This window comes from Pseudomonas sp. Z8(2022) (genome assembly GCF_025837155.1).
Classification (GTDB): Bacteria; Pseudomonadota; Gammaproteobacteria; order Pseudomonadales; family Pseudomonadaceae; genus Aquipseudomonas.
In genome coordinates, this window is the sequence record NZ_CP107549.1 from 3,669,091 (window position 1) to 3,725,660 (window position 56,570).

Sequence of the window (56,570 nt, forward strand, 5' to 3'; positions counted from 1 at the left end):
AAGTACGCCGAAGGCTACCCGGGCAAGCGCTACTACGGTGGTTGCGAGTACGTCGACGTGGTCGAGCAGCTTGCCATCGACCGCGCCAAGGAGCTGTTCGGCGCCGACTACGCCAACGTCCAGCCGCACTCCGGCAGCCAGGCCAACAGCGCCGTGTACATGGCCCTGCTCAACGCCGGCGACACCGTACTGGGCATGAGCCTGGCCCACGGCGGCCACCTGACCCACGGTGCCAGCGTCAGCTTCTCCGGCAAGATCTACAACGCCGTGCAGTACGGCATCACCGACGCCGGCCTGATCGACTACGACGAAGTCGAGCGTCTGGCCGTCGAGCACAAGCCGAAGATGATCATCGCCGGCTTCAGCGCCTATTCGCAGGTACTGGACTTCCCGCGCTTCCGCGCCATCGCCGACAAGGTCGGTGCCTACCTGTTCGTCGACATGGCGCACGTGGCAGGCCTGGTCGCCGCCGGCCTGTACCCTAACCCGGTACCGTTCGCCGACGTGGTCACCACCACCACTCACAAGACCCTGCGCGGTCCGCGCGGCGGCCTGATCCTGGCGCGCAAGAACGAGGAGCTGGAGAAGAAATTCAACTCCGCAGTATTCCCGGGTGGCCAGGGCGGCCCGCTGGAGCATGTCATCGCCGCCAAGGCCGTGTGCTTCAAGGAAGCGCTGCAACCCGAGTTCAAGGCCTACCAGGCTCAGGTGATCAAGAACGCCCAGGCCATGGCCCAGGTGTTCATCAACAACGGCTACGACGTCGTGTCCGGCGGTACCCAGAACCATCTGTTCCTGCTCTCGCTGATTAAGCAGGACATCACTGGCAAGGATGCAGACGCCGCCCTGGGTCGCGCCTTCATCACCGTGAACAAGAACAGCGTACCGAACGATCCGCGTTCGCCGTTCGTCACCTCCGGCCTGCGTATCGGCACCCCGGCAGTGACCACTCGCGGCTTCAAGGAAGACGAATGCCGTCAGCTGGCGGGCTGGATCTGCGAAGTGCTGGCCAACATCGGCAACGACGAAGTCGAAAGCCGCGTGCGTGAGCAGGTCAAGGCGCTGTGCGCCAAGTTCCCGGTCTACGGCAACTGAGCTTCAGGCTGAAACGAAGAAGCCCGCCAATTGGCGGGCTTCTTTTTGCCTGAAACTTGCCTCAGGCAGGTTGTTTCACGTAGCGCGCCAGCTGCGCGTCGCGGCTCATCACATCGAGGGTAGCGGCCAGTACCTGTTCGCTGGTGGCATCAGCCTGGCTGAAGATGGTGCCGAAGTTCTCGTGAGTGACCTTGGCGAAATGTGCACGGTCCTTGGCCTCGACACCCAGCAGAGTGGCATAGGCGTCCAGAGCTTCGCCCTGGCCCATTGCCATGTCTTCGGCGATGGAGTCGAGCATGCCATTCATGGCCAGCATCGAGCGGCCGTTGTAGCCCAGTGCACCACTGGTGTCACAACCGTTGGTGCCGGAGGTCATGCCGAAGGTGGCGTTGCCCGAGGTACCGTTGGTGGTGGTAGCCAGAATGTGCGGTGCAAAACCGCGCTGACCTTCGAACAGCATGTTGCCCCAGCCGCAGCCATTGCCGCCGGCCGCGTCGGCAAATGCCCCAGCGCTGGCCATGCTCAACAGGCCGAAGACCAAACCTTTACTCAGCAGTCGCTTGCTCATTTTTGTTGCTCCGCAATATCGAGTAATTAAAACCGCATAAGGATCTTTAGCGAGACTTGCTCGCCTGTCAAACCTGATCCCTCTCTTTCATGCAACATCACACAATTCGAGACTGCCAACAGCCGCCTTGGCTATAGTGTTGGGAGACCTGCAGACCGGAGTTCGGGAATGAGTGATACAGCCAACGAGCGTCGCCGTTTTCAGCGCATCGCCTTCGACGCCCCCACCGTGCTCGTACAAGGCGGGCGAAGCTGGCCGGCGGTGCTGCACGACCTGTCGCTCAAGGGCCTGATGGTGGAGACGCCGGCCGGCTGGAATGCCGATCCGGATCAGCCGTTCGAGGCGCAGATCCAGCTCGGCGACGAGGCAAGGGTGAAGATGGAAGTCCTGCTGACCCGCACCCAGGCCGGCTATCTAGGCTTCGTCTGCCGCCATATCGACCTGGACTCGATCAGCCACCTGCGTCGCCTGGTCGAACTCAACCTGGGCGACGAGGCTCTGCTGGAGCGGGAACTTGCCGCCCTCGGTGAACAGCCCTGATCAGGCCCGCCCGAGCACTTCGGCGAAACCCTGACGGATTTCGTCTTCGGGCAGATCGTCGCCAATGAATACCAGCACGCTTTCGCGTACTTCGTCCGCCGCCCACTGAGCATCCCAATCGAAGCTGTAGAGTCGCAACACACCCTGGAACACCAGGCGACGCGGCTCGTCCGCCACCGCAAGCACACCCTTGTAGCGCAGCAGCGCATCACCGAAGCGCGCCAGCAGGCCTTCGATGAACGCACTCAGGCGCTCCGGATCCACCGGCTCGCGGCTCTCCAGCACCAGCGTGCGAATGCGGTCAGGTGTTTTCGCGACGGGCTTCAACGGACGCAGGATCAGGCCACGAGCCGGCGTGGGATCAAGTTCGAAACCATGCAGATCGAGCAATGCAGCCAGATCGATGCGACCATGTTCGACCCGCTGAATCGGCGCGCGCCGGTTGATGCGCTGCAAGCGGGCGCGCAACGCCTCGACGCTGGCTGCATCGGCCAGGTCGGTCTTGCTCAGCAGGATCAGATCGGCGAAACCGACCTGGGCCTGGGCGATGGTCTCGCTCAGGTGACGCTCGGCGTTGACCGCATCGACCAGAGTGACGATGCCGTCGAGACGGTAGCGGGCGCCCAGTTCTTCTGTGGCGAAGAAGGTCTGCGCTATCGGTGCCGGGTCGGCCAGGCCTGTGCACTCGATCACCAGACGGTCGAAAGCCAGCTCACCGCTGTCGAGCTTGTCCAGCAGCAGAAATAGCGCCTTCTCCAGCTCGACATGGATCGAGCAGCACACGCAGCCATTGGCCAATGTCACCAGTTTCACCGGTTCGTCGCCGAGCAACTGGCCATCGATCGGCGCAGCACTGAATTCGTTCTCGATCACCGCCAGGCGCAGGCCGTGCTCGGCCTTGAGCATGTAGCGCAACAGCGTGGTCTTGCCGGCACCGAGAAAACCGGTGAGCACGGTGACAGGGATGGGCGACTGGGGCATTCGATACATCCTCGAAATATGGCGGCGAACCTGCGTGCCGCCCATAGACGAGCGCGCCACGACGAGCGTGGCGTGAGGGCAGCTGACAGATGATGATCACGCAGAGGCGTGCACAGCCTCCACGATAACGCGCTTGCCGACATTCCCGAAAGAACGTCTCGCAGCCATTACCGGCTGATCCGGATGTTTGCCAGCCATCTGTTCCCTGCAGGGAATTCCCCCCATGCGGGCATACCTGGGGCACGAGTCGGAATTGCTCCTCGCGAACCTCAGGTGCTGGTGATGCAGCTCAGGGGCTGAACAACGAGACCAAGGCGTACAGGCTGGCGAACAACGTGATCAGGGTGAAAGCAGCGTCTGAACACTTGCCGCAAGCTGGAGATCGATAAGCCCGCCGCCCTGATGTCTCATGCCATGGAGCATGGAGGGACAGCGGAGCCAGGCGTTCGCCCGGGGCAACCGTCAGCGCAGTCGGTCGCTGCTGTTGCGGCTCTGTCGACGGGCCTTGACCCGCTGACGCTCCTTGGCTGCCGCTTGCTCGCGACGGGGAAGATCGACCTGGAAGGATTTGGCGAAAATATCGAAGAACAGAAACACGGTGTAATACCCAGGGTTTGGGGGATGTGCGCAGTTTACTCCAATGTTAGGCAGCTAACTATCGATTCAGATCAATGGTTGTCTACCGACGCGCCCGACAGAACGTCGCAGCAGCGCAGAAGAAAGCCCCCAGCGCCGCCTGATGACTATTCGAACAGCGCATCCAGCGCCTGCTCCAGACGGGTGACTGCGATGATCTGCAAGCCGGCCGGAGCCTCCTTCGGCGCATTGCCCTTGGGCACGATGGCACGCTTGAAACCGTGCTTGGCTGCCTCCTTGAGACGCTCCTGGCCGCTCGGCACGGGGCGGATTTCGCCGGACAGACCGATCTCACCGAACACCAGCAGGTCGTGCTGCAGCGGCTTGTTGCGCAGACTGGAAATCACCGCTGCCATCAGCGCCAGGTCCGAGGCTGTCTCCAGCACCTTGACCCCGCCGACCACGTTAAGGAACACGTCCTGGTCGTAGGTCGGGATGCCACCATGGCGATGCAGCACCGCCAGCAGCATGGCCAGACGGTTCTGGTCCAGACCCAGGGTGACGCGCCGCGGGTTGGCCAGGTGACTGGTGTCGACCAGCGCCTGAACCTCCACCAGCATCGGCCGCGAGCCCTCCCAGGTGGCCATCACCACGCTGCCGGGCACGGCCTCCTGGGCACGGGTGAGGAAGATCGCCGAAGGGTTGGAGACTTCCTTGAGACCCTTGTCGGTCATGCCGAACACGCCCAGCTCGTTGACCGCACCGAAGCGATTCTTTACCGCCCGCAACAGGCGCAGGCGACCGTCGGACTCGCCCTCGAAATACAGCACGGTGTCGACCATGTGCTCCAGCACGCGCGGGCCGGCCAGCGCGCCTTCCTTGGTCACGTGGCCGACCAGGAAGATCGCCGTGCCGCTCTGTTTGGCGAAGCGCACCAGCAATGCCGCACTCTCGCGCACCTGAGCGACGCCGCCCGGAGCCGACTGCAACTGCTCGGTGAAGATGGTCTGTATCGAGTCGATCACCATCACCTTGGGTTTTTCCTGACGCGCGGTGGCAATGATCGACTCGATACAGGTCTCGGTCATCACCTTGAGCCTGTCCTGCGGCAGGTCGAGACGGCGCGCACGCATCGCCACCTGCTGCTGCGACTCCTCACCGGTGACGTACAGCGCCGGAAAGCGCTGGGCGATATTGCACAGGGTCTGCAGCAGAATGGTCGACTTGCCGATGCCAGGATCGCCTCCGATCAGCACCACCGAGCCGTCGACCAGGCCACCACCAAGCACACGATCCAGCTCACCGGAAGCCGTGGAAAAACGCGGAATTTCCTCGACACTGACTTCAGCCAGGGTCTTGATATTGGCCTTGTCACCGGCCCAGCCAGTACGGCCACTGGGCGTAGCCCCCTCGACCACGGTTTCCACCAGCGTGTTCCAGGCTCCGCACTCACCACACTGCCCCGCCCATTTGGGAAAGGTGGCGCCGCACTCGGTGCAGCCGTACATGCGTTTTGCCTTGGCCATGAAGGTCGTCCTGCCGGTTTGACTGAGGCCGAAACGATACCGAACAACTGGATAAATTTACAGACCCGACAAGGCGCGCTACTCAGCCGGCAGACACGCGAGGATAATTGCTCCATCACCCTCGGAAGACCACGCACCATGCACATCGAACTGGTTCCCACCACCCAGGAGCAGCAGTCCCTGATCCGCAACCTCTACCAGTTCTATTCCTACGACAGCTCGGACTGGGAAGAGGAAGACGTCGAAAGCGACGGCCGCTTCTACATCCACGAAGAGCATCTGCAGCGTTACTGGCAGGATCCGGGCTGGAGCGCCAACCTGATCCTGGCCGACGGCTTCATCGCCGGTTTCCTGCTGATCGAACGCAGTGAACTGCCGGGTATCGATGCCCCGGAATTCGCCGATCTGTTCATTCTCAAACGCTATCGTCGCCAGGGCATCGGGCGCGCCCTGGTGCACCAGCTGATGGGTGGCGGCAGCACCTGGCTGCTGCGTTTCTACCGCCAGGACGAGGTGACACTGGCCTTCTGGCAGAAACTGCTGGACGAGTTGCCGAGACCGCCGATGGCGGTCTGGACGGAAGAGGAGACGGATGGGTTGCTGACCTATCTGATCAACCCACCCGTGCATTGAGTCGCTTCAGAGATAAAGCCTGCTGCGTGCGCCCCGCTCAGCCGCGGCAACCGTTGCCACATCCGCAGCACTGACCGGCTGCCCGCTTGAGCTGGCGGGCCAGTTCGTCCTTGAGCGCAACGCGATTGAGTTTCAGGGCACCGAGAGCGACATCGCCGAGCAGCTCGATGCCGTCTTCGATACGACAGATGCGCTTGTCCAGCGCTTCGTATTCCTCGGCCTGACGGGCGAACTGTTCATCGCTCTGACGCAAACGCTGCAGTTCGCCGCGCAGTTCGGGGAAGTCATTAACCAGCGGGTGATGGTCGACGTGCATGGTGGAGCCTCTGACAGGGAAGATGGCCCCAGCCTAGCCGCACACCTCGCTCCCTCATTTGATCCGGATCAAGCAGGAGCCGCCTTGTGCAGCAGCTCGGCGATCTCATCCTTGAGGCCGACCCGCTGCAGCTTGAGCCCCTGCAGGATCAGATCATCGACCGCCTCACGGCCGTCCTCGATTGCGTAGATACGCTTGTCCAGCACATCGTACTCGCCGGCCAGACGCGAGAAGTTCGGGTCGCTTTGCATCAGCTTGCGCAACACTTCAGCTTGCTGCGGAAACTCGCGAATCAGTGGATGGTGTTCGAGCGGCATGAGAGAACCTCCGTTGGCATACCCCCATCAGCCTAGTCCAGCCCTGCGCAATCGCTATGCGGGACATCGCCGAAGCCCCCGCCCCCTCACACGCCGAGCGGCACCAGCAATACCTTGCTGACCCGACGATCTTTCACCTCGGTCACGGTCAGGCGCCACCCTGCATGCTCCAGTTGGTCGCCGATCACCGGCAGGCGGTCTAGCAGGCTCATGGCCAGGCCGGCGACAGTCTGGTAGTCCTCGCTCGGTGGCGCGGCAAAACCCAGGCGATCACGAACCACGGCCAAGTTGAGCGCACCATTGACGCGCCAGCCTCCTTCGGCCTGTTCGATTTCCGGACCGTCCACCTCACTGGCGTCTGGCAGTTCGCCGGCAATGGCTTCGAGAATGTCAGTCAGCGTCAGCAGTCCTTCGAAACCGCCGAACTCGTTGACCACGAAAGCTACGTGAGTCGAGGCCTGGCGCATCTGTTCCAGGGCACTCAGTACCGATACGCCATCGGGCAGGTTGATCGGTGCACGCACCAGGCTTTCGATATCAGGCTGCTCGCCCTTGAGCAGTTCCTTGAACAGCTCCTTCTTGTGGATATAGCCCAGCGGCTCCTCGGGTTTCGAGGCACGCACCACGACCAGGCGCGAGTGCGGCGAATCCAGCAATACCCGATGAATCTTCTCCATCGGAGCTTCCAGGTCGATGCGATCGACCTCCATACGGTCGGTCATCACCTTACGAATCGACTGTTCGGCCAGGCCCAGTACGCCGCGAATCATCACCCTCTCGCGGCGGTCGAACAGCTGAGTCTCGCTGGGCTCGTCACCAATCAGATCCGCGATGTCTTCACCCACTTCGTCGGCCTGTATCTTGCCACCAAGCAGACGCAGTACCGCGTGGGCGGTACGCTCACGCAGACCACGCTCGCCCTGCAGGCTACGCTTGCGACGCGAACGGGCGACCTGGTTGAACACCTCGATGAGAATAGAGAAGCCGATGGCCGCGTACAGGTAGCCCTTGGGAATGTGGAAACCCAGGCCTTCGGCGGTCAGGCTGAAGCCGATCATCATGAGGAAGCCCAGGCACAACATGATCACCGTCGGGCGCGCGTTGACGAAGGCGGTCAACGGCTTGCTGGCGACGATCATCAGGCCGATGGAGATGATCACCGCGATCATCATCACTTCCAGATGCTCGACCATACCAACGGCGGTGATCACCGCATCCAGCGAGAACACCGCGTCGAGCACGATGATCTGCGCCACCACCGGCCAGAACCTGGCATAGGCGCGCGTGCCGCCATGCTGGTGCGTGCGGCCTTCGAGGCGCTCGTGCAGCTCCATGGTGGCCTTGAACAGCAGGAACACACCACCGAACAGCATGATCAGGTCACGGCCGGAGAAGGACTTGCCGAACACGTCTATCAGCGGATCGGTCAGCGTCACCAGCCAGGCCATGCTGGCCAGCAGGCCCAGGCGCATGATCAGTGCCAGGCTCAGGCCTATCACCCGCGCACGATCACGCTTCTCGGGCGGAAGCTTGTCGGCGAGGATAGCGATGAACACCAGGTTGTCGATGCCCAGGACGATTTCCAAGACGATGAGGGTCAACAGGCCTAACCAGGCCGTCGGATCAACGATCCATTCCATTTAGCGTGCAGCTCTCTCTAGAGGAAAACCAAGGCAGCCAAAAGCATCGCGCAAGCCTGCTACAGGCACGGGAATGCTCGACTGACGGAAAGAATGTGCAGCGCGGGGCTGCCGGAAGAATCGACGCTGGGAGACGTCGTCTCGATGATGTGTCGCCCCCAACCGTACTGGCGAGGGCGATCGACTACTGTCGCTGTCCATGAAGACCGAACGATGAAAAACAGACCGCAGACTGTACTGGAGCGCAGGACACCTCGAAAGTCGTCACTTTGTTACCAGTTCTTACCAGTAATTCTCGACCGCGACCTGACCTGGCCGCCGTGTCAGGCTTAGGTTCAGCCCCCGTATTTTCAGACGCTGGCGAATGTCGTCGATCATCTGCGGGTTGCCGCAGATCATCACCCGCGAATGCTCGGGCGTCAGTTGCAGGCCCGCGGCGCGCTCCAGTTCGCCGCTATCGAGCAGTTCGGTGATGCGTGCCCGCAGGCAGCCGGGGGCCGCTTCGCGGGTGACCACCGGCAGATAGGTGAGCTTGTGGACGAACTCGGCCAGGTGCTCCTGCTCGCCGAGGCCGAGGATCAGCGGCTGGTAGGCCAGCTCGGCGAGGCTGCGGGCGCTGTACACCAGCACGATGCGCTCGAAGCGCTGCCAGGCCTCGAAGTCCTGCAGCATCGACAGAAACGGCGCGATGCCGGTACCACTGCCCAGCAGCCACAGGTCGCGGCCATCGACGAAGCGATCCAGGGTCAGGTAGCCGGTGGCCATCTTCTCCACCAGCAGCGTGTCGCCTACCCGCAGGCGGCTCAGTTCGCTGGTGAACTCGCCACCCGGCACGACGATGGAGAAGAACTCGAGAAACTCGTCGTGCGGCGCCGACACCAGCGAATAGGCGCGCCAGACGATGCAGCCGCTGGCCTTGCGCACGCCGAGCCGGACAAACTGCCCGGCGCGGAAGCGAAAGCCCGGGTCGCGTGTGCAGCGCAGGCTGAACAGGCTGGGCGACCAGACGCGCACCTCGGTCAGCGTCTGACGAGTGAACTTGTCGTCACTGGCGGTCATAATTCCCCCTTCGTTGCATTCACAGACAGTCTCGCGCAATCCACGCCCGACAAACACCGACGGTTTCCATGCCTATTCTCACCACGCCCTTTGCCGCGCTCGACCTGATTCGCCAACCCGAGCAGCGGAACGAGCCGCTGCAGGCCTTCGACGCCGCCGACGAATACCTGCTGGCTCATGTGCATGAACAGGGCATCGGCGCGGACAGCCGCCTGCTGGTGCTCAACGACGGCTTCGGTGCCCTCGCCTGCTCGCTGGCCAGTCACTGTCAGGTCGTCAGCAGCGGCGATTCGCATCTCGGCCATCTGGCCCTGCAAAAGAATCTGCTTCGCAATGGTCTGACGGCCGAAAAGGTGCGCTTCGTGCCGGCCAGCGAAACCGCGCAGGGGCCGTACGACTGGGTGCTGATCCGCGTACCCAAGACCCTGGCGCTGCTGGAGGAACAACTGATTCGCCTGCACGGCCAGTTGACGCCAAACGCGCGTGTGGTGGCAGGGGCGATGATCAAGCACCTGCCGCGCGCCGCCGGCGACCTGCTGGAAAAATACATCGGCCCGGTGCAGGCCTCGCTGGCGGTGAAGAAGGCGCGCCTGCTGCTCTGCACGCCCGAGAACAAGGCTGCGCCCGTCTCGCCCTACCCCACCCGCTACCGTCTGGACAAACCGGCACTGGAACTGATCAACCATGCCAACGTGTTCTGCCGCGATGGTCTGGACATCGGCACTCGCGCCTTTCTGCCACACCTGCCGCGCCATCTGGACGCACGCCGCGTCGCCGACCTCGGCTGCGGCAATGGCGTACTGGGCATTGCCTACGCGCTGGGCAGCCCGCAGGCCGAGCTGACCCTGGTGGACGAGTCATACATGGCCGTGCAGTCGGCCCAGCAAAACTGGCGTGCAGCGCTCGGCGACCGCCCGGTGACGATCCGCGCCGACGACGGTCTGGCCGAACAGCCGGCCGACTCGCTGGATCTGGTGCTGTGCAACCCGCCGTTCCACCAGCAGCAGGTGGTCGGCGACTTCCTCGCCTGGCGCATGTTCCAGCAGGCCCGTGCGGCGCTGGTCAGCGGCGGCGAACTGTGGATCGTCGGCAACCGCCACCTGGGCTATCACGCCAAGCTGGCGCGTCTGTTCCGCAGCGTCGAGCAGGTGGCGGCGAACCCGAAGTTCGTGGTGCTCAAGGCACGCAAGTAGCTCGATATTTCAAGTCGCACGCCGGGCTCAGCCCGGCGTGCCCAACCCTGCCGCGCTCATGAACTGACGCAGCAGCCAGGCCACCGCGCCGAGGCTCAGCACGCTGGCCGTCCAGATCAGCACCAGCCAACCCAGACGCTGCCACAGGGGTTTCTTCTCAGGTTCGACCTCGGTCATGTCCGCACCTCAGTGATAACCATCGTCCTGGGTGACCTTGCCGCGGAACACGTAGTAGCTCCAGGCGGTGTACATCAGGATGAAGGGGATGATCAGCAGTGCACCGACCAGCATGAAGCCCTGACTCTGCGGCGGTGCGGCAGCCTCCCAGATGCTGATCGACGGCGGGATCACGTTCGGCCACAGGCTGATGCCCAGGCCACTGTAGCCAAGGAAGATCAGTACCAGAGTGAGCAGGAACGGCGAGTAGTTGCGGTTGACGGCCACCGCGCGCAGCAATGCGAAGGTACACAGCAGCACCAGCAGCGGAACCGGCATGAACCAGAACAGGTTGGGCAGGCTGAACCAGCGGTCGGCGATGTCCGGGTGCGCCAGCGGCGTCCACAGGCTGACGATACCGGTCACCGCCAGCACCACGAACACCAGTGGCCGCGCCAGGTCATGCATCTGCTGTTGCAGGCGACCCTCGGTCTTCATGATCAGCCAGGTACAGCCAAGCAGCGCATAGGCGGCGATCAGTGCCAGGCCACAGAACACCGAGAATGGCGTCAGCCAGTCGAAGGCGCCCCCGGCGAAGCTGCGGTCGACCACCTCGAAGCCATCGATATAGGCGCCCAGCGCTACACCCTGGCAGAAGGTCGCGGTCAGCGAGCCGCCGATGAAGGCCTTGTCCCACAGGTGGCGTTTGGCTGCCTTGGCCTTGAAGCGGAACTCGAAGGCCACGCCACGGAAGATCAGCCCCAGCAACATCAGGATAAGCGGCAGATAGAGCGCGTCGAGCACCACCGCATAGGCCAGCGGGAAGGCGCCGAACAGGCCTGCGCCACCCAGCACCAGCCAGGTTTCGTTGCCGTCCCACACCGGTGCCACGGTATTCATCATCACATCGCGCTCACCCTCGTTACGGACGAAGGGAAAGAGGATGCCGATGCCCAGATCGAAGCCATCCATCACCACGTACATCATCACGCCAAAGGCGATGATCACCGCCCAGATCAGCGAAAGGTCGATACCCATGTTCAGCTCCTCTCCGGCAAGGTGTCGGTTTCACCATCTTCCAGGCCCTCTTCGGCAGCCGACAGCGGACGCGCCGGCGTACGCGGCTGGCCAGGCCCACCCTCGGAGGTATCCTTGCCCTCGTCGATCTGCGGCCCCTTGCGCACCAGGCGCAGCATGTAACCGATCCCCGTACCGAACAGCACGAAATACACCAGCACGAACAACGTCAGGGTGAAGCCCAGCTGCTCGGCACTGTGCCCGGACGAGGCGTCGGCGGTGCGCATCAGGCCATGCACGATCCACGGCTGACGGCCAATCTCCGTGGTGTACCAGCCGGCTAGGATGGCGATGATCCCGCTCGGGCCCATCCACACTGCCAGGTGCAGGAAGGGCCGGCAGCTGTACAGTCGCTCGCCGCGACGCAGCCAGGTGCCCCACAGGCCGGTGAGGATCATCAGCAGCCCCATGGCAACCATGATGCGGAAGGTCCAGAAGACGATGGTGGAGTTGGCGCGGTCTTCCGGCGGGAAGTCCTTCAGCGCCGGCACCTGCTGGTCCAGGCTGTGGGTCAGGATCAGGCTGCCGAGCGCGGGAATCTCCACCTTGAAGCGGGTTTCCTCACGCTGCATGTCCGGCAAGCCGAAAAGGATCAGCGGGGTCGGTTCATCGCCGACATTCTCCCAGTGGCCCTCGATGGCGGCGATCTTCGCCGGCTGGTACTTGAGGGTGTTGAGGCCGTGCAGATCGCCGATGAAGGCCTGCACCGGCGCCACCAGCAGCGCCATCCACAGCGCCATCGACAGCATCTTGCGGATCGCCGGGTTGTCGCGGCCGCGCAGCAGGTGCCAGGCCGCCGAGGCGCCGACGAAAAAGGCGGTGGCAAGGAAGGCCGCGGTGGCCATGTGCGCCAGTCGATAGGGGAACGACGGGTTGAACACCACGGCGAACCAGTCCACCGGAATCACCCGGCCATCGACGATCTCGAAGCCCTGCGGGGTGTGCATCCAGCTGTTGGACGCGAGAATCCAGAAGGTGGAAATCAGCGTACCGATGGCCACCATCACCGTGGAAAAGAAGTGCAGAGTCGGCCCGACACGGTTCCAGCCGAACAGCATGACGCCGAGGAAGCCCGCTTCGAGGAAGAACGCGGTGAGCACCTCGTAGGTCAGCAGCGGCCCGGTGATGGCGCCAGCGAAGTCGGAGAAGGCACTCCAGTTGGTACCGAACTGATAGGCCATGACCAGTCCGGAGACCACCCCCATGCCGAAGTTGACGGCAAAGATCTTCGACCAGAAGTGATAGAGATCGCGGTACAGCGTATTGCCGCTCTTCAACCACAGGCCTTCGAGCACCGCCAGGTAGCTGGCCAGGCCGATGGTGATGGCCGGGAAGACGATGTGGAAGGAGATGGTGAAGGCAAACTGGATTCGGGCGAGATCGAGTGCCTCTAGGCCGAACATGTCACATCCTCATTCAGGGTTATTTCGGCCCCAACACGCAAAGCCGATCCATAGACTCCAGTTGTTGGAGTCAAACGAGCTGAAATTGTTCTTGTTGAAGTGATCTGCAGCCGAATGACGGCCGAGCAAAGCTGCGGAAAAGACGCATTGATCTGGATCAATGCGTACTGAAAGACTAGCCGCTAAAGCCCCGGCCACCGCTGTGGTGTATTGCCGCGCGACAGGCCACCACAGCGCGGCGCAATGCCGCGTGAGCATGGGCAGTTACAGAGGTGGGAGCAAAAAAAGGGCGGCCACGCATCATGCGGGCCGCCCGAGTCACGGAGTTGCTTACATCGAGTGACCGCGATGACTTGCGATCACCCGTATTGGATTACCGTTCGAGGATCGCAGTCACACCCTGACCGCCTGCGGCGCAGATGGAAATCAGACCGCGCCCCTCGCCAGCCACGGCAAGCAGCTTGGCCAGGTTGGCGACGATACGCCCGCCAGTGGCGGCAAATGGGTGTCCGGCCGCCAGCGAACTGCCCTTGACGTTCATCCGCCTGCGGTCGATGGCGCCCAGTGGCGTGTCCAGGCCCAGGCGCTCCCTGCAGTACTCGGCGTCCTCCCAGGCCTTGAGCGTGCACAGCACCTGGGCGGCGAAGGCTTCGTGAATCTCGTAGTAGTCGAAGTCCTGCAGGGTCAGCCCGTTGCGCGCCAGCAGACGCGGCACCGCATACACCGGTGCCATCAGCAGGCCCTCCTTGCCCTGGACGAAATCCACCGCTGCCGCCTCGCCATCGCGCAGGTAAGCGAGCACCGGCAGGCCGCGGGCTTTGGCCCATTCCTCGCTGGCCAGCAGCACCACCGAGGCACCATCGGTCAGCGGCGTGGAGTTGGCCGCCGTCAGCGTGCCGCGCGGACCGCGCTCGAAAACAGGCTTGAGGCTGGCCAGTTTATCGGCGCTGATATCGGGGCGCAGATTCTGGTCACGGGTCAGACCAAGGAAAGGCGTCATCAGGTCATCGTGCCAGCCCTCGGCGTAGGACGCTGCCAGCTTCTGGTGGCTGGCCAGCGCCAGCTGATCCTGCTCGTCGCGCGGGATGGCCCAGTGCTGCGCCATCAGCTCGCAATGCTCGCCCATCGACAGACCGGTGCGCGGCTCGCCGTTGCGCGGAATGTGCGGTGCCAAATGCCGCGGGCGAATCTTCAGCAGGCTCCTGATCTTGTCGCTGGTGCTCTTGCCGCGGTTGGCTTCCAGCAGAATCTGGCGCAACCCTTCGTTGACGCCGATGGGGGCGTCGGAGGTGGTGTCGACGCCACCGGCGATGCCGCAGTCGATCTGCCCCAGGGCGATCTTGTTGGCCACCAGAATCGCCGCTTCCAGGCCCGTACCGCAGGCCTGCTGCAGGTCGTAGGCCGGGGTTTCCGGCGCCAGACGCGAGCCCAGCACGCATTCGCGGGTCAGGTTGAAATCCCGCGAATGCTTGAGCACTGCACCGGCCACCACCTCACCGAGGCGCTCGCCATGCAGGTTGAAGCGTTCCACCAGGCCTTCGAGGGCGCTGGTCAGCATCTGCTGGTTGCTCGCCCTGGCATAGACGGTATTGGAACGGGCGAACGGAATACGGTTGCCGCCTACGATGGCGACCCGGCGCAACTGGGCCATGAGAACTCCTTGCTGGTCGAATGAGCAGAATCGAGCGACGAACTATTGTCCGTCAGCCGGTTCCCAGAAACATGAGACGCAGAATCTGTTAACGATCTCGCGGGATGGAGCCATACGAGACAAAAACAGACGAGGGCGCTCGGTTTAGGAGCTGCAAAGAGCAGCCCGAGACTGTTTTTAACGTAAAGGGCCGACGTGCAGCAGGTCGTAAACAGGTTCTGACACTTTAGCCTGACCGTACAGGCTAAACCTCGAACACGCACGAACATTGGCCACCTTGGCGGCGCATGAGGCAACAGAGTCAATTGCGCTTTGCCTGTCGCCGCGTACAGTGACACGACTTTCGATTCGCCCGCAGGAGACCTTCATGTCCGACCGTTATCTCGCCTTCGCCAACTCCTCCGCCGGCCGCCGCCTGGTTGGCGCACTGGGCCTGCCGGCGCCGGTACGCCTGGAGCGCTGGATGGCCGGCCGCGTGAGGCCGGTGGAGGGCGCCCTGCTGCTGGGTGGTGACGGTGACCTGCTCAAGGCCGTGCGGCCCTTCGCCAACAAGCTCACCGACCAGTTGTTCGCCGCACGCGATGGCCAGCTGGAATTGCCACGCTGGACCGCCGAACACGGCCCGAAACTCAAGGCGCTGGTTTTCGATGCCAGCCAGCTGACCCGCTTCGAACAATTGATCGAGCTGCGCGATTTCTTCCAGCCTGCTCTCAGGGGGCTGGCCAACAGCCCGCGCGTGGTGGTGCTGGGCCGTGCGCCCGAATCACTCAAGGACCCTGTGGCCGCCAGCGTGCAGCGCTCGCTGGAAGGGTTCACCCGCTCGCTGGGCAAGGAAATCCGCCGCGGCGGCAGCGTGCAGCTGCTGTATGTCGGCAAGGGTGGCGAGCAGCAGCTGGAGGGTGCGCTGCGCTTCTTCCTCTCGCCGAAGAGCGCCTATGTCTCCGGCCAGGTACTGCGCCTGGGGGCCTGTGACGAACAGGTCAAAGACTGGACGCGCCCGCTGGCCGGCAAGAAGGCGCTGGTTACCGGCGCCTCGCGTGGTATCGGCGCCTCCATCGCCGAAGTGCTCGCGCGTGACGGCGCCGAGGTGGTGCTGCTCGACGTGCCACAGGCTGCCGAAGCACTGCAGGCGCTGGCCGCGCGCCTGGGCGGGCAGGCGCTGACCCTGGACATCTGCGCCGAGGATGCACCGCAACGCCTGATCGAGGCACTGCCCGAAGGTCTGGATATCGTCGTGCACAACGCCGGCATCACCCGCGACAAGACCCTGGCGAAGATGAGCGACACATTCTGGAACTCGGTGATCGACGTCAACCTCAAGGCGCCGCAGGTACTGACCCAGGCACTGCTGGATGCCGACAAGCTGCACGACAACGGTCGCGTGGTACTGATCGCTTCGATCAGCGGCATCGCCGGCAACATGGGCCAGACCAATTACGCGATGAGCAAGGCCGGCGTGATCGGCCTGGCTCAGGCCTGGGCACCGGCCCTGGCGAAGAAAGGCATCAGCATCAATGCCGTGGCGCCAGGCTTTATCGAAACCCAGATGACTGCGGCCATCCCGCTGGGCATTCGCGAAGCCGGCCGGCGCATGAACTCCATGAGCCAGGGGGGACTGCCGCAGGATGTCGCCGAAGCCGTGGCCTGGTTCGCTCAGCCTGGTTCGGGCGCGGTGACCGCGCAGGTACTGCGCGTATGCGGGCAGAGTCTGCTGGGCGCCTGAGATAGCGGAGCTGGTGGGCTGAAGCGGATCGCCGCCCGCCCCCTACGGTTACAGGCGAGTGAATCTGTGTGGGAGACGCTTCAGCGGCGACGGTCGCAGCCCAAGCCCCTCCCACAGGATGGCATCACGCCTTGCCGCGCTTGCGAAACTCCACCGGCGTCTCCCCCACCCAGCGTTTGAACGCGCGGTAGAAGGTGCTCGGCTCGGAGAAGCCGGTGCGTTCGACTATCACTTCGATACGCTCGTCGGTCTTGAGCAGCAGCTCCTTGGCCAGGCGGCAACGGTAATCGGTGATCAGGTCGTTGAAGCGCACGCCGGCCATGGCCAGACGTTCGCGCAGGCGCCGCGCCGGCATGTTCAGGCGGCCAGCGACCTGCTCCAGCGTCACTCCGCCGTCGACCAGCAGCTCGGCAATCAGTTCGCGCACCTGGCGCACCAGATCCAGCCGCTCGACCTCGGCCAGTTGCCGTCGGGCGAGCGACTCGTGCATGCGCAGCAGCTCCGGGGCGGCATGGCGCGAAGGCTTTTCCAGCACCGCGGCGTCGAACAGCAGCGCACAGTCCTCGGCGCCCAGACGCGCCGGGCAGCCGTAAACCTCCTGGTAGCGCTCGACGGGCGCGCCTTCGGCATGCCTGAAACGCACTTCGCGCGGACGGAAATCATTTTCGGTCAGCGCCGCGAACAGGCGAATCACCGCGCCTGCCAGCATCTCCGGGAAGTGCCGCGGCGTGTCGGTTTCCAGGCCCAGGGTCAGCACGGCCATTTCGCCGTCCACGTCGAGGCGCGCATTGAGGGTATCGGACAGCAGGCGCACGTAACGCAGGGCATGACGCAGCCCGGCGCCGAAGGTTTCGCTGGAAAGGAAGAGGTATTCCAGAAGCAGGCCGTGAAATGCCGGCAGGTGCTGGGCCAGGTACAGGCCGACATGCTCCTCGCCGCATTCGTCGCTGGCAGCCTTCCAGAACGCCGCCTGGGCGGCATGCGGGAAACGGCCCGCCGGAAGCCCGCCGGGGGGCAGGCCGACTCGTACCAAGACGCGGTCAGGGTCGGTTCCGCTGGCACGCAGGGCATCGATTACCGGGCGCATCAGCGCCACATCGTCGGTCAGGTCACGCATGATTTTGCTGTTCTTCTTATTCGTGAGCGGCGCCATCTTAGCAGGCAGCTCAAGAACTACCTACGTTGGCCAATCAGTCTGCCTGGGATGTTGATCCGCCAAACAGCCGCGTGGCAGAGATTGACTGACCTGCATGCAAGCCGGGCAGAACAGCCAATGCCAGCATCGGTCTGAGGGTTAAGCTGCTGCCATCCATTTGCCAAGGAGTTCGCCAATGGCCATCGACTGGCTCGATCTCGATACACCTCCGGCCCTGCCCGGCCTGTTTCTGCGTGCAGCGCTGCGGCGCAAGGTGACGGGTCGGCAACTGCCCGACCTCGGTCTGCGCTGCCGGGTGGAGGTGGACCCGAAGCACCTGGCGCGCTATCGCCAGCTCTGCGGCCTTGCCGAAAGCGCCTACCTGCCGCCGGTTTATCCGCACATTCTCGCCTTCCCGTTGCAAATGCAGCTGCTCACCGATCGCCGCTTCCCCTTTCCGCTGCTGGGCCTGGTGCATCTGGAAAATCGTATTCGCGTGCTGCGGCCACTGGGCGGGCTGGGGCCGTTCCGGATCAGCGTGCAGGTAACCGACCTGCAACCGCACGACAAGGGCGCCACGTTCAGCCTGATCTCGCGTCTGGAGGACCAGCTCGGCCTGCTCTGGGAGGGCGACAGTCGCATACTCTGCCGCGCCGTGCGCCTCGACGGGCAGCCGCAGCCCCGAACCGAGCAGGAGCCCCTGCCGCTGGCGCCGCTGGCCGAATGGGCCGCACCCGCCGATACCGGGCGGCGTTACGCCCGCGTGGCTGGCGATTACAACCCGATCCACATGTATGCGCTGACGGCGCGACTGTTCGGCTTCCCCCGCGCCATTGCCCACGGCCTGTGGAACAAGGGGCGTGCCCTGGGCGCGCTGCAGTCACATCTGCCACTGGCCGGCTACGAGGTGCAGGCGCGCTTCCAGAAGCCGGTGCTGCTGCCCACACGAGTTTCCCTGCAGGCCAGCGAACCGGCCGCCAGCGGTCAGTTCCGCCTGATCGGCGAAAACGACACACCGCATATGGCCGGCAGCTGGCAGCCGCTGGAAAGCTGATCTCCACATCCTGCAGGAGCGGCTGGGCGGCATTCCGCTCCTACAGGTGAATAAGCACACAGGACATCTTGCAGCGCGCTCCTTTCGAGCCGAAGCTATGCGGCTCGAAAGGAGCCGCACCATGAACATCGCCGCACTCACCGCGCGCATGCACGCCATTCGCGATCACAACGACTGGAGCCGTTACCAGAGCCCGAAGAACCTGGTCATGGCCGCCAGCGTGGAAATGGCCGAGCTGGTGGAAATCTTTCAGTGGCTGAGCGAGGAGCAATCCCGCCAGCTGCCCCCGGAGCAGCTCGCCCATGCCGGGCAGGAAGTGGCCGATGTGATGCTCTACCTGCTGCAACTGTGCAGCGAGCTGGGCCTGGACATGAATCAGGTGGTGCTCGACAAGCTCGCCGACAACGAACGGCGCTTTCTCAAATGAGTGACCGCCACTTCGACGAACTCGCCACCCGCTTCGCCGAGAAGATCTACGGCGGCGCCAAGGGCGCGATCCGCCTCGCCGTACTGCAGGCCGACCTGAACGAGGCGCTTCCGGATCGTCCGCTGCGCGTACTGGATGTCGGCGCCGGCCTTGGCCATATGAGCCTGTGGCTGGCTGAGCGCGGCCACCAGGTGACCCTGGCCGACCCCGCCGAACCCATGCTTGCCGAAGCACGCCAGCGTTTCGCCGAAGCCGGCCAGAGCGCCGCATTCATTCAGGCGCCCTGGCAGGAGCTGCTCGGCCAGTTGCAGCAGCCCTTCGATCTGGTGCTGTGCCATGCCGTGCTGGAATGGCTGGCCGAGCCGGCGGCCATCCTGCCGGTGCTGCACCAGCTGACGAGCAAGGAAGGCTGGCTGTCGCTGGCCTTCTACAACAAGGACGCGCTGATCTATCGCAACCTGCTCAAGGGCCACTTCCGCAAGCTGCGCAAGGAACGCTTCGCCGGCGAAGGCCAGAGCCTGACCCCGCAGCGCCCGCTCGACCCACGGGAACTGGACACGCAACTCAGCGAGTACTGGCAGGTCGAAAGCCGTAGCGGCGTGCGCGTATTCCACGATTACATGCCGCAGGAATTCCAGGCCAAGGCCGAGCTGATCGACCTGCTGGAAATGGAACTGGCCCATCGGCGCCACCCGACTTTCGCCGGCCTGGGCCGCTACCTGCACTGGATCTGCCGGCCCCGCTGAGCCCATTGGACGAAGCGGGCAGCCCGGCGTAGCCTGAATCCATCGGGGATGTCGCGCGCGACCACGGAGACGACCATGCGCACCGCCATAGCCATATTCATCCTGCCACTGCTGGCTGCCTGCCAGAGCCAGAATCCCTACCAGGCCGAATCGCTGCCAATGCCGCCGGCGCCGCCCGAAGCGGCCACGACCTTCGACCGCAGCGCCTACCCGGCGGCGCCGCGCGATTACGGTCGCTACCGCAGCTGGAGCTGGCTGGAAGGCCGTGCACCCGCTAACGACCTGGCCGACAGCATCAGCGCTGGCCTCGATCAATACGGCCTACGCCCGGCGCTCAATGGCCCTGGCGATGTGCTGGTCAGCGCCCGCATCAGCCAGGAAACCCGCCTGCGTCAGTATCAGGACAACCTTGGCGGTTACTACGGCACCGGCAGCCACTGGGATCGCCATTACGGTGCCTACGGCAGCGTGCCCATCGTGCGCACCTACGAGCAGAAGGTGGCCGTGGTACGCATCGAGCTGATCGACCCACGGGATCGTCAGGTGGTCTGGTCCGGTAGCGGTGAAGCCGTGGCCGGCAAGGACCAGGCGGCACAGGCCGATGCCATGCGCGTGGCCATCCGCGCCGCGCTGGACGGCTATCCTCCTTACTGATCGACTGCCTGGAGAGCCATATGCGTACCCTGCCCTACCTGCTGCTCGCCTTGCTGCTGGGTGGCTGCGCCAGCGTCAGCCTGGAGCGTGACTTCGACCCCAGTCGTGACTTCGCCGCCTACCGCACCTGGAGCTGGATGGACGCCAAACTTGCCTACCAGCCCGATGACGCCCGCCTGAAAAGCGATCTCACCGAAGCCCGCATCAGCCAGGCCGTAGCCGAACAGCTCGAGCAGCGCGGCCTGCGCCAGGCCACCGATGGCAATGGTGACCTCAAGGTGCAGAGCGTGCTGATCGTCGACGAACGTCAGGATCAGATCACCACCCAGTACGGTGGCGGCTGGGGTGGCTATTGGGGCGGTTACTGGGGTGGCCCGGCGTTCAGCGAAACGCGCCGCGTGAACTACAAGGTCGCCACCCTGCAGATCGACCTCTACGACGCCAGAGACGGCAAGCTGGTGTGGCGCGGCAGCGGCGAACAGATCATGCGCAGCCAGCCACCGACGCCGGCCGAACGCGAAAGAGCGATCCGCGAAACCGTCGCTCAGGTGCTCTCGCAATATCCTCCACGCTGACCAGGGACCCTCCGCTTTGAGTGCGAACCTGCAACACCGCCCGGCCACAGCCGCAGACCTCGACACCGTGGTCGGCTTCCCGCAGAACGTCGATGAACTGTTCTTCTGCTACCCCAGGGCCGCCTGGCCGCTGAATGTCCGCCAACTCGCCGCAGCCATCGCCGAGCGCCGTGAAAGCACCGTGGTCGAACTCGACGGCAGGGTCGCCGGCTTCGCCAATTTCTACCAGTGGCAGCACGGCGAGTTCTGCGCCCTGGGCAACCTGATGGTGGCACCCTGGGCCCGCAGCCAGGGCGTGGCCCAATACCTGGTGGAGGTGATGGAGAATCTGGCTCGGGAACGCTACAAGGCGCCGCTGATGAAGGTGTCCTGCTTCAATGCCAACGCCGGCGGCCTGCTGCTCTACACCCGCCTGGGTTACCGCACCATCGGCATCGTCGAACGCCGCGCGCCGGACGGCGGCCGGGTCGCCCTGGTGCAGCTGGAGAAGCCGTTGTGAGCGAAGCGCGGCGCGTGCTGATCATCGTCAGCAGCGGCCCGAGCACTCCGGCCCGCTGCGCCGCGCCCTTCCATACCGCCACCCTGCTCGCCTGCATGGACGCCGAAGTGACCCTGTTCCTAAGCGGCGAGGCGGCGCAACTGGCGCAACAGCGGGTTGCCGACACGCTACGCGCCAGCGAATCGGGCGAGCCGATCCGTCACTTCATCCAACAGGCCAAGCTGGCCGGTGCCCGCCTGCTGATGTGCCGGGCGCCGGGCATCGTCATCGACGAAGCCGAACTGATCCCGGAGCTGGACGAGATCGCCAGCGGCGGCGAGCTGGCGCAGATGATCCTGGAATACGACCGCGTGTTGACCCTCTGAGGAGCGCCATGGAACTGCACGGCCTGCCCTTCCCCACTGACCTGTTCTATGCCCCGGACCACAACCTGTGGCTGCGCGAGGAGGCCGACGGCAGCCTGACCCTCGGCCTGACCGCCTACGGCTGCGCCCTGTACGGCCAGATCTTCGCCTTCACTCCCAAGCGCGACGGCCTGCATATCGAGCGCGACCGCAGCTTCGGCGTGGTGGAATTCGCCAAGGCCGCCTCCTCCGCCCGCAGCCCGCTAAGCGGCACCCTGTTGGCCAGCAACCCCGAGGTGGTCCACCGTCCCGCCCTGATCAACCAGGACTGCTACGGCCGCGGCTGGCTGGTACGGTTGATGCCCGACGACCCGGCGCAGAGCCGGGCCAAGCTGCTCAGCGGCGAGGCCGCGCTCCAGGCCTTCGCCGAGCGCATGCAGCGGGAGCGCTTCGATCCACAGGCGGATGGAGTTCAGGTGCTCGGGATTTAATGGGAAGGAAATGGCGGAAGGCAGTGAGAGTCGAACTCACCCAGGAACGGATGCCGTCCCCCACCGGGTTTGAAGCCCGGCCACGCCACCGGGCGTGATTGCCTTCCCTGTTCGCGGCCGCGTCTGTCGGCAGCCGTCACGGTCCTGTTCAGGGTAGCCCAGGTCTTGCCTGGACGCTGTGATGGTCCTCCGCTTCGTGATTGCCCGACAACTGAATGGCCAGCGCAGAGTCGCTGCGGATGCGCCGTTCGTTATCCAGGCGGCGGGTGAAGCCGACGCGGTCTAAATACTCCAGCAACTGGATGCTGCGCTTGCGGCCGATGCCGATGCGGTCGCGCCAGTCGACCACCCGCAGGCTGCCGTGCAACTGCACCAGATCCATAGCCTGTCGCGCCAGGATCAGCAGAGTCTGCTCGGGATAGAACAGGTCCCTGACCACTTGATGCAACAGGCCGAGGCGCGCCAGCTTGCGCAGCAGCAGTCGCACAGCCGCTTCATCCTGCTGCACGGCAGCGGCCAGGTCGCGCACCCAGGGCGGCTCGAAACCACCGGCGAGCAGCAGTGGCCAGAGTTGTTCGCGCAAAGTCTCGTCCGCCGAATTGAGCTGGACGCGGTGGTCCGGCAGATGCAGCCAGGGACCACTGCTGGCGATATGTCCCGCAACCAGGGCCTCTTCCAGCAGGGCAATGACCACTGGCCGTTCCAACTCGCTCAGCGCGTAGCGGCGCAACCGGTCGCGGTCCGGGCCGAGCTCGTCGGGCGAGGCTTCGTGGAAACGGCGCAGACCATCGACCAGTGCTGCGCGTAGCGCCTGCAGACGAGTGTCATCGAACAGCCGCTTGCCCTGCCTGGTCGTCAGCTCGCAGAGGCCCGCGGGCAGCGTCCAGCTGTCGCGCGGACGGTTGAACTGGCGCTCCAGCAGGCCGGGATCGAGGCCGTTGTCGGCAGCCTGCAGCAATGTAGGCAGAGCCTGTTCCAGATCGGTATCGCGCAGCGCCTGCAGCTGCATCAGGCGTGCAGGCAGGCGCCGCCCGCGCGCCGGAGCGAAGGGATCGAGCACACGACCGCCGCCGAGGGTACGCAGCGCCGACTGGTCGCGCAGCACCAGCGGGTCGCCATGCACGGCATGTGCGGGGGCGTTGAGCACCAGCTGCGCCAGGCAGCGCTGCCCGGGCGCCAGGCTGTCAGTATCGAGCAAGGAGACGCGCCCGGTGACGTCCTGCGCGGCCAGGTGCACGTGCACCGGCGTCCAGTGCGCCAGTGCCCGAGTTTCCGTATCCAGCAGGCGCAGCTCGACATCCAGGCGGGTGGTCGGCGCCAACAGCGGCTGCGCCAGCAGCCAGTCACCGCGATGCAGGCGATCCACGCTCAGCCGCTCCCCGGCCAGGTTCAGCGCCACCCGCTGACCGGCGCTGGCCTCCTCGGCCGGCCGATTCTGCGCGCGCAGGCCGCGTACCCGCACACGGCGCCCCGAGGGGCTGAGCAGCAGCTCATCGCCAAGCGCCACACGCCCGGCAAAGGCGGTGCCGGTGACCACCACGCCGGCGCCCTCGACACTGAAGGCGCGGTCGATGGGCAGGCGGAAATACCCCCGGGTGCTGCGCGCCGCCTGCGCGGCCGAGGCCGCCAGCAGGCGCTGACGCAGCGTGTCGATGCCCTTGCCGGAGAGGCTGTCCACCGCCAGCAGCTCGGCATCGGCCAGCGGCCCGGGAGCGAGCAGCGCTACGACCTGCTGGCGTACCTGCTGCAGGCGCGCGGCGTCTACCCGGTCGATCTTGGTCAGGGCCACCAGCGCCCGACGGATACCCAGCAGCTCGGCGATGGCCAGGTGCTCGCGGGTCTGCGGCATTACCCCGTCGTCAGCAGCCACCACCAGCAGCAACAGATCGATGCCGCAGGCGCCGGCCAGCATGTTGTGGACGAAGCGCTCGTGGCCGGGCACGTCGATAAAGCCGGTGAGCCGGCCGTCGCCGAGGTCGGCGTAGAGATAGCCCAGGTCGATGGTGATGCCACGGGCACGCTCGGCGGGGCGGCGGTCCCCCTGCTGACCGGTCAGCGCCTGCAGCAGCGCGGTCTTGCCATGGTCGATATGGCCGGCGGTGCCGACGATCATGCACCGGCCTCGCGCAGTTGCGCCAGCTGCTCGACGAAGACCAGTTCATCGTCGAGCTGGCGCAGGTCGAGCCATAGCGCGTCATCGTCGATGCGGCCGATCACCGGCACCGGCAGGTCACGCAGCCGCCCCTCCAGTTCACGCAGCGCACGGCCCCGCAGGCGCCGCGATGCCTGCGGGCGAATGCACAGCGCTGCACTGGGCAGTCGTGCCACCGGCTGGGCGCCACTGCCAATCATGCCCAGCGCATCTTCCACGCCCACTTGCCAGTGCGCCCCGAGGCTCGCCGCCAGCCGTGGCGCAATGCGCTGGGCCTGGGTGCGGATGTCAGCCTGCGGGCGGCTGAGCAGGCGCAGGCTGGTAAGGCGTTCGGCGAGACGCTCCGGGTCGCGGTACAGGCCGAGCACCGCTTCCAGTGCGGCGAGCGTCAGCTTGTCGACGCGCAGGGCGCGCTTGAGCGGGTTTTTCTTGATCCGCCCGATCAGCTCGCGGCTGCCGAGGAGAATGCCGGCCTGCGGGCCGCCGAGCAGCTTGTCGCCGCTGAAGGTGACGATATCGGCGCCGTCGCACAGCGCCTCCTGCACGGTCGGTTCCCTGGGCAACCCCCAGCGGCTGAGGTCGACCAGGCTGCCGCTGCCGAGATCCTCCAGCAACGGCAGATCGTGAGCGTGGGCGATGGCCGCCAGATCGCGCGTGGCGACACTGCTGGTGAAGCCCTGCACGCTGTAGTTGCTGGTATGCACGCGCATCAGCAGACCCGAGCGCGGGCCGATGGCGTTCTCGTAGTCACGGGCGTGGGTGCGGTTGGTGGTGCCCACTTCCACCAGCTTCACACCGGCGCGGGCCATGATGTCGGGGATGCGAAAGGCACCACCGATCTCGATCAGCTCGCCGCGCGAAATGATGCCCTCCTTGCGCGCGCCGAGGCTGTTGAGCGCCAGCAGCACCGCCGCGGCATTGTTGTTGACCACGGTGACGGCCTCGGCGCCGGTCAGTTCACGGATCAGGCCGGTGATCAGGTCGTCGCGGTCGCCACGCTTGCCGCTGGCCAGGTCGAACTCGAGGTTGATCGGGTAGCGGGCCGCCAGGGTGATGGCTTCGATGGCCTCCTCCGGCAGCAGCGCGCGACCGAGGTTGGTGTGCAGCACCGTACCGGTGAGGTTGAACACCCGGCGCACGCGGCTGGCATGGCGGGCGGCCAGGCGTTCGCCAGCGCGACCGGCAAGCACGGCTTCGCTCAGCTCCACTGCGGCAAGCTGGCCGCTACGCGCCGGTTCGCGCAGCTCGTCGAGCAGATCGCGCAGGGTGGCAAGCAGGGCATCACGACCATAGCGCTGCTGCAGCGGAGCAACACTCTCACTGCGCAGCAGACGGTCGACAGAAGGCAGGTGCGCGGCGTTCATAGTCCCTCCTCAGTCGGTGCTGCCCGGGGCGAGCAGCAGGTTCGGCGCGCGGCGCAGGTAGCCCTCCTCGCCCAGGCGCAGGTCCAGGGCCAGGCTGGCCAGGTCGTCGGCGACCGGATCGGCCTGCTCGTCGAACTCCAGGTAGCACTGTTTTAGGTAACCCTGACAGCTCGGGCAGGCTTCGGCGCGCAGCACCGCCTTGTCGGCGGCCGTGCCATCGCGCTGCAGCGACAGGTAGCTCAGGTGCTTGGAGGATTCGCAGTGGCTGCACTTGACCCGCACGTAGTGCCATTCACAGGCGCACAGCGAGCAGCACAGGTAGCGCAGGCCGGCATATTTGCCACGGTGGCGCACCAGACCGGCAACCGGCGGCGATCCGCACACCGGGCATAGTGTCTGGCTCGCGTTCTCTGCCAGGCGCTCGCTTGGCAGTGCCTGCAGCCAGTGGCTGAAGGCGGCCTGCAGCGCCGCACCGAGGAAAGGCACCAGGGCGGCGGGAAGCAGGTCGAACTGGCCGTTGAGCAGCGCGATGGCCCAGGCCTTGCGCTGACCGCCATCGGCCTCGCCGAGGCCGGCGAGCGCAGCGTTCACCGATGGGTTGCCGTGTGGTCGGTAGCACGCCAGCAGGGCATCCAGTGCGGGCAGCCAGGCATCGCTGCGCACCAGCGCGTCGAAGCCCAGCGGCGGCATGCGATGCTCGATGCTGCGCGCCTGGCTCTGCGCGTCCGGGCCCGGCAGTGGCGGCGGCGCATCCAGCAGCTTCTGCTGGGCATCGCACAGCTCGGCCATCAGCAGCAGATAGGCGCCAAGCGGATGGTTGGCGGCCAGGCTGCGCAGACGCCGGGCACGGTGGCTGAACAGGTCGGGTTCGGGCAGGTGGAGAAAGGGCGGGATGTTGGCCGCGGCTTCGATTTGCCCCGGCTCGAGGATCTGGCCTGGCACGCAGGACTCCTTACGGCTGAGTTCGCACGACTTTCAGACTAGACCACCACAGCGGCTTTGCCCGGCACGGGCGGCCATCCCCTTGGCGGGTGGCCACCCGGCCCGGATGGTCAGGGCTTGCGACCCTCTCGGGTCACTTCCTCGTACCAGGCCCTGTGGTGTTTGCGCGCCCAGCCACGGCTGACCCAGCCGCCAAGCATGGCGCCGACCGAACCCTTGACCCAGATGCCGGCGTAGACATGCACGATGATGCAGATGATCAACGCCCAGGCCGCTGCCGCGTGCAGCAGGGATGCCAGACGCACCAGTTCGATGTCGAACAGGTGGCTGAAGTACTGCCGCCACATGACGAAACCGGTGACCAGCAGTACCAGCATGCACAGCAGCAGTACCCAGAACAGCAGCTTCTGCCCGGCGTTGTAGCGCCCCACTGGCGGCAGCCGCTCCTCGCGGTTGCCCACCACGTCGCGCCATTGCGCCAGCCAGCGGCGGTCGTTGGCCTCGAAGCGGTTGTGCCCGGCAAAGCGCATCACCAGCCAGAGGAAGAACAGGAACATGGCCAGGCCAAGGAAGGGATGCAGGATGCGCGCCCAGACTCCGCCGCCGAACAGGTTGCTGAGCCAGAACAGCGCCGGATGGAACAGCGCCAGCCCGGACAGGCCGGCGAGGATGAAGAGGATCGCCACGATCCAGTGGTTGCTGCGCTCGCCAGCCGTGTAGCGTTGGATGTCGTGTTTCATTGCTCGCCTCCTACGGCCGCTGGTCCGGATCATAGGTGTGTACGGCCGGGTCGACCTGATGCACCGCCGGATCGCCGGTAACCGGCTCGTCCTCCTCGACGCGGTTGCGCCCGACACGCAGGTAGTGGAAGAAGCCGAACAGCGCCGTGGCGCCCATGGCCAGCAGGCCGAGCGGCTTGGTCACCCCCCTCCACAGTTCCACCAGCGGGCTGATCTGCGGGTCGACCGGCAGCCCGGCATACAGCGACGGCCGGTCGGCGTGATGCAGCACGTACATCACATGGGTGCCACCGACGCCCGGCGGGTCGTACAGGCCGGCGTTATCGTAGCCGCGCGACTTGAGGTCGGTGATGCGCTCCTCGGCATGCTCCTTCATCGCTTCCTTGCTGCCGAAGACGATGGCCCCGGTCGGGCAGGTCTTCACGCAGGCCGGTTCCATACCCACCGCCACGCGATCGGAACACAGGCTGCACTTGTAGGCCTTGTGGTCCTTCTGCGAGATGCGCGGGATATCGAACGGGCAGCCGGTGATGCAGTAGCCGCAACCGATGCACTTGTCCTGGTTGAAGTCGACGATGCCGTTGGCGTACTTCACGATCGCCCCCGGGCTCGGGCAGGCAGCCAGGCAACCGGGTTCGGCGCAGTGCATGCAGCCGTCCTTGCGGATCAGCCACTCGAGCCGGCCGTCCTCCTCGTGCTCGGTGAAGCGCATCAGCGTCCAGGAGCTGGCAGTGAGGTCGGCCGGGTTGTCGTAGGTGCCGTGGTTCTGGCCGACCTCGTCACGCAGGTCGTTCCATTCCGAGCACGCCACCTGGCAGGCCTTGCAGCCGATGCACTTGGACACGTCAATGAGTTTGGCCACCTCACCGAGCTGGCGCACGGACGGCATCGGCGTGGTGGTGGCGGAGCGGGCGGTGATGTCTTGTGAGGCCATGGCGCTGCTCCTATGCCTTTTCCACGTTGACGAGGAACGACTTGAATTCCGGCGTCTGCGTGTTGCCGTCGCCGACGAAGGGCGTCAGGGTGTTGGTCAGGTAGCCGTTGCGCGCCACGCCGGAGAAGCCCCAGTGCAGGGGGATGCCGACCTGATGCACGGTCTTGCCGTCCACCGTCAGCGGCTGGATGCGCTTGGTCACCACCGCCACCGCCTTGATGTAGCCGCGGTTGGACGACACCTTGACCCGCTCGCCGGCAGCAATACCAAGCTCCCTGGCCAGCGCCTCGCCGATCTCGACGAACTGCTCGGGCTGGACGATGGCGTTAAGTCGGCAGTGCTTGGTCCAGAAGTGGAAGTGCTCGGTGAGGCGGTAGGTGGTCGCCGCATAGGGGAACTCCTCCGCCTTGCCGAACAGCTCCATGTCGTTCTGGAACACCCGCGCGGCCGGATTGCTGATGGCGGCCGGGTTGTCCGGGTGCAGCGGGTTACGGCCGATCGGTGTCTCGAACGGTTCGTAGTGCTCGGGGAACGGCCCCTCGGCCATGCGATCGAGGGCAAACAGGCGCGCCACGCCCTCGGGGTTCATGATGAAGGGGTTCATGCCCTCTTCCGGCGCCGAGTCGGCCTTGAAGTCGGGCACGTCGGTGCCACCCCAGGCCTTGCCGTTCCACCACACCAGGCGCTTCTTCTCCGGGTCCCAGGGCCTGCCGCTGGGGTCGGACGAGGCGCGGTTGTAGAGGATGCGACGGTTGGCCGGCCAGGACCAGGCCCAGCCGAGGGTCTGTCCCATGCCGTAGGGGTCGGCATTGTCGCGCCGCGCCATCTGGTTGCCCTGGGCCGTCCAGGAGCCGCAGAAGATCCAGCAGCCACTGGCGGTGGAACCGTCGGCGCGCAGCTGGGCGAAACCGGCCAGCTGCTCGCCGGCCTTGGCCAGCAGCGCGCCGCTGGTCGGGTCGTAGAGGTCAGCCAGTGCCTTGCCGCTGAATTCGCGGGCGAGCTCCTCCGGCGACGGCTCGTCGGGCTTCAGGTAGGACCATTCAAGGTTGAGGATCGGATCGGGGAAGGCTCCGCCCTCGCTGGCATAGGCCTTGCGCAGACGCTGGAACAGCCCGGCCATGATGGCGATGTCGGTACGCGCCTGGCCCGGTGACTCGCCGCCCTTCCAGTGCCACTGCAGCCAGCGGCCGCTGTTGACCAGCGAGCCGTCCTCCTCGGCGAAGCAGGTGGTGGGCAGGCGGAACACCTCGGTCTGAATGCTGGCGGTGTCGACGTCGTTGTACTCGTCGACGTTGCGCCAGAACTCCGAGGTCTCGGTCACCAGCGGGTCCATGATCACCAGGTACTTGAGCTTGCCCAGTGCGGCGCCCACCTTGGCCTTGTTGGGGAACGAGGCGATGGGGTTGAAGCCCTGGCAGAAGTACCCGTTGACCTTGCCCTGGTACATCATGTCGAAGACCTTGAGCACGTCGTAGCCGGGGATATCCAGCTTGGGCAGCCAGTCGTAGCCCCAGTTGTTCTCCGCCGTCGCGTTGCGCCCGTACCAGGCCTTCATCAGGCTGACGTGGAACTTCTCGTAGTTCTGCCAGTAGGACAGCTGCCCCGGCCGCAGCGCCTTGGGTGCGCGCTTGGCGATATAAGCGGCGTAGTCCTGCTCCTGTTCGGCCGGCAGGGTGAGGTAGCCGGGCAGCAGGTTGGAGAGCAGGCCGAGGTCGGTCAGGCCCTGGATGTTGGAGTGGCCACGCAGGGCGTTCATCCCGCCACCGGGCATGCCGATGTTGCCCAGCAGCAGCTGCACCATGGCACCGGTACGGATCATCTGCGAGCCGACCGAGTGCTGTGTCCAGCCCAAGGCGTACATGATGGTCATGACCTTGTTCGGCACGGCGCATTCGGCGATGGTTTCCCACACCTGCAGCATCTGCGCCTTTGGCGTGCCGCAGATACTGCTCACCAGATCCACCGTGTAGCGGCTGTAATGCTGCCTGAGCAGGTTGAATACGCAGCGCGGATGGCTCAGGGTCGGGTCGACCACGGCGTAGCCGTCCTCGTCGAGCTGATAGCCCCAGCTGCGCTTGTCGTAGCGCCGGCCGTCGGCATCGTAGCCACTGAACACGCCGTTCTCGAAGAGGTAGTCATCGCTGACCAGGAAGCTGGCGTCGGTGTAGCTGCGCACGTACTCATGCTGGATCTTGTCGTTTTCCAGCAGGTAGTTGATCAACCCGCCAAGGAAGGCGATGTCGGTACCGGTGCGGATCGGTGCGTACAGGTCGGCCACCGCGGCCGAACGAGTGAAGCGCGGATCGACCACCACCAGCTTGGCCTGGTTGTGCGCCTTGGCCTCGGTCACCCACTTGAAGCCGCAGGGGTGGGCCTCGGCGGCATTGCCGCCCATGATGAGCACCAGATCGGCATTCTTGATGTCGGTCCAGTGGTTGGTCATGGCTCCACGGCCAAACGTCGGGGCAAGACTTGCCACCGTCGGGCCGTGTCAGACACGCGCCTGGTTGTCGAACGCCAGTATGCCCAGGGAACGCATCACCTTGTGGGTGATGTAACCGGCCTCGTTGCTCGAGGCGGAGGCTGCGAGGAAACCCGTGCTCAGCCAGCGGTTGACCGTCTGGCCCTGCTCGTTGCGCTCGATGAAGTTGGCATCGCGGTCGGCCTTCATGTGTCGGGCGATACGATCGAGCGCCTCGTCCCAGCCGATGCGCTTCCACTCATTGGAGCCGGGCTCGCGCACCTCGGGGTACTTCAGCCGGTTGGGGCTGTGGATGAAGTCCAGCAGGCCGGCGCCCTTCGGGCAGAGGGTGCCGCGGTTGACCGGGTGGTCGGCGTCGCCCTCGATGTGAATGATGTTCTGCTTGACGTTCTTCGCGGCATCGCCCTGGCTGTAGAGGATCAGGCCGCAGCCGACCGAGCAGTAAGGGCAGGTATTGCGCGTTTCGGTGGTGCTGGTCAGTTTGAAATGCCGCACCTGGTCGGCAAAGGCATCCGGGGGTGCCACCCCCAGCGCCGCCAGGCTCGATGCTCCAAGGCCCACGCCGCAGACCTTGAAGAACTGTCGACGGTTCATGTCCATCGTGGTTCTCCCGAATCAGGCCGTCGCCCGGTGCGTTGCCGGACGCTTCGCTGCGTAAGCCTAGACCATCCGGTCACGTTCGCCAGTGCGCAGCAGCCATGGCTGCGAACGGGCGCCCATGAACGCATAATGGCCGCCTTTTTTCTGCCTTCGGAGTACCCCCATGAACCACATCAGCAGCTGGCTTCTGGCCCTGCCCTTTATCGCCGGCGCAGTGCTGCCCCTGCAGGCCGGGATCAACGGCCAGCTTGCCCGTCACCTGTCCAGCGTGCTGGCCGCTGCGCTGATCTCCTTCGCGGTCGGCACCCTGGCGCTGCTCCTGATGACCCTCAGTCAGCGCGAGATGCCTGGCCTCGGCGCGCTCAGGGAACTGACCTGGTGGCACTGGAGCGGCGGCCTGCTCGGCGCGTTCTTCATCGCCACCGCCGCCTTCGCCGGCCCCCGGGTCGGGGCACTGCTGTTCATGGTGCTGGTGATTGCCGGGCAACTGGCCATGGCCGTCACCCTCGACCATTTCGGCTGGGCCGGCTTTCGCGAATCGCCCATCACCCTTGGCAAGGTGGCCGGGCTGCTGCTGATCGTCGCCGGTATCTGGATGATTCGCCGCGGCTGAGAGATACACGCCGGCCGTAACCGCCTGGTCACGGCCGATCGCCGAGGTGTGGCGTTACAGCCTGAACTTGCCCATCTGCCCGGCCAGGTCGTCGGCCAGGCGGCTCAATGTCTGGCAATCTTCGCGACAGGCGCGCACCTCGCCGGCGGTGGCGTGCGCCAGATCTGCGATGCCCTGGACGTTGCGGTTGATCTCTTCGGTTACCGAACTTTGCTCTTCGGTCGCCGCAGCCACCTGGGTGTTCATGTCGCTGATACGCTCGACCTGTGCAGTGATCGCGCCGAGCGACTGCCCCGTGCGCTGACTGGACTCGACACCGGTGCCGGTCGCTGACTGGCCGGCATGCATCGAGCTGACCGCGGTCTCCGCACCCTGCTTGAGACGCTGGATCATCTGCTGGATCTCGTCGGTAGAGGCCTGGGTGCGACTGGCAAGCGTGCGCACCTCATCGGCCACCACAGCAAAACCGCGGCCCATTTCCCCGGCCCGAGCCGCCTCGATGGCGGCATTCAGCGCCAGCAGGTTGGTCTGCTCGGAAATGCCGCGAATCACCGCCAGCACCTGATCGATGGACGCCACCTGTTCGGCCAGTTCGGCCACCGCATCCGCCGCGCTGCCGATATCGGCAGACATCCGCTCGATATGGGCGATGGACTGTCCGACCACCTGGCGCGCGCTCTGCGCTTCTTCACGGGCGCTGTGCGAGGACTGTGCGGCATTGCTGGCATTGCGCGCGATCTCCTGCACGGTCAGGCCCATCTCGTTCACCGCGGTGGCCACCATGTCGGTCATTTCCTGCTGCTGGCCGGCGCGTTCGGCGGTGTTCTCCACCACTCTCGCCACCTGGCCGACTGCAGTGCGCAGCCGCTCGCTGGTGGCCAGCACATCGCCGATCAGGTCGCGCTGGCTGGCCAGAAAACGGTTGAAGCCGCGGGCCAGATCGCCCAGTTCGTCAGCGCGCGATTCATCCAGACGCCGCGTCAGGTCGCCGCCACCGCCGCCGATTTCCACCAGCGCCTGGGTCACCTGGCGGATCGGCCTGACCAGGCCGCGCGCCAGCAATACCACCAGGGCGAGGAACAGCAGCGCCACGGCTACACCGATCAGGCTGGTCGTCAACAGCGCCTGACGCGCCTCGGCATAGATTTCGGCCTCCGGTACCTCGCTGACCAGCAACCAGTCAAGGCTGGCGAATTTCTGCGCCACGGCGAGCAGAATTTCGCCATCGCGCTCGAAGCGCACCGCACGGCTGTCACCAGTCAGCACCTGCCGGCTGGCATCGCCCCCAAAGAGTTCGGCGAGCTTGCCGCTACCGCTCAGTTCGGAGCGCGGGTGGACCTTGACGTTGCCCTGGCTGTCGATGAGAAACACCTGGCCGCGCTCGCCGAAACGGAACTCGCTGATCATCTTCGACATGTCCGCCAGGTTGTATCCCAGACCGGCCACGCCGAGGGTCTTGCCGCCTCGCTTGATACGCTGGTTGATGAACAGCGTGGGCAGGCGCGTGGTCTTGTCGATGTCGATTTCCAGCACCCGGTCGCGGTCGCTGTCGACCAGGCGATAGAACCACTGATTCTCGGTCTGCGAGCGATCGAGGGTGCGCATCAGCCCTTCGCCGGTGGTGTAGTTGCCACTGGCCAGGGCGACGATCGAGGTGGTCATGGCGTTCTGCTGGGCGCGCACGCCTTCGAGATAACGGGCGAACTCGTCACGCCGGGAGCCGCCCTCCCCCGCTTCAAGCCAGTCCTGAACCAGGCTGTTCTCGGCAATCGAGGCGTTGGCCGTGACCGGCGCGGTCAATACCCGCTCCAGATCGTTGCGGATCGCCAGTACCCGGGCCGGCAACGCCTCTTCGATCAGGTAGCGCTCGGTCAGGCGGTCGACCACCGCAGAGTAGATGCCGACGACGATGAGAATGCTGGCCAACAGGGCCGCCCCCATACTGAGGATCAGTTGCCACTGAATACTGCGTTGCCAGAGGCGCATGGGGCTTCTCCTGGTGGTGGTTTGGAGTTCGACCAGGTAATTGGATACAAAAATGTACACAAATTGCAATCGGATCACCGATAGCTCTCATATCGGCGCCTCACTGCCAGGCTTTACCCACATGAGCCACACCATTTCACTGCCTTGAGCAAGGCTTCGGGCCAGAGCGGCCGCCACCAGCGGACTGGCGGGTAACCAGGCTCAGGGCCCTACGCTGAATTCCAGACGAGCGGTCTGGCCGCCCTCATCTAGCACACTGAGCTGGTGCCTGCCGCTGTCGAAGGCATGACTGAAGAACGCATCCTGGGCACTGACGCCCAGCGGTCGGCCATCGAGAAACCACCAGCGCCGGCCATTGCCACCCAGTGCGGACAGACTGAGGCGCAAAGGTTCGTGATTGCCCTGTGGCCGTCTCAGGCGATCGCCATCACGCACGCCGACGATGGATAGCGGTGCGACCTGGCTGCTGACCGGTGGCGGGCAGCCTGGATCGATATCCGGCAAGCGCGCGGCACGCCGCTCCCGCCGGGGCAACCAGGGCTCCAGCGGCGCCGGCCACAAGGCCAGCTCGCGCGCCTCGGCGTTTGTACAACCGGGACCGACGCGACGCCCCACGGCATTGACCCAGTAGCGTTCACGCAGGCCGCTGCCCAGCGGCTGATCGGCGGCCTGCAAGGTGGGTGGCGTGGTCCCCTCCAGTGTCCAGGCGAAGCGCAGGCGCCGGCAGTTGGGATCGTCCTTGCTCATCGGCTGCCCCAGCGGCCAACAGATCGCGGCTACGCCAACCTCGGCTGGCTGCTTATCGACCGGCGCCGCGACGCCAAGCTGGCTGTCGCGATTGACCAGCAGGTCATGCACCTGCAGCAACAGCGGCGCGGCCGAGGCCAGACCGAACTGACCGGGCACTGGCGTACCGTCCGGTCGACCGATCCAGATGCCGATCAGATGACGCGGACCGACGCCAATGGCCCAGGCGTCGCGAAAGCCGTAGCTGGTACCGGTCTTCCAGGCCAGCGTGGGCCGCTGCGCCAGCTGCGCGCGCGGGTCGCGGTCGGGCCGCGCCTGGCCGCTGAGAATGCGCCGGATGATCCAGGCCGAACCGGGTGACAACAGGCGCCGCTCGCGCAGCTCGTCATCGGGCTGCAGGCGCGGCTTGGCCGCCATGCCGCCACGGGCGAAGGCGCTGTAACCGGCCACCAGCGATTCCAGGCGCGAGCCACCGCCGCCAAGAATCAGCGCCAGGTTCGGCTCGGCCAGCGCCGGCAGGCGAATCGGCAGGCCCGCGCTGCGCAGCTCGCCGGCAAAGCGTTTCGGCCCGTAGGCTTCCAACAGCTGCACGGCGGGCAGGTTGAGCGAGGTGGCCAACGCCTCGCTGGCCGACACTGGGCCGATGAAACCGGCGGCGAAATTACCGGGGCGGTAGTCGCCGTAATGCCGCGGCACGTCCTGCAGCAGTGATTCGGAATGGATCAGCCCGGCATCCAGCGCCATGCCGTAGAGAAAGGGCTTTAGCGTCGAGCCGGGCGAACGCAGGGCACGCACCATGTCGACATGACCGAAGCGCGAGGTGTCGCTGATATCCACCGATCCGAGATAGGCACGTACCGCCATGCTCTCGTGCTCGACCACCAGAATTGCCGCCGAGGTGCGCTCGGGCAGGCGCGCACGCCAGCCCAGCAGCAGGTCTTCAAGGCGCAGCTGCAAGGCGGCATCGAGAGTGGTGCGAATCAACGGCGGGCTGCCGGCACGGTTCAGCCGCCGCGCCAGCAGAGGCGCCAGGCTCGGTTCACGGCGCGGGGCGAGGAACACCGGCTCCTCCAGCGCCTCATCCACTTGAGTCTGCGGCCATACCTGAAACTCGCCCAGGCGGCGCAACACCTTGTCGCGAGCGGCCTGGGCCCGCTCCGGGTGGCGATCCGGGCGCAAGCGACTGGGCGCCTGCGGCAGCACGGCGAGCAGTGCTGCTTCGGCGCGGGTGAGCTGGCTCGGCGGTTTGCCCAGATAACTCCAGCTGGCAGCGGCCACGCCCTGCAAGGTGCCACCGAAAGGCGCGCGATTCAGATAGAGAGCGAGAATCTCGTCCTTGGACAGGTGCCATTCCAGTTGCGCGGTGCGCCACAATTGCTTGAGCTTGCCGGGCAGATCCCGGTCATGCGGATCGAGCAGCCGCGCCACCTGCATCGACAGGGTGCTGCCGCCGGACACCACGCGTCCTCCGGTAAGGTTCTGCCAGGCCGCGCGCCCCAGCGCCAGCGGGTTGACCCCGGGATGCTGGCGGAACCAGCGATCCTCGTAGGTCAGCAGTGCTTCGAGGTAAAAGGGCGAGACCTCGTCCGGCGTCACCGGATAACGCCATACGCCGTCACGATCAGCGAAACGCCACAACGGCGTACCGTCCTCGGCGAGCACCACTCGGGCAAGATCGTCTTCGGGCAGTGGCAACGGGAAGAGGCGGTCGGCAAGCCAGAGCAGAGCAAGGGGAAGTAGAAGGATGAGGAGCCAGCGGCGAGTTAGGTAGGACATGCAGGCCCCTCTCCCCCAACCCCTCTCCCATAAATGGGAGAGGGGAGCCGACCAGCGTTCCGCCAAGACTTGCGGCGACGTTCACATGTCGTCTTGCTCACCGAGTTCGAGGCGAATCCGTTCAAGAACAGCCTCGGTTTCAGCCAGCACCTGATGATTCCAGAAACGCAGCACACGATAGCCTCGACTTTCCAGAAAACACTGACGTTGTTGATCGTATTGCACCTGCTGTTGATGTTGGCCACCGTCCAGCTCGATGACCAACCAGCGTTCGGTGCATATGAAGTCGACGATATAGGGGCCAATGGGCTTCTGCCGTTTGAACTTCAGGCCAAGGAAACGATGAGCGCGCAGGTAATGCCAAAGCCGTTGCTCGGCATCAGTCATCTCATGACGAAGGCGTTTGGCGTTGTCGAGTAGGGTCATGGTGGTTGCTCCTTGAACCTTTGCCCTCTTCCCAACCGTCTTCTCATTAATAGGAGGGGGACCTTGTAAGTGCCACGCCCTCAGCCACGCACCATATTGCTCCCCTCTCCCGCTTGCGGGAGAGGGGCTGGGGGAGAGGGCCGCTCTTAACGCCCCCTTACCACCAGCGACGACGGCGCGCTTCCCAACGCCTGCCAGCTCGGCCGGTACATGGACTCCACCTGAGGTGGCGGCACGCGGTAGTGGCCTGGAGTCACGGCGCGAGCCAGATAGAGCAGATGGGTTGTGCCGTACTCCTGCACGTCCACCGCCGCCACGTAGCGATCACCACGGTATTCCTGGTGCTTGATCCGCGCGTTCTGCATCGACCGGCGCCATTCCTTGACGTTGCTGCCGGCGTCATCGAGGCTCGCCGCGCTTTGCGCCAGGTTCTGGTTCTCCAGCTCCAGGCCGGCCGGCAGCAGGTCCACTACCAGGGCATCCGGTACACGCTGTTTGGCCCGCACGGCCAGGTGCACCAGTACCAGCTCGCCACTGTCCAGACGCTGCAGATCGAGCGGACGGCCATCCATGCCGAGGTATTCGCGCTCGATACTGAGATTCTCGCCACCGGCACGCGGCGCCTGGCTGGGATAACCGGACAGGGTCAGCTGCTGATACAGCTTGGTGCTGCCGGAATTGTTCACAGTGAGCGGCTCGGCCAGTTCGGCACGCTCGAGCTTGATGCCGGGCTGCTGGTTGCTCAGTTCGAACTGGAAGGCGCCGCTGGCAAGCGCAGCGCTCCAGGCCTGCTCCGGCTTGCCGAGAACACCGCGACCTGCAAGGAACAGCGCGTTGCGCTCCTGGGTCGACAGCCAGCGCTGTGCGGCCAGTTCATCAGCCAGGTTGAACAGCCGCTGCTCACGCTGGCCGGCAGCCAGGTCGTGCTCTTCCAGCAAGGCGAGAATCAGCGCCTGATCACGTAGCGGGCTGCCGTAGTCGGCCATCCAGCGCTCGCCATCACGCTGCTGGATCAGCCCCTGGTTCAGCGCCTGCTCGGCACGCGGCGCATCGCCCATCAGTTTCAGCGCGGCGGCCAGTTGCACCAGCGGCAGGCCGGAGCGAGCCTCGTTGCGGCGGTCGAACAGGCTGCGCAGTGCGCCCAGTGGCGCCTGCTGACTGCGCGCCAGAACGTAGCCGGCGTACGCCTGCACTGCGAAGCGGGTGTGGGCGAAGTCCTGGCTGTAACTGGCCTCGATCAGGCTGCTCTGCTGCAGGTAGCGCAGCAGGCGGTCATTGGCCTTCTTCAGCGCCTCCGGTGGCACGCCGAAACCCTGCTCGCGGGCGCGCAGGAGGAAATCGGTGACATAAGCGGTGAGCCAGTATTCCTCTTCGCTCTCGGCGCTCCACAGGCCGAAGCCACCGTTATACCGCTGCATGCCGAGCAGGCGCTCGATGCCCAGCTCGATGCTCTTGCGCCGCTGTTCGTCCGGCTCGCCTTCCAGTCCCAGGCGCTTGAGGCTCGCGGCGTCGGCGTAGAGCGAGGGGTACAGGCCGCTGGTGGTCTGCTCCAGACACCCGTACGGATAGGCCTTGAGTGCACGGATCTGCTCACCGAGGTTCAGCGGCGGCCGGCTCGACAGCGCCAGCACCGCCTCCAGCCCGGCAGGCTCGAACTGGTTCAAGGTACCGGCCGGCAGGGTCCAGGGCTCGCCCTCCCCCAGTACCGCACGGAAGTGTTGCAGCTGCGCCGGGTAGGCCGGGCGAATGCCCAGCGTCCATTCGCGACTGAAGTCGCCCAGCGTCTCGTTCGGCAGAGCCAGGCCCTGCACCTCGACGTGGATACGCCCCTGCCCCAGGCCACCTTCGGCGCGCACCGGAATCCGCAGTGTGGTGCGCTGGCCGTCGTTCAGACGGATCGGCGCCTCACCCTGGTTGAGCAGACGCAGTTGGCCTTCCACACTGACCTGCACGTCGAGCTGCTGCTCGGCACCGGACAGGTTGGTCAGGTCCAGCGCCAGGGTGGTTTCGTCACCACCGGCAAGGAAACGCGGCATCGACAGTTCGGCGATCAGCGGCGCAGCGACCACCGTCTTGGCCTCGGCCATGCCGAAGCGCTCGTCGGTCCAGGCCTGGGCCATCAGTCGCAGCTCGCCGTTGAAGTCGGGGATATCCAGGCTGACTTCGCCCTCGCCCTTGTCGTTCAGTTTCAGCGCATCGCTCTGCAGGGCGACGATCAGCACACTGGTATCCGGGCGTTTGCCACCGGCGGCAAGGCCGGCATCACCACCGAAGGCCAGGCTGGCGACACGTCCTTGGGCTTCGATCAGTTGGCCGTAGATATCCAGCTGGTCAGCGCCATAGGCCTTGCGCCCGAAGAAGTTGGCGAAAGGATCGGGCGTGGCATAACTGGTGATATTGAGGATGCCCACGTCCACCGCGGCGACCAGCACATGCACCTTGTCAGGAATGCTGCCGTCGGCGTTACGCGCGCTGACCTTGACCTTCAGCGGCTGCTTGGGACGCATTTTCTCCGGTGCTTCCAGGCTGACTGCCAGCTTGCGCGGAGCGCGCTCCAGCGGCAGGTGCAGCAAGCCGACGGCACGTTTGGGCGTGACCTGCGCCTTGCGCTCGCCGGGACGAACCACCAAAGCACTGAGATAGAGGTCATGACGCGCCCATTTCTTGTCGATGGGCAACTCGAAGGTCTTGCCTTCGGCCGGCACGCTGATTTCCTGCCACCACAGCGGCCCCTCGCTGGACTCGACCAGCAGGTAGCCGTTGCCGGCAGCCGGCGGGGTGACGGTGATCCTGGCCACATCACCGGCGGAATAGGCGGGTTTATCCAGCGCCAGCTTGACCTGGTCCGGGCGCACAGCGCCGCCATCGGCGTTGTCCTGCCAGCGGTAGCCGGCCCAGAAACGCAGGCTGCTGACCAGACCGGTCTGGCTGTCTACAACCTCGACCCGATACGGGCCCCACTCCACCGGGAAGCTGACCTTGGCAGTCCCACCGGCAGCGATCTTCAGCGGCTCGTCGCTGAGGGTGAGGAATTTCTCGTTGTAGTTGTGACGCCAGCCTTCACCGTCGGAGAAGCTCCAGAAATAGTCGCGGCGTTCGCGCACCAGGCGCACGTTGAGGTTGTCGGCGGCCAGCTTGTTACCGGAGGCATCGGCCACCAGGATTTCGAATTCGGCCAGGCTGTCGGCGTCGACTTCCTCGCCGTCGAACAGGCCACGCAGGCCCGGCAGGCGCTCGGCAGGCCATACCGGCTGGACGATGCGGCGGGTGATCGGGCGGCCACCGGACTCCTGCAGGCTGGCCTGGAGGATCAGACGCAGCGGCGACTTGGCGTCACCCCAGCGGTTTTCCGGGCGCAGCACGGCGCGGCCCTGGTCGTCGAGATTGACCTCGTCGAGCTCCTGGTCCTGGCTCAGGTCGGGCTCGGTGATATCGCCGAACTGATATCCCGGCAAGCTCGCCACTGCCTCACGCAGCGGGCGCACGTAGAGTTGCCCGGTCAGGCGATTACCGGCGGCCGGTGCGCCGTAGAGGTAACGTCCGGTCACCGCGAACTCGGCGCTATCACCTGGTGCGTAGGGCTGGTCCTGGCCCTTGAGCTCCAGGGCCATGCGCTCGGGCAGGAAGTCTTCGACGAGGAATTCGTAAAGCTGCGGGTTGCCGTCGCCCAGATCGAGCAACAACTGCCAGCGACCGGTCGGCGCCTCTTCGGCCAGCGGCAACTGATATTGATAGAGGCCGTTATCGCCAGCATTCCAGACGAACTTGCGGCTGACCTGCTCATCCGGACGGCGCACCTCGACGCTGACCGGCTGGGCCTTGACCGGGCTGCCGTCGGCATCGCGCAGCAGGCCGTTGAGCAGCACGGTCTCGCCGGGGCGATACAGATCGCGCGGGCCGAACACGAAGAACTGCAGCGCGTGCGCCTTGGGCCCGGTGATGTCGAACTCGGCCAGGTCCAGCGCCGGCGTGTTCAAGCGCAGCAGGCTGGTCTGCTCGTCCTGCTTGGCCAGTAGCACCTGGGCCTTGGCTGGCAGCGGAAGTTGCGCATGGCCGGCCGAATCGGTCTTGCCCTCAGCCAGCAGCGCGCCGTCGCCGTCGAGCAGTTCGAGCTGCACGCCGGACTGCGCCTTGCCACCTTCCAGCGCCTGGGTGAACACGTCGAGACGGTCGCGATAGCGATGGGCGGAGAGGCCGATATCGCTCAGGGAAAACAGCGTGGCCGGCTGCGAATAGCTGTAACTGCCAGCCTCACGCATCACGGCCAGATAGACGCCAGGCTGTTTGAACGGCTCCAGGCCGGCAATGGGCAGCAGCAGGGTTTCACGGGTATTGCGCGCCGGGTTCAGGTCGAAGCGGCCGCCATAGACCAGCTCAGCCATCGGCAGCAGCTCGCGCGCCTCCCAGGTATCCAGATTGCTGGCGCGGCCCCAGCGCGAGAGGAAGTTCGGCAGCGCCTCGGGCTTGATGCGGAAGAACTCGACGTTGACCTTGTCGACGTTCAGCGCGATCACCGGCAGGCCTTCGGCCAGGCGGGTCGGCAGCAGCGAGCCACGGCTGGCAAAACCGACACTGGCCTGCAGGTCGCGGGTTTCGAAGCGGCTGACATGCTCTTTGGCGAGCTTGCCGCCGTTGATCGACTTCAGCCCGGCATCGATGGTCAGCGAAAGCTTGCGCTTGGGCTCCAGGTGACGCAGGCGCAGCTCACTGAGATTGTCGGTCAGCTCCCAGGCGCCATCGACCTTGCCCGAGACGCTGTCGACCAGATGCAGGCGTTCGGCGAAGGGCTGGTCGGGGTCCAGCGGAATGGAGAAGGTCACCGACAGCGCGCTGGCACCATCGAGCTGTACTTCGGAAACATCGACCACCTCCAGCTCGCGCCCGGCGTAGCGCTTGGCCAGCGCCTCGCGGTCGACCGCAGGCTTGGGCGCCTGCGGCTGTTGCGCGGCCGGAGCGGCTGGGGTCACCGTGGCAGGGGGCTGGGAGGAATCACAGGCGCTGAGCAGGGTCAGCACCAAGGCCAGAAGCAGTCCTTTGTTCGGCATTGCGGGCTCCGGAGAGTGGGGGCGCGAAGGCAGATACTATAGCTGAGCGGCCAATTCGCCGACGAGGCGAGGCGAGAAAATCCGCCAAGCTGCGCACACTCCGCAGGGCGCCTATAATCGGCGCTTTGCCGGAACCCCACGCCCCATGTACGCCCTGTTCGAAGCCTGGCGCCACACCCCAACCCAGCGCAAGGTCTGGGCGCTGGCGGCGCCGATGATTCTCTCCAACCTCTCGGTGCCCATGGTGGCGCTGGTCGACACCGCCGTGGTCGGCCATCTGCCGCATGCTCACCAGCTCGCTGCGGTCGCAGTCGGAGGCAGCCTCTATACCCTGCTGACCTGGGCCATGGGCTTTCTGCGCATGGGCAGCACCGGTTTCGCCGCCCAGGCGGTAGGTCGCGAAGATGGTGGTGCGTTGCGCCAGGTGCTGGTGCAGGGGCTCGGCCTGGGCGTATTGCTGGCCCTGCTCCTCGGTTTGCTGGCCTTACCCTTCAGCAGTGCGGCGCTGAGCCTGATGCAGCCATCGGCCGAACTGGACCAGCTCGCGCGTCAGTATTTCCAGATTCGACTACTCGGCCTGCCCGCCAGCCTGGCGACCTATGCGCTGATCGGCTGGCTGCTGGGCACCCAGAGTGCCCGTGGCCCGCTGGCCATTCTGCTCACCGCCAACCTGATCAACGTGTCGCTGGATCTGCTGTTCGTGCTCGGCCTCGAATGGGGTGTGGCCGGCGCGGCCTGGGCCTCGGTGATCGCCGAATGGAGCGGCGCCCTGCTCGGCCTTTGGCTGGCCCGTGGCGCGCTGCAACACTACCCCGGCCAGTTCGATCACAGCGCGCTGAAACGCTGGAGCAACTGGCGCCCGTTGCTGGCAGTCAACCGCGACATCTTCATCCGCACCCTGGCGCTGCAGCTGGTGTTCTTCCTGATTACCGTGCAGGGCACGCGCCTGGGTGACGCCACCGTGGCAGCCAATGCCCTGCTGCTCAATGGCCTGACCCTTACAGCCTATGCCCTGGATGGCCTGGCACATGCCGTCGAAGCGCTGAGCGGGCACGCCCTTGGCGCGCGCGATCGCAATGCCCTGCGCCGCTCACTGCTGGTGGCCGGTATCTGGTCGCTACTGGCCAGCGCCGGCTTCGCGCTGTTTTTCCTCCTCGGTGGGCACTGGTTCGTCGGCATGCTCACCGACATTGCCGAGGTGCGCGAGCTGGCCCTGAACTTCCTGCCGTACCTGGCGCTGCTGCCCCTGCTGGCCGTGTGGAGCTATCTGCTCGACGGACTGTTCATCGGCGCAACACGAGCCCGGGAAATGCGCGACGCCATGCTCCTTGCCCTGGCGCTGGCGCTGCCACTGGGCTGGCTGCTGCGCGGCATGGAGAATCATGGGTTGTGGTTGGCATTTCTGCTCTTCATGACGCTACGAAGCCTGGTGCTGGGCGGCTATGCTTGGAACCTGAGCCGCCACGATCAGTGGTTCGTCCATTTCGCCGTAGGAGATGCCCCTGATGCTCAGCGCCGCGCTTCCCAGCAATGAGACCCAACGCCAGCAGGCGCTGGAACGTCAGGAGCTGGTCGATACGCCCGCCGATCCCTACCTCGACACCCTGACACGCATCACCCGGGACCTGTTCGACGTGAAGATCGTGCTGATCAGCCTGATCGACAAGGACCGCCAGTGGTTCAAGAGCCGTCAGGGCCTGGCAGTCGCCGAAACGCCACGCAGCCTCTCCTTCTGTGCCCATGCCATCGCCCAGGACGACCTGCTGGTAGTGGAAGACAACCTCGAAGACCCGCGCTTTTGCGATAACCCGCTGGTGCTGGAGCCGCCCCACGTGCGCTTCTACGCCGGGGTGCCGCTGCACGACGCTGCCGGCATGGCCCTCGGCACGCTTTGTCTGATCGACACTGTTCCGCGTCGACTTGACGCTCAGCAGCTGGCGCGTCTCAGGGACATGGCCTACCTGATCGAGGGTTATCTGAAGCTGCTCGATAGCTCAAAGCAAACCCAACAACTGCGTGATGCTCTCAGCCAGGAGCAGCGCAAGGGCATGCTCGACGCATTGACCCAGCTGTGGAACCGCACCGGCCTGCGCCATTTTCTGCCTCTGGAGCAGGCCGCGGCCGAGCGCAACGGCCTGCATCTCGGGCTGATCTATTGCGATCTCGATCATTTCAAGCAGGTCAACGACAAGTACGGCCACGCCGGCGGCGACCATGTGCTGTGGGAAAGCGCGCGCCGCATGAGCACGGCAGTGCGTCCGCAGGATGTGGTGACCCGTACCGGCGGCGAGGAGTTCGTCATTCTCGCGCAGGTGCACGATGAACAGGAGCTGCTGCAGATTGCCGAACGCATCCGCCTGGCCATCGCCAGCCAGCCGATGCAGCTGGAGCAGGCCGAGGTGCAACAGACCGTCAGCCTCGGCTGCACGCTACTGACCTCAGGCGAAAACGCCATGGACGCGCTCAAACGAGCCGATCAGGCGCTCTACCGAGCCAAACACAGCGGTCGCAACCGCAGTGAACTTGCCCCCGGAGCCCACTGAAGGAAACACAGATGGCTACTGCATTCGTCGCTTACCTGCACTACCTGTCGGTATTCGCCCTGTTCGCCCTGCTGAGCATCGAACATGTGCTGTTCAAGGCGCCTCTGGATCTGTCCCGCGCGCGCAGCCTGATGATCACCGACCTGGCCTACGGTATCTGCGCCGTGCTGGTGCTCGTCACCGGCGCCGCCCGTGTACTGTGGTTCGGCAAGGGCACTGCCTATTACCTGGGCAACAGCCTGTTTCACGCCAAGGTCGGGCTGTTCATCCTGGTCGGCCTGCTGTCCATCCTGCCCACGGTGGTCTTCATCAAATGGCGCAGCGCGGTGAAGGCCGGGCAGGCGCCCGAGCCAGGCGCACAGCAGGTACGCCTGGTGACCTGGAGCATTCGCATCGAGCTGCTGCTGTTGCTGCTGATCCCGCTGCTGGCCGCGCTGATGGCGCGCGGCTATGGGGTGATCGGCAACTGAAAAACGGCGCCCCGAGGCGGGCGCCGCGTTGGCCGGTCAGGACGCCAGGTAGGACGAGCGAGTCAACCCCAGGCGCAGCGCGTCGAGGAACTGGGTACGCTCACGAGCGCTGATCCGGGCGCTGGCCACCTTGTCGCGGTAGTGGGTCATCAGCTCCTCGGGGGACAGGTGCACGTAGCGCAGCATGTCCTCGATAGTGTCGTGGGTCTCGATACCGGCATGCACCACGCTGCCGTCGGCGGCCTGGTAAATGTTCACCGAGTCGGTGTCGCCGAACAGGTTGTGCATGTCACCGAGGATTTCCTGGTACGCACCGACCAGGAAAATGCCCAGCACGTAGTCCTCGCCCTCGCGAATCTCGTGTACCGGCAGGCTGGTCTCGATCGACTGCTCGTCGACGTACTGGCGGATCTTGCCGTCGGAGTCGCAGGTCAGATCCTGCAGCACGGCACGGCGCAGCGGTTCTTCGTCCAGGCGCGACAATGGCAGGATCGGCAGGATCTGGCCGATGGCCCAGGTATCAGGCAGGCTCTGGAACACCGAGAAGTTGCAGATGTACTTGTCGGCGAGCTTGTCATTGAGTTCGTCGAGCACCGCACGGTGCGAGCGCTGACGGGCCTTGAGCTGATTGTGCAGGCGACGGCAGATGGCAAAGTAGCACTGCTCGGCCAGCGCCTTCTGCGCCAGGCTCAGCTTGCCAGCCGAATACTGCGCGGCCACTTCCTCGATGTAGTGAGTGGCACGCCAGTAGGTTTCAGCGACCATTTCCGGGTCGCTGTCGTCCAGCAGCTCGATCAGTACCTGGAGGATTTCTGGCTGTTCGATACTCGCATCGATCTCCGGCACCTTGTCGTTGTGGCGCTCGACATCGGTGACCTGCACCAGCAGCACGGCGTGATGCGCGGTCATCGCCCGGCCGCTCTCGGAGAAGATGTGCGGGTGCGGGATTTCCTGGCGGTCGCAGAACTCCTTGAGCATGTCGACCACGGCATCGGCGTAGTCCTGCATGTCGTAGTTGATCGAACTGGCGTTGCGCGAATGGGTGCCGTCGTAGTCCACACCCAGGCCGCCACCGACATCCACATGGTCCACCGGCAGGCCCATGGCGCGCAGTTCGCCGTAGTAACGGATGGCCTCGCGGAAACCCTTGCGGTAGTCGGCGATGTTGGCGATCTGCGACCCCATGTGAAAGTGCAGCAGGCGAATGCCCTGATCCAGCCCGGCCGCACGGAAGCGCTCGACCACCGCCAGCACCTGTGCCGCGGACAGACCGAACTTGGACTTCTCGCCGCCGGTATCGGCCCACTTGGAGGACGCCAGCGACGACAGGCGCACGCGCAGACCGATCTGCGGCGCCACCTTGAGGTCGGCAGCCTCCTCGATCACCAGGGCGACTTCCGATTCCTTCTCGATGACGATGAACACGTTGTGGCCGAGCTTCTGCCCCATCAGCGCCAGACGGATGAACTCGCGGTCCTTGTAACCGTTGCAGACGATGGTGCCGCCCTTAGGCGCCAGCGCCAGCACGGCCAGCAGTTCGGGCTTGGAGCCGGCTTCCAGACCGATGGAGACATTCTGCGTGGCGATGATGTTCTCGATCACCGCTTCCTGCTGGTTGACCTTGATCGGGTACAGGGCGGTGTAGCGGCTCTGGTATTCCAGGCGCTCGGTACTGGCGTCGAAGGCGCCGGTCAGACGGCGCACGCGATCCTGCAGGATGTCCGGGAAGCGCACCAGCAGCGGCAGCGACAGGCCGCTCTGGCGCAGCTCGTCGACCTGCTGATAGAGGTCGATGGGCTGGCTGTCCGGACCGTTGGGACGCACTTCGATACGCCCGGCATCGTTGATCGAAAAGTAGCCGGCGCCCCAATGGCGAATGCCGTAGACACTACGGCTGTCGGCTACGGTCCACTGGCTGCCGTCGTCTTTGCGGGTGCGTCGTGCGGACATCGGGTTCTCCCATGAAAAAAGCCTGGCCCTGATGACGGCCAGTCTGGAAATTAGGCAAGCAGGATGACGTTTGCTCGGCGGTTGACCGACGAGCCTCATCGAAGTTTAGAAAAGGACGCTTCAGCCGCCGGACTTCTTCGCGGTAAAGCCGCGTTTGCTCAGTTCGGCCAGCAGCAGATCGACGTGGTCACCCTGAATCTCGATCACTCCGTCCTTGAGCGCGCCGCCGGTGCCGCAGCGCTTCTTCAGCGCGCTGGCCAGTTCCTTGAGCGGCTCTTCGGCCAACGGCACGTGGCTTACGGTGGTGACGGTCTTGCCGCCACGGCCCTTGGTTTCACGGCGTACGCGGGCGATGCCATCACCTTCGGGAATGCGCGTCTGTTTGCAGATGCAGGCATCCACCGGCTGGTTGCACTCCGGGCAATGGCGACCGCCATCCGTGGAATAGACGAGACCGCTCAAGGCGGAGAATGAAGAGGCTTTCTTGACCACCGGCTTGTCCTCGTAGGGGTCAGGATAGCGACTGGCCGACGGCAGTCGACCGCGAAGCCCCACTCAGGCAGGGGCAGCGCAAGCGGACAGACGTCCGCCGAAAAGGCCGCGCAGTGTAACGGCAAAGACCGCGCTTGCTAAGTATGGATTTGCGTCATTGTGCGGCACTTTGGCGACGCTGTTCGTCATCGTGCACGAAGCGCTCGGAATGCCTTACGCCGTAGGGTGCGCCGTGCGCGACGCAGTCCCGCATCTGAGGTAAAGGCGGTGCGCACAGCCCACCCTACGCGCAGGAGCTAACACAACCACCCTCTCCCGTCCTTCGGGCACCCTCTCCCGCAAGCGGGAGAGGGTCATCAGCCGGCCGCAAGCGGCCTGTTTATGTAGCGCTCCAGCGCCGCCAGCGAATCGGGGCAATAGGGCAGACGATGGGTTTCTTCCAGCGCCTGCTCGACGCTGATAAAGCGCGCTTCCAGCACCTCCTCGGGCTGCAGCACCAGCGGCGCGTCGGACACGGCCGAGTAGGCCACGCACCACAGGCGGCTTTCCGGCGCGTCGTAGAGAAAGTGCGCATGCTCGACCAGCTCGGCATCGACGATACCCAGCTCTTCGGCCAGTTCGCGCTCGGCGGAGAGCCGGTAATCCTCGCCTTCCAGCACCATGCCGCCGGCAGCCACGTCCCAGTAACCGGGATACAGCGCCTTGCTCAAGGTGCGCCGGTGCACGCACAGCAACCCCGCCGAGTTGAACAACAGGATGTAGGTGCCGCGTCCGATCAGCCGACGCTCGCGCAGCTCGGCGCGGGAAACGCCGCCCAGTGGCTGGTCGTGCTCATCGACCCAGGCGACCCGCTCCTGATCCGAAGCGGCACGATGCGCCGCCTCGGTCGCGGAAATCGCGTCCATCAACCTTGGCTCAGCAACTGCCGCAGGTCGATCAGGCCGGCGTTGGCGCGGGAGATGTAGTTGGCCATCACCAGCGAGTGGTTGGCGAGGATGCCGTAGCCACTGCCATTGAGGACCATCGGGCTCCACAGGGTCGCCTGCGCGGCCTCCAGCTCGCGGATGATCTGGCGCACGCTGACGGTGGCGTTCTTCTTCGCCAGCACGTCGGCAAAGTCCACTTCGATGGCGCGTAGCAGATGAGCCAGCGCCCAGGCCTGACCGCGGGCTTCATAGAAGACGTTGTCGATCTGCAGCCAGGGCGTCTCGTACACGCCGTCTCGCCCGATCAGACCGGACTCTTCGACGTCATTACCCACCTGCAGGTTCTCGTTCAGGCGCACCTGACCGACGCTGGCCGACAGACGCTGCGAAAGCGAACCAAGACGGGTGCCAGCATCGCCCAGCCAGTTGTTGAGGTTGTCGGCCCGGGCATAGAACTGCGCGTCCTTCTGACTCAGGTTGGCCAGATAGCGATCCAGCGACTTGATAGCTTCGCGATACTCGGACTCGGACGCAGGCAGTGCCCAGCTCTTGTTATCGAAGTGAAAGCGTGGTTCTGCCTTGGCCAGATCCGAGTTTTCCGTGGACTGCGACTGCGAGCGGGCGAAATCCTTGCGCAACGCACGGGAGAAATCGCGCACCTGCACCAGCACGCCGTATTCCCAGCTCGGCATGTTGTCCAGCCACAGACCGGGCGGGGCGAGGTCGTTGGACAGGTAGCCACCCGGTTTGTCGAGCAGGGTGGTGGCGACCTGCTTGAGGGTTTCCACCGTGGTGTAACCGGTAACCATCTGCCGTTGCGCCTGCTGCGCCGCGGTCTGGGCATGTTGCTGCACCTGGAAGGCAGACGGTTCCTGGCTCCAGTACCAACCGACCACCAGGGCGATCAGCAGATAGACACCGATCAGACCGCCCAGAGCCCGGGCGATCAGACTGCCGCCGCCGCGGCTGCCGCCCCCCGAAGCCTTGTCGGCGCCGTCCAGCGAGTTCGTCGCGCGATTCTTCCAGTCCAGCATGGCAGTGTCCTTTTTCAAGCGAATTCGAGTGTTCGACCGCAACCGGCCCAACGGGTTGCGACCTGCTGCGCACTATAAGACAAGCCTGCAGCAAAACGCAGGCAACGAAGGCAAACTTACGGCTGGGACGGGAAAACTATCTTTATGTCGCTTATTCGACAGAAAAACGGGCGCCAAATGATCGACGGCAATGCCAGCATCTCCGCCAAGTGATAGCATCACGCCACTACTGACCCAACCACCTTAAGAAGTCGGCCCATGACCGAGCACCCGGACCCCAGTCGCGATCGCCTCAAACATCACTTCGCCCAGCGCGTGATTAACCAGGCACGGCAGGTTCTGGAAGTCTGGCAGCGCCTGCAACGCAGTGAATGGAACGACGCCGGCATGGCCGAGCTGACCGAGGCCAACCTGCGCCTGCTGCGTTATGCCGAGCGTTTCGAACAGACCGAACACGCGCAACTGGCACAGAACATCGGAGCCAGCCTGGACGAGGTGGCGGAAAACCGTGGCCGCCTCAACAGCAACCTGATCGCCCAGCTCAACCAGTCCATGCAGCGCCTGTCCCGCACCGGCCTGCGCCACGGCGACACCTTCGAACAGACCTTCCTGCCCCCCCTGCGCAAGCCGGTCTACATCGCCCTGCAGGACGCCAAGCGCGCCGAACGCCTGGCCCAGCAGCTGGAGTTCTTCGGCCTGGCGGCGCAAGCCCTGAGCGATGAGCGCGCCTTCCGCGCCGCCATCAGCGAACGACACCCCGCCGCTATTGTCATGGACGTCGACTTCGCCGGCGCCGGACTGGTGCTCGCGAACTCGGTGCAGGAAGGTCTGGAACACAAGATTCCGATGCTGTTCTTCAGTCACTGCGATACCGACACGCCGACCCGCCTGGCCGCGGTACGCGCTGGCGGCCAGGAGTTCTTCACCGGCTCGCTGGATGCCTCGAGCCTGCTCGAACGCATCGAAGTGCTGACCCACGTGTCGCAGTACGATCCGTACAAGGTGCTGATCGTCGACGATTCCAAGGCCCAGGCGACCCATACCGAGCGCGTGCTCAACAGCGCCGGCATCCTCACCCACACGCTTACCGAACCGATCCAGGCGATGGACGCGCTGGCCGAGCTGCAGCCGGACCTGATCATCCTCGACATGTACATGCCCGAGTGCAACGGCACCGAGCTGGCCAAGGTGATTCGCCATAACGACCGCTACGTCAGCGTGCCGATCATCTACCTGTCGGCCGAGGACGATCTGGACAAGCAGCTCGACGCCATGAGCGAGGGCGGCGACGACTTCCTGACCAAACCGATCAAGCCACGCCATCTGATCGCCACCGTGCGCAACCGCGCGGCGCGTGCGCGCAACCTCAAGGCACGCATGGTGCGTGACAGCCTGACCGGCCTGTACAACCACACCCACACCCTGCAGCTGCTCGAGGACGCCTGCTTCCGCGCGCGCCGCGAAGAGCGACCGCTGGCCTTCGCCATGCTCGATATCGACCACTTCAAGAAGGTCAACGACACCTACGGTCACCCCATGGGCGACCGGGTGATCAAGAGTCTGGCGCTGTTCCTCAAGCAACGCCTGCGCAAGACCGACCACATCGGCCGTTACGGTGGCGAAGAGTTCGCCGTGGTGCTGCCGGATACCGACGAGAAATCGGCACTCAAGGTACTGGAGGAGATTCGCCAGCGTTTCGCCGAAATCCACTACCCGGCGCAGCCACAGGATCTGTCCTGCACCTTCAGCTGCGGCATTGCCATGCTGCAACCGGGGCTGGACAGCAACGCGCTGTCCAAGCGTGCCGACGAAGCGCTGTACAAGGCCAAAAATGCCGGCCGCAACCGGGTGGAGCTGTACAGCGGCGAGTGATTCGCCGCTACGTCGCGAGGCGTGACGCAGCGCAGGCGTTTCGCGCCTGATCGACTGCGACATGGCGGCGCATGGGCAGCTCGCCGGGAACTCGGCAAAACCGACCATCTCCAAGCGTCCGTGCATCCCCGGCGCCGGACGCTCCAGTATGGTGTCGACCATGCGGCGAGGCGCTTTCCGGTATCATGCCGCTACCTTTCGCCGAGATATTCGCTCGATGTCACTGCGCCGACTATTGCTTCCTTTGCTTCTACTCTGCCTGAGCCTGCCCGCTGGCGCCGGCCTGTTCGATCAGCGCCCGCCAGCCTCGCCGCTTGGCGCACCGCTGAACAACAGCAGCGATTTCCTGCCCGTACGCGAAGCCTTCAAACTGAGCCTGGTAAGCAGCGATACGCAGTCGGTGACGCTGCGCTTCGTCGCCACCGAGGGGTATTACCTCTACCGCCACCGCTTCAACTTCAGTGTCGAACCAGCCGACCTGGTGCTCGGCGAGGCGGAGCTGCCCGCCGGCCAGGCCAAGCACGACGAATTCTTCGGTGATGTCGAGGTTTACTACGGCGTGCTGGATATCCGCCTGCCGCTGGACAACCCGGACAACCGCCCGCTGCGTCTGCAGGTCGGCTACCAGGGCTGTGCCGACAAGGGCCTGTGCTATCCGCCGGAGACCGAGGCCATCGAGATCGGCGACATGCCGACAGCCAGCGGCGATACGGCGTCTGTCACGGCCAACTGGAACTGGAAGGAGCTGGCGCTGTTCTTTCTTGGCGGCCTGGCACTGACGTTCACTCCCTGCGTACTGCCGATGCTGCCGATCCTCTCCGGGGTGGTACTGCGCGGCCAGCTCGGCGGCCTGCGCAGCCTGACCCTGTCCTTGGCCTACGTTGTGTCGATGGCCTGCTGCTTCGCCATTCTCGGCACGCTGATGGGGCTGTTCGGAGCAGGTCTCAACCTGCAGGCGCGTCTGCAATCTCCATGGGTACTGGTGCCCTTCGCCGCCTTCTTCGCGGTATTCGCCCTGGCCATGTTCGGCCTGTTCGAACTGCGCATGCCACGCGCCATCAGCGAACCGCTGGATCGCCTGGCCGGCAAGACCCATGGTGGCTCGCACCTCAATGCCGCCCTGCTCGGCATTCTCTCCAGCCTGCTGGTCAGCCCCTGCGTTTCGGCACCCCTGGCCGGCGCGCTGCTTTATATCAGCGCCAGCGGCGATGCCCTGGGCGGTGGCCTGAAGCTGCTCGCGCTCGGCCTTGGCATGGGCACGCCGCTGGTGCTGTTCGCAGTCGGTGGCGGCGCGCTGCTGCCGAAAACCGGTACCTGGATGGTCACCGTACGCAACGCCTTCGGCGTGCTGCTGCTGGCCGTTTCGGTCTGGCTACTCGAGCGCGTCCTGCCGGGCAGCCTCAGCCTGGCACTCTGGGGTCTGCTCGCTGGCGGCGTGGCGGTATTTCTCGGCGCTCTGGAATTCGGCCCGAAAACGCATCGGCAGAAGCTCGGCCAGATTGCTGGCCTGGCGCTGCTGGTCTATGCCCTGGCAGCCTGGGTCGGTGCCCTGCAGGGCGCCAGCGACCCGCTCAAGCCGCTTGGCCAGTTGCAGGCCGGTGCCAGCCAGAGCAGTGCCAAAAGTGGCGCCTGGCAGACCCTGAGCAATCCGGCCGAACTGGACGCGGCCCTGGCCGAGGCCAAAGCCGCAGGCCAGCCATTGTTGCTGGACTGGTATGCCGACTGGTGCATCAGTTGCAAGGTCATCGAGCGCGAGGTGTTCGGCAATGCCGAAGTCGGCAGCAAACTGGCCGGCTGGCGCCTGATCCGCTTCGATATCACCGAAAGCAACGCCGCCCAGCGCGCCCTGCTGGATCGCTACCAGCTGTTCGGCCCACCCGCCATCCAGCTGTTCGCCGCCGATGGTGACGAGTTGCTCGATCTGCGTGTCGTAGGTGAGGTCGATGCCACCACCTTCGCCGCCCGCCTGGAACAGGCCGGGCGCTGAGCACCCAGTGCGGTTCGGGCAATTGTCTGGCAACGACCAAAACCAGCGCTATAGTCATATTTCTGCCGCAAACGCCGGGCATCGTGTCGGCTATTGCCGACATCAGGCCGGGTACGGCATAGTCCGCCGCAGCTCGAACAACAAGGAACACGACCATGGCCACCCTACTGGTGCTGCACGGCCCCAATCTGAACCTGCTGGGCACCCGCGAGCCCGACAAATACGGTGCGACCACCCTCGCCGAGATCAATCAGGATCTGGAGCAGCGCGCCCGCGACGCAGGTCACCATCTGCTGTATCTGCAGAGCAACGCCGAGTACGAGCTGATCGATCGCATTCACGCCGCAAAGGGTGAAGGTGTCGACTTCATCCTGATCAATCCTGCCGCTTTTACCCATACAAGCGTCGCATTACGTGACGCATTGCTGGCGGTGAGCATCCCATTCATCGAAGTGCACCTGTCCAACGTGCACAAACGTGAACCCTTCCGCCATCACTCCTACTTTTCCGACGTTGCAGTAGGGGTGATCTGCGGGCTTGGCGCCAGCGGTTATCGGCTGGCCCTGGAAGCGGCACTCGAACAACTGGCCGGGCGCGCCTGACGCGTTGCCTGGAAGACAAGTCCTACCTCACCTCTGGGAGTTGACCATTCATGGATATCCGTAAAGTCAAGAAACTGATCGAGCTGCTGGAAGAGTCCGGTATCGACGAGCTGGAGATCAAAGAGGGCGAAGAGTCCGTCCGCATCAGCCGTCACAGCAAGCAGCCGGCCTACGCCGCCCAGCCGGTCTACGCCCCGGCACCGGCTCCGGTAGCTGCACCAGCTGCCGCCGCAGCAGCCCCGAGCGCTGAAGCCGCCCCGGCCGCAGCACCGAAACTGAACGGTACCGTGGCTCGTTCGCCGATGGTCGGCACCTTTTACCGCGCTGCTTCGCCGACCTCGCCCAACTTCGTCGAAGTCGGTCAGACCGTGAAGAAAGGCGACATCCTTTGCATCGTCGAAGCGATGAAGATGATGAACCACATCGAAGCCGAAGCCAGCGGTGTGATCGAATCCATTCTGGTGGAAAACGGCCAGCCGGTTGAGTACGACCAACCCCTGTTCACCATCGTTTGATGCACGGGGAGCCTGCAATGCAGAAGCTGGAAAAAGTCCTTATCGCCAACCGTGGCGAAATTGCCCTGCGTATCCTGCGCGCCTGCAAGGAGCTGGGCATCAAGACGGTGGCCGTGCACTCCACCGCCGACCGCGAACTGATGCACCTGGGCCTGGCCGACGAGTCCGTCTGCATTGGTCCGGCAGCTGGTGCGCAGTCCTACCTGAACATCCCGGCGATCATCAGTGCAGCTGAGCTGACCGGCGCCACGGGTATCCACCCGGGTTACGGCTTCCTCGCCGAGAACGCCGACTTCGCCGAACAGGTGGAGAAGTCCGGTTTCGCCTTCATCGGCCCGAAAGCTGACACCATCCGCCTGATGGGCGACAAGGTGTCGGCCAAGGAAGCCATGATCAAATCCGGCGTACCGGTGGTTCCCGGTTCCGACGGCCCGCTGCCGGAAGACGAGGAAGAAGCCCTGCGCATCGCCCGTGAAGTGGGCTACCCGGTGATCATCAAGGCCGCTGGCGGCGGTGGTGGCCGCGGCATGCGCGTGGTGCACAAGGAAGAAGACCTGATCAAGTCGGCCAAGCTGACCCGTACCGAAGCCGGTGCCGCGTTCGGCAACCCGATGGTCTACCTGGAAAAATTCCTCGGCAATCCGCGCCACGTGGAAGTCCAGGTGCTGTCCGACGGCCAGGGCAACGCCATTCACCTGTATGACCGCGACTGCTCACTGCAGCGTCGCCACCAGAAGGTGATCGAGGAAGCTCCTGCCCCGCAGATCGACGAAAAGGCCCGCGCCGAAGTGCTCAAGCGCTGCGTCGATGCCTGCATCGAGATCGGCTACCGTGGCGCCGGCACCTTCGAGTTCCTCTATGAAGACGGTCGTTTCTACTTCATCGAAATGAACACCCGCGTTCAGGTGGAGCACCCGGTTACCGAAATGGTCACCGGCATCGACATCGTCAAGGAGATGCTCAGCATCGCGGCCGGCAACAAGCTGTCGATCAAGCAGGAAGACGTGAAGATCCTCGGTCACTCGGTCGAGTGCCGGATCAACGCCGAAGACCCGGACAACTTCATGCCCAGCCCCGGCAAGGTCAAGCACTTCCATGCTCCGGGCGGCAATGGCGTTCGCGTCGACTCGCACCTGTACAGTGGCTACAGCGTGCCGCCGCACTACGACTCGCTGATCGGCAAGCTGATCACCTTCGGCAAGGACCGTGACGAAGCCATGGCGCGCATGCGCAATGCCCTGGACGAAATCGTGGTCGACGGCATCAAGACCAACGTGCCGCTGCACCGCGACCTGACCCGTGACAAGGGTTTCGTCAAAGGTGGCGTGAACATCCACTACCTGGAAAAGAAACTGGGTATGGACAAGCACTGAGTCCGGACTCGCTGCATGACAGGGGCTGCCTTCGGGCGGCCCCTGTCGTTTCGGCGGCCGAACTGGCAAGCCGCCCGCCCCTTCAAGTAAGCTGCGCGGCCAATGCGCGCCCTTCATGAGGTATTCCATGCCCTGGTTACAAGTCCGTCTCGCCATCACTCCCGAACAGGCGGAAACCTACGAGGACGCCCTGCTGGAAGTAGGCGCCGTATCGGTGACCTTCATGGATGCCGAAGATCAGCCGATCTTCGAGCCGGACCTGGGCACCACTCCACTGTGGACGCATACCCATCTGCTCGCCCTGTTCGAAGCCGACACCGACGAAACCGCGCTGATCGCTCACCTGCAACTGCTGTGTGGCGGCACTCTGCCGGAGCATCACGTCGAGCGCATCGAGGATCAGGACTGGGAGCGCAGCTGGATGGACAACTTCCAGCCAATGCGCTTCGGCCAGCGCCTGTGGATCGTGCCGAGCTGGCACGCCGCACCGGAGCCGGACGCGGTGAACCTGCTGCTCGATCCGGGCCTGGCCTTCGGCACCGGCACCCATCCGACCACCGCACTGTGCCTGGAATGGCTCGACGGCCAGACGCTGGATAACTGCAGCGTGCTCGACTTCG

50 protein-coding genes, 1 tRNA gene and 1 pseudogene (2 of these 52 only partly in view) are annotated in these 56,570 nt (G+C 64.9%); 23 read left to right on the forward strand and 29 right to left on the reverse strand.

Features of this window, described 5'->3' with window-relative positions:
- Positions 1 to 1,095: the 3' portion of a serine hydroxymethyltransferase gene (glyA, locus tag OEG79_RS17515; protein ID WP_264146215.1), read on the forward strand. The gene continues 159 nt to the left of window position 1, outside the view; 1,095 of the gene's 1,254 nt are visible here — the last part of the coding sequence; its start codon lies beyond the left edge, outside the window; its stop codon occupies positions 1,093 to 1,095.
- Positions 1,096 to 1,156: 61 nt separating this feature from the next.
- On the opposite strand, the gene OEG79_RS17520 is transcribed toward glyA, so the two are convergent.
- Positions 1,157 to 1,663, reverse strand: a complete 507-nt coding sequence (locus tag OEG79_RS17520; protein WP_264146216.1) for a DUF3015 domain-containing protein — start codon at positions 1,661 to 1,663, stop codon at positions 1,157 to 1,159.
- A 168-nt stretch (positions 1,664 to 1,831) separates the two neighbouring features.
- Between OEG79_RS17520 and OEG79_RS17525 the strand changes: the two genes are divergently transcribed.
- Positions 1,832 to 2,203, forward strand: a complete 372-nt coding sequence (locus tag OEG79_RS17525; protein ID WP_264146217.1) for a PilZ domain-containing protein — start codon at positions 1,832 to 1,834, stop codon at positions 2,201 to 2,203.
- Here OEG79_RS17525 and yjiA read toward each other — a convergent pair whose 3' ends face one another.
- The 3 genes from yjiA to radA form a co-directional block, all read right to left on the reverse strand.
- A complete protein-coding gene (gene yjiA, locus OEG79_RS17530; protein ID WP_264146218.1) occupies positions 2,204 to 3,184 on the reverse strand; it encodes a GTPase in 981 nt (326 codons plus the stop codon).
- A gap of 462 nt (positions 3,185 to 3,646) precedes the next feature.
- Positions 3,647 to 3,781, reverse strand: coding sequence for a hypothetical protein (locus tag OEG79_RS17535; RefSeq protein WP_264146219.1), 135 nt, complete (start codon positions 3,779 to 3,781; stop codon positions 3,647 to 3,649).
- Positions 3,782 to 3,927: 146 nt separating this feature from the next.
- Entirely contained in the window at positions 3,928 to 5,286 is a 1,359-nt protein-coding gene (gene radA, locus OEG79_RS17540) for a DNA repair protein RadA (RefSeq protein ID WP_264146220.1), read from the reverse strand.
- A 138-nt stretch (positions 5,287 to 5,424) separates the two neighbouring features.
- Between radA and OEG79_RS17545 the strand changes: the two genes are divergently transcribed.
- Positions 5,425 to 5,919, forward strand: coding sequence for a GNAT family N-acetyltransferase (locus tag OEG79_RS17545; protein ID WP_264146221.1), 495 nt, complete (start codon positions 5,425 to 5,427; stop codon positions 5,917 to 5,919).
- 37 nt (positions 5,920 to 5,956) lie between these two features.
- Here the strand turns inward: OEG79_RS17545 and OEG79_RS17550 are convergent, their stop codons facing one another.
- The 4 genes from OEG79_RS17550 to OEG79_RS17565 form a co-directional block, all read right to left on the reverse strand.
- Positions 5,957 to 6,235 (reverse strand): YdcH family protein, encoded by a 279-nt coding sequence (locus OEG79_RS17550; protein WP_264146222.1) that lies wholly within the window; start codon positions 6,233 to 6,235, stop codon positions 5,957 to 5,959.
- Positions 6,236 to 6,303: 68 nt separating this feature from the next.
- On the reverse strand, positions 6,304 to 6,552 hold the full coding sequence (locus OEG79_RS17555) for a YdcH family protein (protein WP_264146223.1): 249 nt from the start codon (positions 6,550 to 6,552) through the stop codon (positions 6,304 to 6,306).
- 86 nt (positions 6,553 to 6,638) lie between these two features.
- Complete coding sequence (locus OEG79_RS17560; RefSeq protein WP_264146224.1) at positions 6,639 to 8,192, reverse strand: TerC family protein; 1,554 nt, start codon at positions 8,190 to 8,192, stop codon at positions 6,639 to 6,641.
- 282 nt (positions 8,193 to 8,474) lie between these two features.
- Complete coding sequence (locus tag OEG79_RS17565) at positions 8,475 to 9,251, reverse strand: ferredoxin--NADP reductase (RefSeq protein WP_264146225.1); 777 nt, start codon at positions 9,249 to 9,251, stop codon at positions 8,475 to 8,477.
- A 68-nt stretch (positions 9,252 to 9,319) separates the two neighbouring features.
- On the opposite strand from OEG79_RS17565, the gene OEG79_RS17570 reads away from it, so the two are divergent.
- The gene (locus tag OEG79_RS17570) at positions 9,320 to 10,444 is read left to right on the forward strand and encodes a methyltransferase (RefSeq protein WP_264146226.1); all 1,125 of its coding nucleotides are present in this window, start codon (positions 9,320 to 9,322) and stop codon (positions 10,442 to 10,444) included.
- 27 nt (positions 10,445 to 10,471) lie between these two features.
- Here OEG79_RS17570 and OEG79_RS17575 read toward each other — a convergent pair whose 3' ends face one another.
- The 4 genes from OEG79_RS17575 to OEG79_RS17590 form a co-directional block, all read right to left on the reverse strand.
- Entirely contained in the window at positions 10,472 to 10,621 is a 150-nt protein-coding gene (locus OEG79_RS17575; protein WP_264146227.1) for a DUF2474 domain-containing protein, read from the reverse strand.
- Between the two features lie 9 nt (positions 10,622 to 10,630).
- On the reverse strand, positions 10,631 to 11,638 hold the full coding sequence (cydB, locus tag OEG79_RS17580; RefSeq protein WP_264146228.1) for a cytochrome d ubiquinol oxidase subunit II: 1,008 nt from the start codon (positions 11,636 to 11,638) through the stop codon (positions 10,631 to 10,633).
- Between the two features lie 2 nt (positions 11,639 to 11,640).
- A complete protein-coding gene (locus tag OEG79_RS17585; RefSeq protein WP_264146229.1) occupies positions 11,641 to 13,080 on the reverse strand; it encodes a cytochrome ubiquinol oxidase subunit I in 1,440 nt (479 codons plus the stop codon).
- Positions 13,081 to 13,453: 373 nt separating this feature from the next.
- Complete coding sequence (locus OEG79_RS17590) at positions 13,454 to 14,731, reverse strand: acetyl-CoA C-acetyltransferase (protein WP_264146230.1); 1,278 nt, start codon at positions 14,729 to 14,731, stop codon at positions 13,454 to 13,456.
- A 367-nt stretch (positions 14,732 to 15,098) separates the two neighbouring features.
- Between OEG79_RS17590 and OEG79_RS17595 the strand changes: the two genes are divergently transcribed.
- The gene (locus tag OEG79_RS17595; RefSeq protein WP_264146231.1) at positions 15,099 to 16,454 is read left to right on the forward strand and encodes a 3-oxoacyl-ACP reductase; all 1,356 of its coding nucleotides are present in this window, start codon (positions 15,099 to 15,101) and stop codon (positions 16,452 to 16,454) included.
- Between the two features lie 124 nt (positions 16,455 to 16,578).
- Here OEG79_RS17595 and OEG79_RS17600 read toward each other — a convergent pair whose 3' ends face one another.
- On the reverse strand, positions 16,579 to 17,571 hold the full coding sequence (locus OEG79_RS17600) for an AraC family transcriptional regulator (RefSeq protein WP_264146232.1): 993 nt from the start codon (positions 17,569 to 17,571) through the stop codon (positions 16,579 to 16,581).
- Positions 17,572 to 17,785: 214 nt separating this feature from the next.
- Here OEG79_RS17600 and OEG79_RS17605 point away from each other — a divergent pair, with 214 nt between their 5' ends.
- The 8 genes from OEG79_RS17605 (at position 17,786) to OEG79_RS17640 (ending at position 22,379) form a co-directional block, all read left to right on the forward strand.
- Complete coding sequence (locus OEG79_RS17605; RefSeq protein WP_264146233.1) at positions 17,786 to 18,643, forward strand: MaoC family dehydratase; 858 nt, start codon at positions 17,786 to 17,788, stop codon at positions 18,641 to 18,643.
- Positions 18,644 to 18,764: 121 nt separating this feature from the next.
- On the forward strand, positions 18,765 to 19,070 hold the full coding sequence (locus OEG79_RS17610) for a nucleotide pyrophosphohydrolase (RefSeq protein WP_264146234.1): 306 nt from the start codon (positions 18,765 to 18,767) through the stop codon (positions 19,068 to 19,070).
- Entirely contained in the window at positions 19,067 to 19,816 is a 750-nt protein-coding gene (locus tag OEG79_RS17615) for a methyltransferase domain-containing protein (RefSeq protein WP_264146235.1), read from the forward strand. The genes OEG79_RS17610 and OEG79_RS17615 overlap by 4 nt, the downstream gene beginning before the upstream one ends.
- A gap of 75 nt (positions 19,817 to 19,891) precedes the next feature.
- Positions 19,892 to 20,470: a DUF4136 domain-containing protein gene (locus OEG79_RS17620; RefSeq protein WP_264146236.1), complete on the forward strand. Its 579-nt coding sequence runs from the start codon at positions 19,892 to 19,894 to the stop codon at positions 20,468 to 20,470.
- A gap of 20 nt (positions 20,471 to 20,490) precedes the next feature.
- Positions 20,491 to 21,045 carry a DUF4136 domain-containing protein gene (locus OEG79_RS17625; RefSeq protein WP_264146237.1) on the forward strand — a complete coding sequence of 185 codons (555 nt, stop codon included), beginning with the start codon at positions 20,491 to 20,493 and terminating at the stop codon, positions 21,043 to 21,045.
- Positions 21,046 to 21,061: 16 nt separating this feature from the next.
- Positions 21,062 to 21,544, forward strand: a complete 483-nt coding sequence (locus OEG79_RS17630; RefSeq protein ID WP_264146238.1) for a GNAT family N-acetyltransferase — start codon at positions 21,062 to 21,064, stop codon at positions 21,542 to 21,544.
- The gene (locus OEG79_RS17635; RefSeq protein WP_264146239.1) at positions 21,541 to 21,909 is read left to right on the forward strand and encodes a DsrE family protein; all 369 of its coding nucleotides are present in this window, start codon (positions 21,541 to 21,543) and stop codon (positions 21,907 to 21,909) included. The genes OEG79_RS17630 and OEG79_RS17635 overlap by 4 nt, the downstream gene beginning before the upstream one ends.
- A gap of 8 nt (positions 21,910 to 21,917) precedes the next feature.
- Positions 21,918 to 22,379, forward strand: a complete 462-nt coding sequence (locus tag OEG79_RS17640; RefSeq protein WP_264146240.1) for a glycine cleavage system protein H — start codon at positions 21,918 to 21,920, stop codon at positions 22,377 to 22,379.
- Between the two features lie 11 nt (positions 22,380 to 22,390).
- Here OEG79_RS17640 and OEG79_RS17645 read toward each other — a convergent pair.
- The 7 genes from OEG79_RS17645 to fdnG form a co-directional block, all read right to left on the reverse strand.
- Positions 22,391 to 22,486 (reverse strand) — tRNA-Sec (locus OEG79_RS17645).
- A 41-nt stretch (positions 22,487 to 22,527) separates the two neighbouring features.
- A complete protein-coding gene (gene selB, locus OEG79_RS17650; protein ID WP_264146241.1) occupies positions 22,528 to 24,492 on the reverse strand; it encodes a selenocysteine-specific translation elongation factor in 1,965 nt (654 codons plus the stop codon).
- Positions 24,489 to 25,895, reverse strand: a complete 1,407-nt coding sequence (gene selA, locus OEG79_RS17655) for an L-seryl-tRNA(Sec) selenium transferase (RefSeq protein WP_264146242.1) — start codon at positions 25,893 to 25,895, stop codon at positions 24,489 to 24,491. The genes selB and selA overlap by 4 nt, the downstream gene beginning before the upstream one ends.
- A gap of 9 nt (positions 25,896 to 25,904) precedes the next feature.
- Entirely contained in the window at positions 25,905 to 26,837 is a 933-nt protein-coding gene (gene fdhE, locus OEG79_RS17660) for a formate dehydrogenase accessory protein FdhE (protein ID WP_264146243.1), read from the reverse strand.
- Positions 26,838 to 26,947: 110 nt separating this feature from the next.
- Positions 26,948 to 27,577 (reverse strand): formate dehydrogenase subunit gamma, encoded by a 630-nt coding sequence (locus tag OEG79_RS17665; RefSeq protein WP_264146244.1) that lies wholly within the window; start codon positions 27,575 to 27,577, stop codon positions 26,948 to 26,950.
- 10 nt (positions 27,578 to 27,587) lie between these two features.
- Positions 27,588 to 28,511, reverse strand: a complete 924-nt coding sequence (gene fdxH / locus OEG79_RS17670) for a formate dehydrogenase subunit beta (protein ID WP_264146245.1) — start codon at positions 28,509 to 28,511, stop codon at positions 27,588 to 27,590.
- 10 nt (positions 28,512 to 28,521) lie between these two features.
- On the reverse strand, positions 28,522 to 31,593 hold the full coding sequence (gene fdnG / locus OEG79_RS17675; protein ID WP_264146246.1) for a formate dehydrogenase-N subunit alpha: 3,072 nt from the start codon (positions 31,591 to 31,593) through the stop codon (positions 28,522 to 28,524).
- Between the two features lie 163 nt (positions 31,594 to 31,756).
- On the opposite strand from fdnG, the gene OEG79_RS17680 reads away from it, so the two are divergent.
- Positions 31,757 to 32,206: a DMT family transporter gene (locus OEG79_RS17680; protein ID WP_264146247.1), complete on the forward strand. Its 450-nt coding sequence runs from the start codon at positions 31,757 to 31,759 to the stop codon at positions 32,204 to 32,206.
- A gap of 54 nt (positions 32,207 to 32,260) precedes the next feature.
- Here OEG79_RS17680 and OEG79_RS21350 read toward each other — a convergent pair whose 3' ends face one another.
- The 5 genes and pseudogenes from OEG79_RS21350 to OEG79_RS17700 all read right to left on the reverse strand — a co-directional run bounded on the left by OEG79_RS21350 (position 32,261) and on the right by OEG79_RS17700 (position 42,186).
- Positions 32,261 to 32,998, reverse strand: coding sequence for a methyl-accepting chemotaxis protein (locus OEG79_RS21350; protein ID WP_413247551.1), 738 nt, complete (start codon positions 32,996 to 32,998; stop codon positions 32,261 to 32,263).
- 174 nt (positions 32,999 to 33,172) lie between these two features.
- Positions 33,173 to 34,192, reverse strand: a pseudogene (locus OEG79_RS21355) (cache domain-containing protein); the annotation flags it as partial.
- A 201-nt stretch (positions 34,193 to 34,393) separates the two neighbouring features.
- On the reverse strand, positions 34,394 to 36,715 hold the full coding sequence (pbpC, locus tag OEG79_RS17690) for a peptidoglycan glycosyltransferase PbpC (RefSeq protein ID WP_264146249.1): 2,322 nt from the start codon (positions 36,713 to 36,715) through the stop codon (positions 34,394 to 34,396).
- An 81-nt stretch (positions 36,716 to 36,796) separates the two neighbouring features.
- Positions 36,797 to 37,141, reverse strand: coding sequence for an endonuclease domain-containing protein (locus OEG79_RS17695; RefSeq protein ID WP_264146250.1), 345 nt, complete (start codon positions 37,139 to 37,141; stop codon positions 36,797 to 36,799).
- A 146-nt stretch (positions 37,142 to 37,287) separates the two neighbouring features.
- Positions 37,288 to 42,186 (reverse strand): alpha-2-macroglobulin family protein, encoded by a 4,899-nt coding sequence (locus OEG79_RS17700; RefSeq protein WP_264146251.1) that lies wholly within the window; start codon positions 42,184 to 42,186, stop codon positions 37,288 to 37,290.
- Positions 42,187 to 42,331: 145 nt separating this feature from the next.
- Between OEG79_RS17700 and OEG79_RS17705 the strand changes: the two genes are divergently transcribed.
- Genes OEG79_RS17705 through OEG79_RS17715 form a run of 3 tightly spaced genes read left to right on the forward strand, consistent with a single transcriptional unit; the run spans position 42,332 to position 45,199 of the window.
- Positions 42,332 to 43,720, forward strand: coding sequence for an MATE family efflux transporter (locus tag OEG79_RS17705; RefSeq protein WP_264146252.1), 1,389 nt, complete (start codon positions 42,332 to 42,334; stop codon positions 43,718 to 43,720).
- A complete protein-coding gene (locus tag OEG79_RS17710) occupies positions 43,692 to 44,729 on the forward strand; it encodes a sensor domain-containing diguanylate cyclase (RefSeq protein ID WP_264146253.1) in 1,038 nt (345 codons plus the stop codon). Before OEG79_RS17705 ends, OEG79_RS17710 begins: the two co-directional genes overlap by 29 nt.
- Positions 44,730 to 44,740: 11 nt before the next feature.
- Positions 44,741 to 45,199, forward strand: a complete 459-nt coding sequence (locus OEG79_RS17715) for a DUF2214 family protein (protein WP_264146254.1) — start codon at positions 44,741 to 44,743, stop codon at positions 45,197 to 45,199.
- A 36-nt stretch (positions 45,200 to 45,235) separates the two neighbouring features.
- Here the strand turns inward: OEG79_RS17715 and speA are convergent, their stop codons facing one another.
- From speA to OEG79_RS17735, 4 genes are all read right to left on the reverse strand, one after another.
- Positions 45,236 to 47,149, reverse strand: coding sequence for an arginine decarboxylase (gene speA, locus OEG79_RS17720; RefSeq protein ID WP_264146255.1), 1,914 nt, complete (start codon positions 47,147 to 47,149; stop codon positions 45,236 to 45,238).
- A gap of 120 nt (positions 47,150 to 47,269) precedes the next feature.
- Positions 47,270 to 47,641 (reverse strand): translation initiation factor Sui1, encoded by a 372-nt coding sequence (locus OEG79_RS17725; protein WP_264146256.1) that lies wholly within the window; start codon positions 47,639 to 47,641, stop codon positions 47,270 to 47,272.
- Positions 47,642 to 47,997: 356 nt separating this feature from the next.
- Entirely contained in the window at positions 47,998 to 48,546 is a 549-nt protein-coding gene (locus OEG79_RS17730; RefSeq protein ID WP_264146257.1) for an NUDIX hydrolase, read from the reverse strand.
- Positions 48,546 to 49,601 carry a DUF2333 family protein gene (locus OEG79_RS17735; protein WP_264146258.1) on the reverse strand — a complete coding sequence of 352 codons (1,056 nt, stop codon included), beginning with the start codon at positions 49,599 to 49,601 and terminating at the stop codon, positions 48,546 to 48,548. Before OEG79_RS17735 ends, OEG79_RS17730 begins: the two co-directional genes overlap by 1 nt.
- A gap of 258 nt (positions 49,602 to 49,859) precedes the next feature.
- On the opposite strand from OEG79_RS17735, the gene OEG79_RS17740 reads away from it, so the two are divergent.
- The 6 genes from OEG79_RS17740 to prmA form a co-directional block, all read left to right on the forward strand.
- Complete coding sequence (locus tag OEG79_RS17740; RefSeq protein WP_264146259.1) at positions 49,860 to 51,473, forward strand: response regulator; 1,614 nt, start codon at positions 49,860 to 49,862, stop codon at positions 51,471 to 51,473.
- 217 nt (positions 51,474 to 51,690) lie between these two features.
- A complete protein-coding gene (gene dsbD / locus OEG79_RS17745) occupies positions 51,691 to 53,460 on the forward strand; it encodes a protein-disulfide reductase DsbD (RefSeq protein ID WP_264146260.1) in 1,770 nt (589 codons plus the stop codon).
- Positions 53,461 to 53,615: 155 nt separating this feature from the next.
- A complete protein-coding gene (gene aroQ, locus OEG79_RS17750) occupies positions 53,616 to 54,062 on the forward strand; it encodes a type II 3-dehydroquinate dehydratase (protein ID WP_264146261.1) in 447 nt (148 codons plus the stop codon).
- 50 nt (positions 54,063 to 54,112) lie between these two features.
- Positions 54,113 to 54,577 (forward strand): acetyl-CoA carboxylase biotin carboxyl carrier protein, encoded by a 465-nt coding sequence (accB, locus tag OEG79_RS17755; RefSeq protein WP_264146262.1) that lies wholly within the window; start codon positions 54,113 to 54,115, stop codon positions 54,575 to 54,577.
- Between the two features lie 17 nt (positions 54,578 to 54,594).
- Positions 54,595 to 55,950 (forward strand): acetyl-CoA carboxylase biotin carboxylase subunit, encoded by a 1,356-nt coding sequence (gene accC, locus OEG79_RS17760; RefSeq protein ID WP_264146263.1) that lies wholly within the window; start codon positions 54,595 to 54,597, stop codon positions 55,948 to 55,950.
- 127 nt (positions 55,951 to 56,077) lie between these two features.
- A protein-coding gene (prmA, locus tag OEG79_RS17765; protein ID WP_264146264.1) for a 50S ribosomal protein L11 methyltransferase crosses the window boundary here: on the forward strand, positions 56,078 to 56,570 show its 5' portion. 386 nt of this gene lie beyond the right edge of the window; 493 of the gene's 879 nt are visible here — the first part of the coding sequence; the start codon lies at positions 56,078 to 56,080; its stop codon lies beyond the right edge, outside the window.

Bases quoted from the DNA above. Each gene is read 5' to 3' on its own strand.
- OEG79_RS17590 (WP_264146230.1), bottom strand. From the start codon at position 14,731: ATGGCCCAGTTGCGCCGGGTCGCCATCGTAGGCGGCAACCGTATTCCG.
- accB (WP_264146262.1), top strand. From the start codon at position 54,113: ATGGATATCCGTAAAGTCAAGAAACTGATCGAGCTGCTGGAAGAGTCC.
- selB (WP_264146241.1), bottom strand. From the start codon at position 24,492: ATGATCGTCGGCACCGCCGGCCATATCGACCATGGCAAGACCGCGCTG.
- radA (WP_264146220.1), bottom strand. From the start codon at position 5,286: ATGGCCAAGGCAAAACGCATGTACGGCTGCACCGAGTGCGGCGCCACC.
- speA (WP_264146255.1), bottom strand. From the start codon at position 47,149: ATGTCCGCACGACGCACCCGCAAAGACGACGGCAGCCAGTGGACCGTA.
- OEG79_RS17585 (WP_264146229.1), bottom strand. From the start codon at position 13,080: ATGTTCGGCCTAGAGGCACTCGATCTCGCCCGAATCCAGTTTGCCTTC.
- OEG79_RS21350 (WP_413247551.1), bottom strand. From the start codon at position 32,998: ATGACCGACATGGTGGCCACCGCGGTGAACGAGATGGGCCTGACCGTG.
- OEG79_RS17520 (WP_264146216.1), bottom strand. From the start codon at position 1,663: ATGAGCAAGCGACTGCTGAGTAAAGGTTTGGTCTTCGGCCTGTTGAGC.
- OEG79_RS17550 (WP_264146222.1), bottom strand. From the start codon at position 6,235: ATGCACGTCGACCATCACCCGCTGGTTAATGACTTCCCCGAACTGCGC.
- fdxH (WP_264146245.1), bottom strand. From the start codon at position 28,511: ATGGCCTCACAAGACATCACCGCCCGCTCCGCCACCACCACGCCGATG.
- OEG79_RS17605 (WP_264146233.1), top strand. From the start codon at position 17,786: ATGGCCATCGACTGGCTCGATCTCGATACACCTCCGGCCCTGCCCGGC.
- selA (WP_264146242.1), bottom strand. From the start codon at position 25,895: ATGAACGCCGCGCACCTGCCTTCTGTCGACCGTCTGCTGCGCAGTGAG.
- aroQ (WP_264146261.1), top strand. From the start codon at position 53,616: ATGGCCACCCTACTGGTGCTGCACGGCCCCAATCTGAACCTGCTGGGC.
- OEG79_RS17525 (WP_264146217.1), top strand. From the start codon at position 1,832: ATGAGTGATACAGCCAACGAGCGTCGCCGTTTTCAGCGCATCGCCTTC.
- pbpC (WP_264146249.1), bottom strand. From the start codon at position 36,715: ATGTCCTACCTAACTCGCCGCTGGCTCCTCATCCTTCTACTTCCCCTT.
- OEG79_RS17695 (WP_264146250.1), bottom strand. From the start codon at position 37,141: ATGACCCTACTCGACAACGCCAAACGCCTTCGTCATGAGATGACTGAT.
- OEG79_RS17730 (WP_264146257.1), bottom strand. From the start codon at position 48,546: ATGGACGCGATTTCCGCGACCGAGGCGGCGCATCGTGCCGCTTCGGAT.
- OEG79_RS17680 (WP_264146247.1), top strand. From the start codon at position 31,757: ATGAACCACATCAGCAGCTGGCTTCTGGCCCTGCCCTTTATCGCCGGC.
- OEG79_RS17575 (WP_264146227.1), bottom strand. From the start codon at position 10,621: ATGACCGAGGTCGAACCTGAGAAGAAACCCCTGTGGCAGCGTCTGGGT.
- accC (WP_264146263.1), top strand. From the start codon at position 54,595: ATGCAGAAGCTGGAAAAAGTCCTTATCGCCAACCGTGGCGAAATTGCC.
- OEG79_RS17700 (WP_264146251.1), bottom strand. From the start codon at position 42,186: ATGCCGAACAAAGGACTGCTTCTGGCCTTGGTGCTGACCCTGCTCAGC.
- OEG79_RS17600 (WP_264146232.1), bottom strand. From the start codon at position 17,571: ATGCGTGACCTGACCGACGATGTGGCGCTGATGCGCCCGGTAATCGAT.
- OEG79_RS17625 (WP_264146237.1), top strand. From the start codon at position 20,491: ATGCGTACCCTGCCCTACCTGCTGCTCGCCTTGCTGCTGGGTGGCTGC.
- dsbD (WP_264146260.1), top strand. From the start codon at position 51,691: ATGTCACTGCGCCGACTATTGCTTCCTTTGCTTCTACTCTGCCTGAGC.
- OEG79_RS17705 (WP_264146252.1), top strand. From the start codon at position 42,332: ATGTACGCCCTGTTCGAAGCCTGGCGCCACACCCCAACCCAGCGCAAG.
- cydB (WP_264146228.1), bottom strand. From the start codon at position 11,638: ATGGGTATCGACCTTTCGCTGATCTGGGCGGTGATCATCGCCTTTGGC.
- OEG79_RS17620 (WP_264146236.1), top strand. From the start codon at position 19,892: ATGCGCACCGCCATAGCCATATTCATCCTGCCACTGCTGGCTGCCTGC.
- OEG79_RS17545 (WP_264146221.1), top strand. From the start codon at position 5,425: ATGCACATCGAACTGGTTCCCACCACCCAGGAGCAGCAGTCCCTGATC.
- OEG79_RS17565 (WP_264146225.1), bottom strand. From the start codon at position 9,251: ATGACCGCCAGTGACGACAAGTTCACTCGTCAGACGCTGACCGAGGTG.
- OEG79_RS17740 (WP_264146259.1), top strand. From the start codon at position 49,860: ATGACCGAGCACCCGGACCCCAGTCGCGATCGCCTCAAACATCACTTC.
- OEG79_RS17735 (WP_264146258.1), bottom strand. From the start codon at position 49,601: ATGCTGGACTGGAAGAATCGCGCGACGAACTCGCTGGACGGCGCCGAC.
- yjiA (WP_264146218.1), bottom strand. From the start codon at position 3,184: ATGCCCCAGTCGCCCATCCCTGTCACCGTGCTCACCGGTTTTCTCGGT.
- OEG79_RS17710 (WP_264146253.1), top strand. From the start codon at position 43,692: ATGCTCAGCGCCGCGCTTCCCAGCAATGAGACCCAACGCCAGCAGGCG.
- OEG79_RS17665 (WP_264146244.1), bottom strand. From the start codon at position 27,577: ATGAAACACGACATCCAACGCTACACGGCTGGCGAGCGCAGCAACCAC.
- OEG79_RS17715 (WP_264146254.1), top strand. From the start codon at position 44,741: ATGGCTACTGCATTCGTCGCTTACCTGCACTACCTGTCGGTATTCGCC.
- OEG79_RS17615 (WP_264146235.1), top strand. From the start codon at position 19,067: ATGAGTGACCGCCACTTCGACGAACTCGCCACCCGCTTCGCCGAGAAG.
- OEG79_RS17560 (WP_264146224.1), bottom strand. From the start codon at position 8,192: ATGGAATGGATCGTTGATCCGACGGCCTGGTTAGGCCTGTTGACCCTC.
- OEG79_RS17610 (WP_264146234.1), top strand. From the start codon at position 18,765: ATGAACATCGCCGCACTCACCGCGCGCATGCACGCCATTCGCGATCAC.
- OEG79_RS17640 (WP_264146240.1), top strand. From the start codon at position 21,918: ATGGAACTGCACGGCCTGCCCTTCCCCACTGACCTGTTCTATGCCCCG.
- OEG79_RS17570 (WP_264146226.1), top strand. From the start codon at position 9,320: ATGCCTATTCTCACCACGCCCTTTGCCGCGCTCGACCTGATTCGCCAA.
- OEG79_RS17595 (WP_264146231.1), top strand. From the start codon at position 15,099: ATGTCCGACCGTTATCTCGCCTTCGCCAACTCCTCCGCCGGCCGCCGC.
- OEG79_RS17555 (WP_264146223.1), bottom strand. From the start codon at position 6,552: ATGCCGCTCGAACACCATCCACTGATTCGCGAGTTTCCGCAGCAAGCT.